The organism is Paracoccus sp. IB05, from assembly GCF_016405985.1.
In the GTDB taxonomy this organism is placed as follows: Bacteria; Pseudomonadota; Alphaproteobacteria; order Rhodobacterales; family Rhodobacteraceae; genus Pseudogemmobacter.
Window position 1 is genome coordinate 1 of sequence record NZ_JAEFCF010000039.1, and the last position, 48,842, is coordinate 48,842.

Sequence of the window (48,842 nt, forward strand, 5' to 3'; positions counted from 1 at the left end):
CCGGCGTGCCACATCTCTTCGGTGGCGAGGTCGAACTTCTGGCTGATCTCGAGGCTCGTCTCGAAAGGGCAGGGGTCTATTCGAAAAGCGCCATTGCCGAGACCCGGGGCGGTGCCTGGGCACTTGCCCGCCGTGGAGGGGGCGTGATCCCGGAATGCGGGTTGCTCTCTCGGCTCGGCCCGATGCCGGTGAGTGCGCTGCGGATTTACCCGGCATCTGTCGCAGTATGTCGGCGGCTTCGTCATCACCCAGGGAAGGTTGGACGAGCTCTGCCCGATCGAGAACGCCGCGATGGAGGATCGCACCGTCATCGAATGGGACAAGGACGATATCGACGCGCTTGGCCTCTTGAAGGTGGATATCCTCGCCCTTGGCATGCTGACCGCGATCCGTAAGGCATTCGGCCTGATCGACGATCACCGGCAGCAGTATCTGACGCTGGCGAACATCCCGCCCGAGGATGGTCGGGTCTACGACATGCTCTGCAAGGCAGATGCGATCGGTGTGTTCCAGGTCGAAAGCCGCGCGCAGCTGAATTTCCTGCCCCGGATGAAGCCCCGCAAATTCTACGACCTGGTCTGTGAGGTGGCTATCGTCCGGCCCGGGCCGATCCAGGGTGGCATGGTCCATCCATTCATCAATCGCCGGCAGGGCAGGGAGAAGGTCGAGGATCTCGGCCCCGCCATGACGGAGGTGCTGGGTCGCACCTATGGCGTGCCCCTCTTCCAGGAACAGGCGATGCAGATCGCGGTTGTAGCTGCAGGCTTCACGCCCTCCGAGGCTGACCGGCTGCGCCGATCACTCGCCACCTTCAAGCGCATGGGCACCATCGGCGGTTTCCAGGATCGCTTCGTCGGCGGTATGCTGGAGCGTGGCTATGATGCAGACTTCGCAGCGCGTTGCTTTGCTCAGATCGCGGGCTTTGGCTCCTATGGCTTCCCCGAAAGTCACGCGGCGAGTTTTGCCGGGCTGGTCTATGTTTCGGCCTGGCTGAAACGCCATCATCAGGCGATCTTCACCTGCGCGCTGCTGAATGCGCAACCGATGGGGTTCTACGCGCCCGCGCAACTGGTGCGCGATGCCCGCGATCACGGGGTCGAGGTGCGGCCAGTCTCGGTCAATGACTCGATCTGGGATTGTACGATCGAGCCCCGGGCTGATGGTTCGCACGCTCTGCGGCTTGGCTTCCGGCAAGTGAAGGGAATGCGCGAGGAGGATGCTGTCTGGATCAAGGCCGCACGCGGTAATGGCTACACGGATGTCGAGAGTGTATGGTGCCGCGCAGGGCTCAGGCCAGATGCTTTGGGCCGCCTTGCCGAAGCCGATGGCTTCGCAGGCCTCGGTCTCTCGCGGCGGGACGCGCTTTGGCAGGCCAAGTCATTGAAGGCGCCGAAGCCCTTGCCACTCTTCGGTATCGACGGGGAGGGCGAGCATGAGCCGTTGGTCGAGCTCCCCCGGATGACCCTAGGCCAGGAGGTCATCGAGGACTATCTGGCGCTGCGCTTGTCACTCCGTGCCCATCCGATGGAGATCCTGCGCCCGAACCTGCCAGAATGTCTGCCGGCGGAGCGCCTGGCAGCGTCAAACGGACGGGTGCTGCTGACCGGGCTGGTCATCACCCGGCAGCGCCCCGGCAGCGCCTCCGGCGTGGTCTTTCTCACGCTCGAAGACGAGACCGGCACCGCAAATGTGGTGGTCTGGAAGAGGGTCTATGAGGCGTTCCGCGCCGCCGTGGTCGCCGGGCGGCTTCTGCGGGTGAAGGGGCGGATCGAGCGCGACGGACAGGTCACCCATCTGATCGCGGAAGCTATCGAGGATCTGTCAGCGCGCCTCTCCACCATCGGGTATCAGCTGCGGATTGGGGCCGAGACCGAGAGGGCAGGGGAGACCGTCAGGCCGACCCGGGCAGCGGGCAGGGCGCGTAGTTTACTCCGGGCGGTTCAAAATGGCTGCAATTTCACGTGTGCCACTGACCTGCTCGATATTGAACGTTCCAGAGACGGAACCTCCGCCAATGAAATCAGCTGAAAAATTCCCGCTGAGCGCGAGACTGGTCCCGTCGTCCCTGACCGAGACACCAGTCATTTCAATCATGATATCGCGCGCCCTTTGTTCCTGACCGCGACCACCAGTCGCTGGTCGGAAACGCAGGCTTCTACCGCGATCCAGCAACGACAGGTCGTTCAGACCGAGCTGGAATTCCAACGCCACCTCGGCGGCCGGGCTTCGCGGGTCGGGGTTTTCGCTGGCGTCGATACTCACGAATATAGCGCCGGGGCCAAGCCCAGCGAGATCCGGTGCAATCCAGCTGGCGCTGTGGATCTCGCGGCCAGCCATACTCTCAAGAAAGGCTGCCGCGTCCGGGGTGGTGCCAACAGGGGCTTCCCGCGCGACAATGGTGCGGGAAAAGGTCACAAGGCCGAGGGCATCAGCATCATCAATGCTGATCTCGACGAAGCCGGTGATATGATCCCCCGGCATGCCCAGGCCCTCGGCTTGGGCAAATACAGGGGCGGTCGACGCGCCGAGAAACCCGGCGAACAGGATCGCGCGCAAAAGGCGGTGTTTGATCATTTACTGAGCCTCCATCATGACCCGGCGCTTCATGTTCAGACCGCCGCCCGCCCATTCCATCCCGCCGATCAGGGCGACGCTGTCGGGCGTCGTGTTCCAGACCATCAGCCGATAGGTAAAGGTCAACGGCACGCCGTCCGAAACTGTGTGTCCGCTGCCGATTAGGCGCGGCAAGCGGTTCACATCACAGCCAACAATCCCTGCCAGTTCATCTATGCTGACCTCGCCATCATCACCGCGCCAATCCGGCTCATCCGGGCCGACATAGCGGAAATTCACCGAAGGGCCGCCGCTTGCGTCCTGCAAGACCAGATCCTCGCCCATCAGCACGAAATTCACCGCATGGGATGAGTGATGCGAGGCACTTACGGATCGGACACCGTCGGTCAAGGTGCCGGGAAAGACCGAAAGCCGGTAATTTCCGACCAGATCCTCCAGCGGCGGCGAGGCGTCACATTCTGATGGGAACAGCTCGATTACATCGGCGCGCAGCGGTGCCCCAAACAGTGGCAGACCAATCAGAGCGGCAATCATCACGTGGCGCATCGTCAATCCTGCCCGCTCAAGGGCGTGTCGAAACTGCCGCTGATTTCATGGCAATCGTCAGGATCGGCCTCCTCGCCCGGCACATCGCTGCGGCAAAGCTGGCCGGTGAAGGTCGCACTGACATGCCCGGTTTCGCCATCAAAATAGAAACTGTCGAAGCGGAATGTCACATTGCTGCGGGTGTCGGGGCTCATTTCCCAGAGCGGCGGGGTGCTGCGGTTGGGATAATAGCTGACCGAGGAGCTTTGCCATATCACAGAGGCGGCGCCATCCTGCGGATGCTCGTCATAGTAGTGCGTCAGGTGTAGCGACCCGGCCTCGCGCCCGTCCACGATATGGGCGCCCGTGATCTGCAATACCCTGGCAGCGGGCAGACCCGGCGTGCCGCCGATGTCCCCGACCGTCGCCGTAGACATGGTTTTGCCGTCCCGCTCGGTGGCCATGGTATCGAAGCTCAGATCCTCGCCCTGAAAGCTGGCGCGGATCTCGCCGATGTGTTCGAAATCCTGCGCGAAGGCGGGGGCGGCGATCAGGGCCAGCAGGGCGGCGGGCAGAAATCTGTTCATGAAGGTCATCCGTTCAAGGGGCGGCCAGAAGGCCGTCAAAGGTCAGATTAATTTGGCGGAGGGCCGCCATATCGATGGTTCTGCCGTGATCGGTGGTCTGGCCCAATGGGCCAGAAAGGTTGCCGGACAAACAAACCATCCAGAACCGCCGCTTGAAGCATCAGCGTCAAGCAGCATAACCTGAAACCGATGAGCCCAAGCCACCCGCTACAGAACTAGGCCGCCTGTTCCAAATCATTCGATGACGGACAGAGTAGCTTAAATTCGGCAAGATCTTGTCCAAGAGATGGGGTGTAGCTCATCAACTCCGGATCCTGAGCGGTGTCACTCGCCACAATTTATCCGCAAGCTGGCATCCCCAATGATGCGCCAGCCAACTTCGTCGACAAGAGTGATGTGCGGTACTGATATGAACTCTCCTGAAGTCTCAACGGTGAACGGTTCTGACACATGCTGTCCCGCCTGCAATTGTCGATCCGAAGAGTCAAATGGTCCTTCTGATCCTATACTGATGGTCATTGAGTTTCCGGTGGAAGATAACTCAAAGTAGAAATTCTCACCGTCAGGTGCCGTCCCGGGGCCCATGATTTCGATATCCTCGAAGTTGTCCTCAAGAAAGATGCCACAAACGGTCGTCGTAAACTCATATGTACCGACGGGCGATTCAAGCACGCCTGTTTTACCGGGAGGTAAATCATCCAGTATCGGCGTTTCAGCAAAAACACTGCCAGCGACATGTAGCCCGATAAAGACAGTCAGAATTACAAGGCCAGGCGAAGGCGCGTTACGCATGTTTGGTTTGATGCCTCCAGTTGGCGCTTCTGTTCGCCGATTTCATGGATAGGACCAGCCATCATGTTCGACCCGGAAAATGCGTAAGGGCGCGTTCTGGCGCGTTGTGTCCGGACGGATATAGTAAACAACGCGTTGATTTCGGCCAAAGTTGGTGAAATCGACGTTGATGGTGATCATGCCGCGCAGCATGGGGGTGTCGGGATCAGGTGTCGGCTCTCCGATTGTGCCGTTGAAATCCTGCGCGCCGTAAATCGGATGTGCGCCGATCCGACCTGACGCAAACAGGGCCACGATATCGCTGGTAAAATAATGATTTGCCACGTCAGTGTCCAACACACTGGGCAGATTGCTGTTCTCGGACTGAAACTGACGTTCGTAGAGTTCACGCACCAGATCCACGGCCTGCGCGACCGGATCGAGCCCCGCTTGCGCGGTATAGGGTTCATGCTCGGGTTGCGGCGATGTTTCCGCAGCGGGTGCATATGTCTCGACTCCATCTGGGGTGATGAAGCGCTGCGCCACCCATCCGGCCTTGCTCATTGTCGCATCGCGCATCAGACACCAGCGCGCTGGCAAGGCTTCGATCTGGGCCTGGCTCATGCGGTGGTAATATTCTGCCGTGTAGAAAGGCACACAGGTCACCTGCTGCAATCCCCGCTCATTGTGACCAAAACTGTCGATCACCGGATAGCTCGTACCCGGCCCCATGCGGGCATTCAGGTGATCATTGGCCGAAACCCCGGTGACGCGCCAGGCGTCAGGGCCATGGCCGTCGATTTCAGCTACAGCAGTTACGGCTGTAAGTGTCAAAAGAACCGATGCGACGAAGACGGTTGAACGGGCCTCTGGGGTTGTCATGGCTGTACCTCGATGATTGATCGGCCAAGCACTTTTCTGTCAGTCAGGTCAAGAAAGCGCAGTTCATAGGTTCCGGGGCTGTCCGGCAGGGTCAGGTCAAGACTATTGCCTTCCACAGAACTCGTAGCGCTGATCCAGCTGAAGTCGGCCTGATCGGCGCGCGCCAGCGCCACGCGCTGATCGCGGCCGTCCTGGCTGGCGGTCCAGGTGACGGTGATTGTCTCGCCCGGTTTGGCGGTGGCGGGTGCCACAAGCCCCGCCCCATCGTCCAGCGCCGCATCTGCGGCCAGCACCTCAAACGGATGGCGCGCCATGACCCGGTTATCGATATCCAGGTGATAGCGGATTTCGTAAGCGCCCGGCTCTGTCGGCGCAGTCATCTTGACCTGCGTTGCGCTGTCGATCCGGCGATAATCGCCATATTCGCCCTCCGCAGTCCCGACCGGCACGATGGTGACATAGTCGCGCGGGTGGATCGCGCCGGTCCAGCTGATGGTCAAATCGCTGCTGGCCCGTAGACGATCCGGGCCGCTGACGGTGACGTTCCCCTCGACCACCTCGATCGGAGTGCGGGCCAGAACACGGCCAATCTGCTCCATCTGCAACCGAACCTCATAGAGGCCGGGCTCGGCGGGGGCGCGCAGACGACCCTCGGTCTGGCCTTCCATGCGGTTATAATCGGTATAGGCGCCGTCCTCGGCGCCCATCGGCACGATGGTGACATAATCGCGCGGATGCAGACCATCAGCCTCCCAGGTCACGGTGAAGGCCGATCCGACCGCAACCTGCGCGGGCGCGGAAACGCTCACCTCGACATCGACCACCTCGATCGAAGTGCGGGCCAGAACACGGCCAATCTGCTCCATCTGCAACCGAACCTCATAGAGGCCGGGCTCGGCGGGCGCGCGCAGACGACCCTCGGTCTGGCCTTCCATGCGGTCATAATCGGTATAGGCGCCATCCTCGGCGCCCATCGGCACGATGGTGACATAATCGCGCGGATGCAGACCATCAGCTTCCCAGGTCACGGTGAAGGCCGATCCGACCGCAACCTGCGCCGGGGCCGAAACAGTGACGGCGGCGTCAATCACCTCGACCGCGGTTGTCGCAAGCACCAACGAACCGCGCCCCTCGGTCTGAAGCCGCACCTCGTAAAGGCCCGGCTCGGCCGGGGCGCGCAGGCGGCCCTCGGACCGGCCTTCGAGGCGGTCGTAATTGGTATAGACGCCGGCCTCGGCGCCCGCAGGCACGATGGTGACATAGTCGCGCGGGTTCACATCGCCCTCGATGGTCCATGACACCGGGACAGCCGCGCCGACCACCACCTGCGCCGGGGCGCTCACGGTGACCGTGGGCAAGGGCGCCGCGGGCGTCTCGAACACCATGACATGGGTCAGGGCCTCACCCGCCGCCAGATCGAGATCCACGCTTTGCGCGCGTTCCAGAGCGGTATGATGGCCGGTGATGGTCCAGCCGCCGGGGCGAACCTCCATCACGCCGGGATTGCCGTCGAATTCAAAGCTGTCGCCGTCGCGGCTGAACTCCCAGGTGAATGGCGTGTCGATCAGCGGGCCGTCGGCGCTGTCCATCACCGCGCGCAGGGTCAGTTCGGCCAGCGCAGGTGCTGCGGGCGGGAACATCACATGCAGATTGCGCGGGCCTTCAGGGCCGAATGTGCCTTCGGTCTGGACCGGCTGGTCCCAGGCATGGGCGGTGACCGTCACCACATAATCACCAAAGGGCAGATCGAGCGTCAGCGGGTTGCCGGTGGCCTCGCTCACGAAGCTGAACTCATTGTCCGAGATCTGCCAAAACACCTCGCCCGCGACCAGCGGGGCGGAAGGCGGCTCATTCGGCCAGAAGAACACAGGCTCTGACCCCATCCGCTCGGGGCTTTGATGGGCGGTGAAGGTGAAGGGGCCAGCGGTCGGCGCGGCGACCTGTTCCAGCGCCGCAGTCAGCTCTGCGGCATTGTCGGCGGTGAGGAAGCGGCCGCCGGTCTCTTCGGCGATGCATTGCATTTGCATCAGCGCCTCGGCCTCGCCCTTGACGTCAAAGCCGATGACATGGGCGGTGAAATCAACGCCTGCTTCATTCAGCGCGCGGGCGGCGGCGCAGGGGTCGGGGTTGCAGGTCTCGATCCCGTCCGAGATCAGGATCACGGTCGCCGCCTGTTCGGTATGGCGCAGCGCCTGCGCGGCGGCGATCACGGCATCAGTCATCGGCGTCATGCCGCGCGGGTTCAGCCCGTCGACAATCCGGGCAATCTCCGCCCCGGTGCCGGGGGCGGGGTCTATCATCGTCTGGATGTCGGAACATTGCCCGCGCTCGCGGTGGCCATAGGTGACAAGGCCAAGGTTCAGATCCGCCGGGAAGGTGCCGACAAAATCGCGCACCACATCACGCGCGATGGTGATCTTGTTCACCCCGTCGATCTGCCCCCACATTGAGCCGGAGGCATCGAGGACGAGGATGGTGTTTGGGCGCTCTTGCGCCATCGCGGGCAGCGCCAACCCGAGGGCGAGCGTGGCGGCGGTCAGCCAGGATTTCATTGGGGGGCTCCTTTCGGTGCGCGGGCAAAACGGGTGCTGACACGCTCTTTCAATTTGCGGAAATGCGAGGAGATCTGTTCAAGCCGGGCATCCCATTCCGGGTCCGGGGTCTGCCCATCGGTGGCCTTGACCCAGACCTGCAACAGGCAGGCCACCGCAAAGGGCTCAAGGAAAGCGGCCTTCACGCTCCAGGCGAACAGCAGCGCAAAGACGAAACCGCCCGCAGACCAGGCGCCGGGCATGGCATAGACCAGAGCGGCTGCGGGCGCGAGCATGACTAGGAACACCACCGCCGCCAGCCCATAGGTGAACAGCGTCAGCCAGGCGGCGTTTTTCAGCATGACCTTCCAGTTCTGGCCATAAAGCACCAGCGCCTCACGCGCCGAACCCCAGGCATCGGTCGATCCGGTGCGGATCGCATGGGCGAGGATGATTTCATCCACAAAGCCGACCGCCACCCGCAAAAACGCCTGCACCACGCCCATCAACTGTTTGACATAGGGAATGGGCAGGATACCGAGGATCCCACGCACAATGCCGGTGACGGCGCGGATCACGCCCTTGACCAGTTGATCCAGCGCGAAAAGCAGCGAGGCCTGACCGAAACGCTCTTTCACGACTGTGGTGGCATGGGCGATCTGGCCGCGCCCTTCGGGCAGGGACTTACCGCCCATCAACTCGACCATGACGGCGATATGCCCGGCCTTGACGATATAAAGGATATATTCGCGCACCCAATACATCACCGCCCCGGTGATGCCGAAACCGATCATCCCGCCCCAGGCCATGCTCTGGGCGCGGAAATCATCGTCGCCAAAGGCACCGACGCCCCAGCCGATCCCGATCCCGGTGCCGGTTGCCAGCATATAGGCCAGCGTGATCCCGAAATAGACGCCGGCGCGCAGAGCCACAAAGGGCAGCGTGCGCATCATCAGGCCGATGGCCTGGCTGATACTGAAATCCCACATCCGGAAAATTGCTCCTACCCATTCGAATTGTGGCACCCTAACGGGCTTTCCGCGTCCCCGCCCCGTTCGTTCAGAGGGGGAAAAGTCGGAAAAGCTGTGGCAGTATGGACCTCAGGGGCTATTCTGCCCCGGTCTAATGGCAATTTTTCAGCGGAAACCCTCTTGTTCACCCATCGCATCATCGCCGCCACTCTGCTGATCCTGCCCTTTTCCGCCGCATCGCAGGCCCAAGACATCTACTATGAGCTTGATGGCGGGGTGGTTTCGGGCGAGCTCTATGCCGATGCGATCATGGAACTGCCGGTGCATGAGCTGTCCACCAGCACTGCTGTGACCGAAGGCATCCAGCATTTCGAGGGCCACCTGATGCGCGATGTGCTGGCCCTGTTGCGGCGGGAGGAGGGAGAGGTGGTCACCCTCGGCGCGCTGAATGGCTATGAGATCGACATCCCGATGCGGGATTTCCACCGCTTTGACGTCATCCTTGCCTGGCGCATGAACGGCCAGACCCTGCATCCGCGCGACAAGGGGCCATACTGGATCGTCTATCCACGCGACCAGCATCAGGAATTGCAGGATATCCGTTATGACATCCGCTGGATCTGGCAGTTGAACCGGATCGAGATCCGTTGACCAGGCGCCCGCGCCAACTGCTCGGGGTTGTCCTGCCGCTTTTGACAATCGCCGTCTTTGCGACGGTGCTGGCGTTTTCCTACCGGCAGCTTACGGTTGCGCAAAGCACGCTGCGGATCGAGATCACCCAGAATATGCTCTGGGTAATCTCCCGCGCCGAAGCCGCGCATCTGCGGTTGGCCGAGGCCACGGCCCATGCCGGCATGGGCGACAGGGCCGATCTGCACGAGAAGCTTGATATCTGGTTCAGCACGGCGCGGATCCTATTGGATGAGCCGCAGCGTTCGCGGATGCTGCATCTGGGGCTTGATGAAACACTGGTAGCGCTGGAGGACGCAGGACCACAGCTTGAGGCCGATATCGCCCAGCTGCTGCGGGGCGATGTTACGGCAAAAGATCGGCTGCAAGAGGTTCTCCAGCCACTGACGCGCCAGCTCGGGCGGGCGGCGAACCGGGCGATGGTGGCGGAATGGAACGATATCGGCGCCCAGTTGGACGAGACCGCCAGCCGGATGCGCCAGATCGGTTTCTCGCTCGGGGTGATTGCGCTGGCCGGCGCGGTGCTGATCCTGACGCTGGTGCTGACCGCCCGGTCCTCGAACCGCCGGGCCGCGCAATTGCAGGCCGAGCGGGCGTTTTCGCAACTGTTGGTCAGCGCCGGGGATCGCGGCGTGGTGGCTTTTGATGCGGCCGGGAAATGTTCCCTGTGGAATGAGGTGATGGAAAAGCTGCTCGGCATCCGCGCGGGTGATGCTCTTGCGCGGGTGCCGGACGAAATCAGCGGTCTTTTCGCCACCGAACATGTCGGGGCGCTGCTTTCCGACATCATGGGCGGGCGGGCGCGCGTGTCGCTGGATCAGCCGGTGTTCGGGCCGGATGGCGGCCCGCCCGCCTATGTCGACCTGATGGGCTTTCCGCTGCGGTCTGAGGATCAGGTGATCGGCGCGGTGCTGATCGCTTCCGATGTGACCGAACGCCACGATGCACAGCGTGAACTGGCCCGGCACCGCGACCATCTCGAGGCCGAGGTCACGCGCCGCACAGAAGAGCTGGACGCGGCCCTGACCCGCGAACGCGCCTCGCTTGAAATCTACCGCAACTTTGCAGCCATGGTCTCGCATCAGTTCCGCACGCCGCTGGCGGTGATCGATTCCGGTCTGCAACGCCTGATCCGGCGCGGCACCAGCGCCGATCCGGCTGAGATCAGCGAACGCGCCACCCGCGCCCGCGGTGCGGTGGCGCAACTGGTGCGGCTGGTGGAAAGTATCCTTGATGCCGCGCGCCTTGACGCGGGCCAGATGACCAACGATGCGCTCCAGCTCGATATTTCGGAGCTTGTGCAGGGCATTGTCGCACGTGAGGGCCAAAGCCTCTCTCCGGTCCAGATCGAAACCGGGGCCACGCCCGCCAATGTCACCGGAGATGCCACCCAGATCGAGCATATCCTGCTCAACCTTCTGACCAACGCCCGCAAGTATACCGGGGCGGGCCTGCCGATCCGCGTCACCATTCGCGCGCAGGACGGGCAAGTGCAGATCAAGGTCACAAACCGGGGCCGGATCGTCGCCAATGACCGGCCGCATGTCTTTGATCGCTACTATCGCGGCGGCGGGGTCGAGGGGATCGGCGGCATCGGCCTTGGCCTCTACATGGCGCGCAGCCTTGCGCGGATACAAGGCGGTGATCTGGCCTTGCTGGATCCGCCCGAGGATGAAGGCGCGGATGCGGTGGTCTTTGCGCTGACCCTGCCCGCAACCGACCCGGAAAGGAGCCACAATGCGAGGATCTGACGGTAAAGGGTTGATCCTTTGCATCGACGATGAGGTCGACCTGCTGCGTGATCTGGCCGAGGAACTGCGCGAGGCGGGCTATGGCGTGATCGAGGCCAGCACCGGGGCCGAGGCTCTGGATCAGCTCGAGCAGGTGCAGCCGGATCTGATCCTGTGCGATATCTCGATGCCGGGGATGGATGGCCATGAGTTGCTGCAAGCGGTGAAGGCTGCGGGCGGTAGCAATTCGGCGGCACCCTTTGTCTTCCTGACCGCGCTGGCGGAACGGGAACAGATCATCGAGGGCAAGCGCCTTGGTGCCGATGACTATCTGGTCAAACCGATCGACTATGACCTGATGCTGGCCACGGTCGAGACCCGCCTGCGCCAGATCCGCCTCTGGCCCAGGCAGACGGCGATCCCCCTGCCATGGGCTGCTTCGGACCGGCCCGAGGCGCTGGCGGTTCTTGATCTGCTGGCGGTCGGCGTCATCCTGACCGATGCCGCGCGCCGGGTCCATTTCGTGAATGCGGTGGCCAGAGGCATCCTGCAAGATACGGGCGCGCTCATCACCGAAGGGGCGCTCAGCGCCGCCGACGACAGCGAAAACCGCAAGCTCGGATCATGGCTGCAGCAGATCGCGCAGGAGGGGTCGGACAGCGGCGCCAGCCCGCTCGCCCTGCCCTGCCCGGACGGTGCGCGGAGCCTCTCTCTGCTCGGAGTACCGTTTCAGGCGAATGGACACGCGGCCCGGATCGCGATCTTTCTCGGCGACCGCCAGAAGCCGCCGCTGCCGCGCGCCGAGACGCTTTCCGCGCTCTATGGCCTGACCCCGACCGAGGCCCGGATTGCGCTGCTTCTCGCCAGTGGGGACAAACCGGCGGCCATTGCGACCGCCCTCGGCGTCTCTGCAACCACCGTCGCCTTCCATCTGCGCAACATATTCGAGAAGACGGGTGCAGACCGGCAGGCGACGCTGGTCGGTATCCTCTTCGCTTGCCCGGCGATATCGGAAGCGTCATCGCTTCCTGTTGCCGAGGTCAATCGAACAGACCGCTGCGGCACCGAGTGAACGTCCGGACGTTTGCTCAATGTTTTCCTGCTCCTTCAAGCAGTTTCAGAAAAGCCTGCCTCACAACTTGCGGTAGCGCAAAATATGCCTTTAGAAGTCGAGCCCGTTCGCCTCTGCGCTGTGTGGATTCCGAGTCTGACAGCGACGCACAATCATCTTTGGACGTAGGCGGATTCAAAAGTGCAGGAGCGTCCATATCAAATAGCATCGCAATCTTGGCTAGACGTCTGGCGGAAAGGCTGTTTCGTCCTGCCTCGTATTTTTGCAGCTGCTGATAGCTGATGCCGCTCCCGGCCGCGACCTCAGGGAGTGACAGGCGGCGGCTGGTTCGCAGTTCCTTCAGTCTACGACCGAGGCGTTTGTCAAAGTTGTCGAATTCGTCGCCCGACTCGGCCTATCCTATACCGAACAGAAGCGAATGCTGCGGTGCGCCCCCGCAAACCATCCTTGTCACCCTGGTGATCGGGGAGGAAAACCGAACCTGTCCGGTCCCTATGATGGGGTGGACGCTCCCTCCCTCCCGCATTTCTATGTCGGGATCGAGCAGCACCAACTAGAGGATGGACCCGGCATGCCCACAGTGTGTACCATAGGCCTTGATATCGCAAAGAACGTATTTCAACTTCACGGAGCTGATGCGGCAGGCGGGGTAGTTTTCCGCAAGCAGCTTCGTCGCAGTAAGGTTCTCGATTTCTTCTCAACATGCCCTCCCTGCCTGGTCGCCTTGGAAGCATGCGGCGGCGCCCACTATTGGGCGCGTGAAATTACCCGGTTCGGTCATGATGTGCGGTTGATCCCGCCGGCCTATGTCAAACCTTTCGTCAAACGGCAGAAGACTGATGCGGCCGACGCCGAGGCAATCTGCGAGGCCGTTCAGCGGCCGACCATGCGGTTTGTGGCCATCAAGAGCGAGGCAGCGCAGGCCAGCGGGGTGGTGTTTCGCGCCCGAGATCTCCTCGTCCGGCAGAGGATCCAGATTATCAACGCATTGCGCGGACATTTGAGCGAGTTTGGGATTGTAGCACCAGAGGGGCCAGCCTATTTGGGGCGGCTTATCGAACAACTGGTGGACCCTGAAAGCGCAGTCCCTGATGCGGCGCGCGCGGTGCTGGCGATCATGGTGGACACGCTGCGTCTGCTGGAAGAGAAGATCGCCCTTTTCGATAAGGAGATCGTTCGGCGTGCTCGGGAAGACGAAGAGGCCCGACGGCTGACGACCATTCCGGGGGTCGGGCCAATTACTGCGACTGCCTTGGTCGCCCTTGCCCCCGCCGTCTCGCAATTTCGCCGAGGGCGTGACTTCGCCGCCTGGCTGGGTTTGACACCCAAGGAGCATTCGAGTGGGGGTAAGCAGCGATTTGGCGCCACATCGAAGATGGGCGAGCGAACGTTGCGCCGGTTGCTCATTATGGGTGCCTCGGCAGTTGTACAGCACTTCGGTCGACGTAAGCCGCCGACCGGCAGTTGGCTGGCGCAGATGCTATCGCGGAAACCGCGAATGCTCGTGATCGTCGCGTTGGCCAACAAGATGGCGCGTATCGTCTGGGCGATGATGGCGACTGGCAGTAACTACAGAACTTCGGCGGGAGCGGCATAGCCGACAACCGCTTCGAAGACGCAAAGAAGGTCGACGGATAGTATGGCGAAATAGTCAGAGAGACGGGATCGGAAAGCCCGGTAAAGGTCGAGCGTCTCGAGCGCGCCCCTGTGTTTTGGCTCCGATCCGCGAATCCCATACGGGCCCGCGGTCTGTTCGACCGCATGAAGAGGCCGGACAGATGACTGCACCCAACGACTATGATCGCCGAATTACTCGAAGATTTTCCTTGCGTTCTAGGGAGCGTCCACAGATGACCTTTAGCACCGGAGCGCCTGGACATACGTCACAGGCTCCCCGACCGCATGGTCAAGGAATCGGCGCCGTTTCGGCCGACGTCAATACCGACGGGTTCAGGGGTTTCCACGCCCCAGGGACGACGCGTGGCGTCCCTGAAAGGAGTGTATCGGTTTCAGGGGGTTGGGAGCAAGATGGCGCGTTGGCCACTTAGACGGGGGGCCGGTCAGGCTCCTGTGCCTTTGGTGGCCGGGGCTTCTGGTGCATCAGCGCCGTCCGTCTCACGCAGCCTTCGACCTGCAAGATTCCAGTTGTGCCTGGGCTCATCCCAGTTTTGCGTCGAGGTAAGCTGTTGGTCCACGTAGTCGCGGAACTCTTGTTCACCGACCCGGAGCTGGAATGAGTAGAGCCGATTGACGATTTCGCGCATCAATTCGCCCATCTCGTCATCGCTGATCCTGGAGACCTCCGACCATGGGAACTCCCGGCCGTTGGCATCGGTCACGATCACATCGGAATAGTCCCCGGTATGGCTGACGACGCCGGGACCCGCATGCAGGGTTTCAAGACAGGTATTGCGAACACAGATCAGCGCCATGGCCTTGGACATGACAGAGGCAATCTTGCGCTCAAGGTCGGTGGGCATGGCTTCCTCCTCTCGCAATGCGAGCGAGGGCCTGTCGTGCCCCGCCCTGTTGATCAGATCGCGAAATCTTCCAGCGATTTTCCTGTGGCCAGAGCCTCGCCGATCCAGCCCGGTTTGCGTCCGCGCCCGGACCAGGTCAGGTCCGGGTTTTCGGGATGGCGATACTTCGCGACCGAAGGAGAGCGCTTCCGGGTTGTTGCGGCTTCCGCGAGATCCTCGAAAGAATAGCCGAGTTCACGGGCCAGCTCGTCCACCTTAGCGCGCGCCTCAGCCTTGCGACGATCCTCAAAGGAGGAGATGGCCTTGGCCACCGATTTTTCTAATTGCTTCAGTTCGCTCAGCGAAAATGCATCGAGGTTGATTTCGGTCATCAAAGTCCCCTTTGTTCTGCAACATTGATAGGGCAGGGCGCGGTGACAGGCAATTCCCCAATGGGGGACATGGCCAGACATGGCTGTGTGGTCTAATGCTGCCGCATGAGCAGAAGAAGAGAGCCCCGGCCATTCACGCGTACCATTGCGCGACGATCAGCATCTGGACTTCGCAGACCAGGGGGCAGGCGCCACTGGTCTTTCCAAAGTCTGGCCGTTGTTGGTTGCGTGTTGTTGTTTGGCTTTATGGCGGTGGAGCGCTTTCCCGAGCATCTCGGGGCGCTGCCGGAATTGACCGCCATTCGTGTGGTTGAAGGTCCGGTCAGCCATATTCGCGACGGCGATACGATTGAGGTGGCGGGCACGCCTGTCCGGTTAGGATCCCTTGACTGTGCCGAGCGCCGAACAGTGCGAGGCGATGCGGCTACCAGACGGATGCGGGAGCTGGTTGCCGGGCAGCCCCTCACCTGCGCCCTAAATGGTCGCACCAGCTATGATCGCAGCATCGGGCGCTGCACCTTGCCCGACGGTCGCGATCTTGCCGCACAGATGATCCGGGAAGGGGTGTGCGGCCGCTACTGGTGACGGCCGTCCTCTCACATTGAGAGTGAGAGCGCGGCTGGTTTTGCCCGTGACGGGGCAGGGCTGGAGGAGAGGCCTCCGGCGGCCCGTCGCGGAGTGACTGTCATGAACACTATGCAAATTCTGGAACCCGCGCGCCCGGCGCGCGGCGGCTACAAGGTGGATGTCAGCCGGGGAGAGCGCAACGGCCGGGTGTCGTCCGAATGGTTCAACCGGCCCGACGACGAGCGCTATCTTTCGCTCGATGACCTCTGGGCTTCGGTCAAGGCGCGCTCGGAGCGCAGCACCTCCCGCATCGTCGAGACGGCCAAGATCCAGGTTGAAGCCAGCCGCGACAATGCCGAACGGCTGCAACTGATCCTGCCGAAGGCCGATGCGCCGTTGGCGCCGACCCATTGGGCGTTTGGTCAACTTGCCAGCCTGGTCGGTGCGCCGGCCTCCTATCTGCGGCAGTTGCCCGCACCTCTGGCCGGGATCAACCTGCAGTATGGTCTCTCGGGCCATCGGGCCGAGCAGATCAAGACGTTCGAGACCGAAGACGGCAGGACGGAGCTACGCGCGGTGACCGGTCCGGATTATGGCCGGATCTATGACCATGAGCTGGTCCAGGCCGTGCAGCGCATCGCGGGCAATGGCACCGGTGATACCCGTTGGAAGGTGCCGGGCACGCTCGACTGGTCGACCGGGGTCTATAACCCAGATGTGGACATCACCCGCGACACGACCACGCTCTATGCCTCGGACCGCGATGTGTTCCTCTTCCTCGTGGACGATCACAATCCGATCGAGGCAGGCAAGCTGCCCGACGGCTCGCCGGATCTCTACTTCCGCGGTTTCTACTGCTGGAACTCGGAGGTCGGTGCCAAGACCCTTGGGATTGCGAGCTTCTACCTGCGCGCAGTCTGCCAGAACCGAAACATCTGGGGGCAGGAGGAATTCCAGGAGATCACCATCCGCCACTCGAAATACGCTGCCTCACGGTTTGCGCATGAGGCAGCCCCGGCGCTTACGCGCTTTGCCAATTCCTCGCCCTCGGGGTTCATCAACGGGATCAAGGCGGCCCGCCAGCAGATTGTGGCCCGGACGGATGAGGACCGGGAAACCTTCCTGCGCAAGCGCGGTTTCTCGAAGCTCGAGGCGGGCAAGATCATCGACAAGGTTCTGGTGGAGGAGGGCCACCCGGCAGAGAGCATCTTTGACTTTGTTCAGGGGATCACGCGCCTCGCGCGGGACAAGACCCAGCAGGACACCCGCCTCGAGCTGGAGGGCAAGGCCAAGAAGCTGTTGGAACGCGCGGGCTGAAGCGAGTCGCACCTTCACAGCGCGGATCATCGCGCGGTGACCCGGCTACAGGTCTTGGGTCGCCGCCTCCTTTTCCATTCTCGACCCAAGCGCCTGCAGCCCCATAGGCGCGGGCGGTGGGTTCCTCATTCCGCGAGACCCCAGATGCAGACCTTCGACGAAAAAGTGGATACCGCTGTTTACGCCGCCTTCATGGCTCTTGGCCTTTCGGTGGCCACGAATATGGAGCTGGCGATCCGGCTCAACGACTTCATCACCCAGGAATTCCAATTCGTCGTGTCAGATGATGACGACAACGGAGACGCAAGGCTTGCCGGCGGGCCCGGAGGCCGGGCCGATGACTGAGCAGGAGCAAACCGTCATCCTTGAAGCGCGCGAGATTCTTGCGCGCTATTTCAACCAGAACCCGATGCTGACCTCCTGGCAGGCTGTGCTGGACTACTGTGCCCTGGCCGTCCGCGGCGAGGTCGAATGCTTTCACGTACTCTACCTGGACCGGAAAAACCGGCTGATTTCCGATGTTAGGGTCTCGGTCGGCACGGTCGATCATGTGCCGGTCTATCCGCGTGAGGTTCTGAAGCGCGCCCTGCTGATGAACGCGTCGGCACTGATCCTGGTCCACAATCACCCCAGTGGTGATCCCGAGCCTTCGGACGCTGACCTGAAAATGACGAAGGAGATCCAGAAGGGCTGCAAAACGCTGGGTCTTACCCTGCATGACCACATCATCGTGGGTGCTGGCAGGGAAATCAGCCTGCGGGCACGGGGGGATATCTGAGCATGCCCCGTCGGGCTGTAAAAAGAAAGCCCCGGCGGTACGCTTGGCAAGGACCTGCCGGGGGAACAATATTGCTATCCCTCGCGGCAAGGCACTGGTCAAGGGAATGCCACCGCCGGGCGCTTCCACGCGCATATCTCGCACGAGCGGGGCCAATTCTGCCGCGGTTCGATGTTGCCGAGGCATCCCGCCGTTTCCTCATCCCTTCGGCCGAGTATGAACCCGGCCTGTTCGGGTTCGTCGTCGATCCCGCGCGGTATCAAGACCTGACCGACGGCGATGATTGACTGTCGGTACTGGCGATCTCGGCCGCGCGCGCCTGGTGCGCGGCCCGGAGGGAGAGGCGGGGTCGGGGTAAGGCGACGGGTCATGAGGTGGGAGAGAGGCTTCCGCTGCCTGTCGTGGAGACACCGTGATGTCCTATTCTGACTCAGCTGAAGGGTTTCGATCCGCCGGGCGGGTGCTGATCAACGAGGCCGTGGCTCACCTTCGACTGGCGCAGCGCCACCCTCTGACGGTCACCTGTACCGGCGAGGCGCGCTATCTCGATCCGGATCTCGATCAGTGGGCATTTGTGCGCAGCGTCTCCATCGGCACCTGTGACAGCCTGGCGGCAGGGATGTCGCTGGTGTCAACGCGCCTTGGAAGCGGCGACATCGCCTGTAGCGATGATCCGGCACTCCGCTTTACCCCGCAGCTGATCGCGGTGCTTGATCCCGATCAGGGGCTGGTGCTGGCTGGTGAGGTTGCAAATGGTGGCGTGACCTGGCTTCAACCCGTCGCAAGCAATGCTGAAGCGCGGGCGGTGGTCACGCTGGCCTGCCGCCAGCGAGCTGAAGCGCAGCATCTTGCTGATTTGGGTAAACATGCCGAAGCCCGTCGCTTTCGCAGGCAGGCGACCGCGACCGAAGGCCGCTTGGTCGATCCGTTCTGGCGCGCCGCTGCGCAACTGGCGCTCCTGCAGCGGAGGGCGGCGTGACGCCGGCGATCATATCGAGATCAAGGTCTATCGCTTCGATGAACTGTCGGGGGCCGCAAAAGACAATGCCCGGGCATGGTACCGTAAAGGCGCCTTTAATCACGACTGGTACGAGGCGATCTATGAGGATTTCCAGCGCATTGCAGAAATCCGCTGGGTTTGGCCAGGTAACCAGGTCACTAAAACGCATGTCCCTTGAAGCAACGCGGCTGCCGGGTTGCCCGGTCCGTCAGATCGCTTCGTTCACGGCAGCCAGGAACTGTTGCGTCCGCTCGAATTGCGGGCTGCCGAACAGCTCCGAAGGTGCGCCCTGTTCTTCGATATTGCCCTGATGGAAAAAGCAGATGCGGTCCGAGATGTCGCGGGCAAAGCCCATCTGATGAGTGACCATCAGCATGGTCAGGTTGTGCTTGCCGACCAGTTTGCGGATCACTTCCGTCACCTCGCCGGTCACCTCGGGGTCCAGCGCCGAGGTGACCTCGTCGAACAGCATCACCTTGGGCCGCATCGCCAGCGCGCGGGCGATGGCCACGCGCTGGCGATGCCCGCCCGACAGCCGCGCCGGGAACTCGTCGCGCTTGTCGATCATGCCGACCATCTCCAGCAATTCCTCGGCCCGGGCGATGGCCGCCGCTTTGGTCAGGCCAAGCACATGGATCGGCCCCTCGGCGCAGTTATCCAGCGCGCTCATATGCGGGAACAGGTTGAAATGCTGGAAGCACATGCCGATATTGGCCCGCTGCCGCTGCCGCTGCCGCTGCCGCTGCCGCTGCCGGTGCAGGTGCAGGTGCAGGTGATGGCGGTCGGCCGGCACCAACACGCCGTTCTTTTCCATATGGGTCAGCGGCTGGCCGTCGACATAGATGACGCCGGCGTCGATGGTCTCCAGCGTCATCAGCATCCGCAGCACGGTGGTCTTGCCTGACCCGGACGGGCCGATGATCGTCACCATCTCGCCTTCGGCGACATCGAGGCAGAGGTTGTCCAGCACCTTGAGGTCGCCATAGCTTTTTGAGATACCGCGAAAGCTGACCATCGGGCGGTCGTTGCCGGTCAGTTCCAGCGGAAATTCGGACAGATCGGTCATGGTGCACCTCCAAGTGTGCGGCGCAGCCGGGCATCCAGCACCCGCACCGCCTAGGCCAGCGGCAGCGAAATGCACAGGAAGATCACCCCGACCAGCGTGACAGGTTCGCCGCGCTGACCCGGGTCGCTGACCTGCTGAACGCGGACACTGACGCCGCCCCGATCTGGATTCCCGAGCGGTGCTGCCAGACCCGCCAGGCTGAGCTATCAGACGTTCTTCTCAGACGATTGCCCTGTCCGGGTGATATGCCGCCGCGGCTCCGCCAATTTACATTGCCCGCTGTGGGGTTGTCCTCATCTGTAAGATGAATTTCGACCCGCGGCCGCGCAAGGTGGACAGTTTCAACAGCGTCGAAAACGGTCGACACCGCAGGCGGGAACTCACATCATCCGGAACAGTTCAGTGATTGGGAAGCAGCCCATCTAATCGACCCTTCGCGCCGTGAACGGTGTAACTGTCCGGCACTGCATGTTCTGGAGTATGGCCTGCGCTGCCGCATCGGCGAGGCCTGACGAAATATCATACTCAAAGACACTCGAGCCGGTTACTTCGGTTGGGCTCACCAGGGCCAGCTGCCAGACGACGCTCGCCCCTGTCGTGTCGGCACCGTCCGAGAGTCGCTCATCCACGAGAACGCCGCGCCATGAATGGTCTCCTGTGGAAGTCCAGCTCACGTGGCCGACGGCCCCTGACATCAGCGTGCTGGGCGAAAACCATCCGCCCCAATTGATCTGGCGGGTCTCGCCGCTCATCTGACCCGGCACGGCCTGACCTGTCATTGCAAACAGGGGGCAGGCCGATGCGTCGGTAGCCCCTGTCGTTATGCGCCACATGCCGTCTTCGGGAATGAGCGGTGCCTCCAGCTGGATCGGACAGGAACCCGGCCCGCCAAAGGACGCATCGATCTGTGCAGGGGTTTGAGCCCGCCAACTATACTCATTCTCATACACGACAAGTGTCATGTCGCCCGCTCCCGGTGGATTGGGAGCGCCAAGGATGATTTCGACATCGGAAAGCGCCGTGCCTGGCACATGGCAGCTACAGCCTCCCTCCATGCACATGGCGATCTGGACCATCTGTGCCTGGGCCGCAGGGATGACGCCGAACGACAGGACCAGGCCGAAAGTGGCGGATGCGAGCTTGTTTCTCATGATTTCAGTCCTCCGACCGGTTGTTGAACAGCGCGCGCAGGACCACCTCCGGATCGCGCCCGCCGAGATCGACCGGGATGATGGCGCCCGGATCCGCGAAAGTCGCCGGAGCGGTGGTCGGCTGAGTAACTGATGCCTGATCACTTGCAGCTATGATGAACAGATCGGTGAATTCCGGGACAGCCATCACCTCGACCGGCAGGGGGCAGGCGGTCACCGGACCGGAATTGCCTACGCCCATGCGGCACTCTACCGGGCCAACGCTGACCACCAGTGCAGCGCATGGCGACATCAGCATCGGCGGGGTGAGCGCCTGACCGGCGTCGCTATAGGCGTCGATTTCCAGCACCACAGGGTCACCGGGATTGAGCGCCGGCGTGACGGGTTGCCCGTTTGCCGTGGCGCTGATCGGCGCGAACAGCGTGAAGGCTTCGCCCGACGGGTTCGCAAGTTCGGTGTTCAGGAAACAGCCAGTTCCGAATTGCTCGGCGGGCCGAATGGTTAAACGGATCGCACCGGTCGTCTCGGGGTATCGGGGCGCGGCCACGCCGTCCGCGCCTGACGCCGCGACCTGAAGCGAAGACGCAATTCCCTCAAACCCGATCTCCGCACCCATCCCCTGTCCATTGACCATGCAGAGCTGATTTGCGCCGACAGACCGGCAAGGGCCATTCGACTCCATCCATTGACGGGGGTTCAACTCCACGCTGATGACAGCGCCGAAATCTTCCGCAAAGAAGGTGGCAGTTGGCAGATCGGCGCGCGCCCCGCCAGCGGTTTCGTAGAAATACGGCTCGCTCATGGACCAGTTGTTGGGCAGGGTCAGGGAGATACCGGTTGCGGCATGATTTACCACGCAACCCGACGGATTGTCAGTGCAGTGAAAGGCCACCGGGTCCTCAACGGTGTCGGCAAATGCGGCGAGCGGAATCTCGAAATCGTTGCCGCCTGCCGGATCAATCGTAATAGTTCCTGCAAGCCGGATTCCAGCCGCCTCATTGATCCCCTCGACCTCGTAGGTGCCCCCCGGAGCCAGCCGGGTCGTGAAGGTTGGCAAAAGATCGTGGCTGGCAACGGCAACATCCATTTCCCGGATATCGGAGCGGATGGCCGACCACTGCACCCCGACATCACCGATCTCCAACGGCGTACGTAGGCGCACTGGTATGGTCTCGGACACAGTCGGATCGGGCGTTTCAGCGGATGTGGGCGAGCCGGTCATATCAACGAAATCGGCGGGTGCCGGACCATGCACGGCCGCGCGCATTTCGGCCAGCGAAGGGGGCTCATAGCCGCCAGGCCACATAACGACGCTCATGCCTTGCGCCCCTGAGGACAGGGTGCCCGCATAGCCGATGCCAAAAGGTGTGAGGTAGAGCGTCATGGGCTCCGGGATCGGCTCTCCCACCGTGAAAGTCATGCGCAACACCTCGCCTTCCAGCGTTGCGGATGTAAAGGTTCCTTCCCGTCCGGCCGCGTGTGGCCCGGCAAGACGTTCCCCGACCGTCCAGCTTCCGCCGATCGGACCGTTGGGTTGCGCCTGTTCAAGCGCGAGGGTCAGCAATTGGTCAGCCTCCGCCTGCACCTGATAGGGCGGCACACCGATAATCTGCCACGGTCCGTCAAGTGTCGCCGCCGATGCCTCATCCTCGGATGCGTCGACCGGGGGGATGACGAAATTGTTGTCCTGCCCGGGGTAGATTTCCACCTCGGCGCTGAACTCAACTTCGCCCGGTCCCGTGGTCGTGACGCGATAGCGGCCGGGCTCGAACGCGCCTTCGCCAACGACCATCTCCGAGATGGGCGCCCAGGCCTCCGGGTTCATGTCGGGATCGAGCGGAACCGCCGACCACCAGAGCGGGATCTGCGGGAAGGTGTCGGGGATACGGAACCTTGCCTCCACCATCGGCATGGCGTCCTGGCCCGGCGCGGCTTGCGTGGCCGCTGCGGCCTGCGCTGCGAGATCGGCTGTGGTGGTGAGTTCGGTGTCCTCGAACGGCACGCCGACACCAAACTCGCGGGAGAACAAGATTTCCTGCTGGTTGCCGGAGATGTAGCGAAGTTCGTAAATGCCGGGCTCTGCCGGTGCCCGCAGGCCCATGCTTTGGCTCTGCCGGTTGCTGTAGGGATAGCCCCAGCTCTCGAAATAGTCACTGGGTGCGGCACCAAGTTGCGCGATCACGATGCGCTCGCCCACCTGATTTGGGCCGCGCCAGGTGAAGTCGAACCGCGCTTCGGGCTCGACCGAACCGATGGCATCGAAGCCGTTGGAAGGGGGCACGACCTCGATGGGCTGGCGGGCGATCTCGGTGCCGGTTGCCGATGAAATCAGGACCAGTTCGTAAAATCCCGGCTCGGCCGGCGCGACGCGGGTGACGGGATTGTGAGGGGCGGACGAGCTGCCGCCGATGGTGCCGAAGCTGCCAGAGCCGGGCGCCCTGCTTTCGCCCGGGATGACGAAACCCATATAGTCGGTATAGCCCGCCTCGCCGGTCCAGCGGATCGTGTAGTTGAACCCCGCCTCGGCCTTGTCGCCGATGTCGAAGGCCGCCTCGGGCTCGGGAACCGGTGCCGGAGCGGGTTCGACGGCGGCGATCTGGTCAAGCGCATCGGCCAGTTCCTGCCCGGTCTGCGGGGTCAGCAGCAGCCCGCCGGTGGCATCGGCCACGCAGGCCATCGCCGCCGCCTCTTGCGAGGTCAGGCCAAAGCCGACGACATGCGCGCGGATGGCGATCCCTTCCTGCGCCAGTTGCGCGGCCAGCGCGCAGGGGTCGGCTTCGCAGGTTTCCAACCCGTCGGTGACAAGGATGATATCCGCGGATTCCGCCGTGGGCGGGATCATCGACGCGGCCAGCGAGAGGGAATCCGTGATCGGGGTCATTCCGCGCGGGTTCAGGCGGTTGAGTTGCGCCGAAAGTTCGGAAGGATCGCGAACGCCGACATCGGCAATCACCTGGATGTCAGAGCAGTCGCCGCGCCGGTTGTGGCCATAGGCGATGACGCCCAGCGGAACGCTGGTGTCGCGGCTGGCGAAGAAATCACCGATCACCTCGCGCGCGACCTCGACCTTGGTGACCCCGCCGTCAAGCTGCCCCCACATCGACCCCGAGGCGTCATAGATCAGGATCGAGGCGGTATCGGCCTGCTGCGCCGCTGCCGGAGGCGCGACCCCCGCCAGGGCGCTGATAGCAGCAATACAGCCGATGCGTGCCAGCCCGGTCAGCCGGCCATTTGTCCCCTTGTGGTGCGATGTCACGGTGTCGATCCTTCCTCAGGCAATTGTCCGGCAGGGCCGGCACCGGGCGCACCGCGCCCGCCAATGGCCTTGTCCTTGATCTTGTTGAATTGCTTTGAGACGCTCGACAGTTTCGCGTCCCATTCGGGGTTGGGCTGCTGTCCCTCGATGGTCCTGAAATAGACTTCCATCATGCAGGTGACGGCAAAGGGCTCGATCAGCGCCGCCTTGACCGCCCAGGCAAAGATCAGCGCGAAGACGAACCCGCCCGCCGACCATTGGCCGGGAATGAGCCAGACCAGAGCGGCGGCCGGGGCCAGCATCAACAGGAAGACCAGGAACGACAGCCCATAGACGATGATCGTCAGCCAGGCCGCGTTCCTGAGCATGGGCTGGTAGTTCTGCCCGTAGAGGACGAGTGCGCTGCGCGCCGACTGCCACGGATTGGTCGATCCGGTGCGAATGGCATAGGCGAGGATAACCTCGTCGATGAAGCCCACGGAAATGTTGAGAAAAGCGCGCAAGATCCCTGTCATCTGCCGCAAGCCGGGGATCGGCAGGAACGAGGCGATACCCTGGATGAGACCTGTCACCACGCGCAGCACGCCCTTGACCAGTTGGTCTATGGCAAAGAGCACACTGGCCTCACCAAAGCGTTGCCTGACCACGGCGGCCCCATGGGCCACCTGCGACTTGCCGGATGGCATGCCGCGCCCGTCAAGCAGCTCGACCAGCACTGCGATATGCCCGGCCTTGACGACATAGAGGACATACTCGCGCAGGATGTAGAGGACTCCGGCGGTCAGGCCGAAGCCGATTGCGCCGCCCCAGAAGATCGCCCCGGCCCGAAACCCCTCGTCACCGAGCGCGCCGATGCCCCAGCCGATCCCGGCACCCGTGCCGGTGACAATGACATAGGCCGCCGCCATGCCGAAATAGACGGCCATGCGCAGCGCGATGAAGGGCATGGTGCGGCCCATGAGGCCGAGAGAGCGGGAAACCGAAAAATCCCACATCACGTTTTAAACTGATCGTGGTGCGGGCATTCCTCGTTGAATGGCTTTGGCTCCATATCCGAACTCTCACCTGTAAATATGGTTCACCCTCATCAGCAGGAAAGGTGCGCTCAGGGTGCAGAGTAAGCGGGCGGGAATAGCTCGTCTTGGGGAGAGCGGATGTGAAACACGGGGTGAGCGGAACAGACTTTGGAAGCCTGTTCAGCGCAAACTTGCGAGCGCGCGCACGTCCTTCGGCGTCATACCATAGACGCGACGGAAGCGGGTGTTGAACCAGGACAGATCGCCGAACCCTGCACTCATGGCGATCCCGGCGATGCTGCTGCCCAGATTGCGCGGATCGCTCAGCAACCTATGGGCCAACGCCAGTCGCCGTGTGGCCACGAAATCCCCGAACGAGGTGCCTTCGGCTTCGAACAGGGAGCGCAGATAACGCGGGCTGATCCCGTGGCGGCGCGCCACCCCGTCCGCCGTCAATTCCGGCGAGGTCAATTGGCGCTCGACGTCCACCTTGATGGCCTTCAGCCTTGCGACCCGCACGCCGCGACCGGCAGCGACTTCCGCGGCCTCTCGCGTCGCACCAAGCGCCATCAATGCCAGATCCTGTACATGCGTTGCGCATTGCGCGGCCTCGACGGGCGCCAGCATCGCCAGTTCCTGATGCAGGCTGCGTGTATAGTTGAAAAACAGGCGCCATTGCGGCGTCAGCGGCGCAGTGCCGCGCAGCATAGCATTGAGTCCCAAGGTCGCGGTTGAGAGATGAACGCGCGGGACAGAAACATAAAACCCCTCGGTGGGTTCACCGTGAAACCGAAGGACGCCGGGAACCTCGCCCGGATCGGCATAGACGAGCCCCGAGCGCAGCTCGGTTCGTTCACCGCCCCGCTGTTCTATGGAACAGCTCCCCGCCAGCGGAATGTGGAACATCACATTGTCGTCGGTATCTGCGGCGTGGTTGGCGGTGCGAACTGCTGTCGAGGCGGAATGCCGTCCGTATCCGACAACCAGGTCTTGCATGACGCCGATGGACGTCTCTGATGTGAAGGACCGTGGATCGTCGGGGACAAAGTCGACTTTGGTGATAGCCGCGATGACGTTCTGAAACTCCTCCACACGCTGGGAAATCTCAAAGTCCTGCGAGCGCAGGGACAATATCGTCATGCGCCCTCCGAAACCGGCACGATGGCCCTGAATCCACTTCTCCTTCTAGGCCGTCATAGAGGCACATATAGACCTTCATGTCGAGCACGGCGTTCCCCGGCGATGAGATGGCGCCTTTGGGGCAGGGATAGGACCATCTGTCTTCCGACCAGATGATCAGCCTCGGCTCCATCAAGAAGACCGGGAGCGAGGACCCCTGAGAGATCGCCGCACCTTAGATGTGCAAGCCACGAGCGTGCGCATCGCTTCCGAGCTTTGGGTAAACGGCGAGAATGCACCCTCGGACCGGATTGTGGTTGACCGGGCGAAGATCGGCGCTGCCTTGTCAAAGCGCTTGATCGATGGTCGGGCGCTATCTGCACCTGAAGCTGGAAAGTCCGAGCTTCGCGCATCCGATCTACGCCAACCTCTTCGATGACAAGGATGGCGAGGGCTTGAGCTTGATCTGGTCGCGGTACAACCGCCGCTCGGGGAGTAGCCTTCCTATCCAGGGCCTCGGTCGACAGGCCTGGGCTATTGGCACTATGTGAAAAAACTAGCAGCGATACGGACAAAGCTGCCTTCCGTGATCAGCGTCCCCGTCCATTTTCCGCCTCCTCCCCGACGCTCTTTTGCGCGACCACGACTGTGCCACCGTTGAAATGAGCGGCAATGACATGACCCAGGGCAACGGCGGCTACGCAGAGAATAACCGACAAGGCAACGTTCAAAGATGCGCGGATCATGGCCCCACTGCGCATCAGTTCCAAGGTCTGCAAGCTAAACGATGAAAAAGTTGTATAGCCACCGCAGAGTCCGATCATCACGAACAGTCTCGTACTCTCCGGAACTGGATATCGTCCATGGGCCAGTGTTAGCGTTCCAAAAAGTCCGATGATGAACGAGCCCGAGACATTGATGAGGATCGTTCCCCACGGAAGGCCACGACTGATCGGTAGAGAGAGCAGTGTTTAACCGAGTTGATTTTCCGGAGATGCACCGTCTTGTCGGGTTCCTGACCTCTGAATGCTGCGCCGGTGTTGCGGTGCGCTCGTCGGAGGATGCGGCGTGAGATGCACGTGCTCTTTTTCTTGCTCTGAAACAACTGCAATTCCGGAGATTTGGTGATGACTGACACAACCTTCCCGACACCCGGCCTCCGGTCCACGCTGCGCCACCTATGGCAAGACCAGCGGGTTTGGCTCGCCTCGACGCTGATCCTTGCGGCGCTGGCGGTCTTCGACGCGTCCCAAGCCGCCGACAGCGCGCTCTTCGCGGGCACCGCGCTCCTGAACACGGCGCCGTTCCTGATCCTGTCGATCGCCATCGCTGCCTGGTCCAATGCGACTGGGGCTGACAACCTGATCGCCAAGGCCTTCACCGGCGCGCCGCTGCTGATGATCGGGCTGGGCGCGCTGGCGGGGGGCATCTCGCCCTTCTGCTCCTGCGGGGTGATCCCGCTGATCGCCGCACTTCTGGCGATGGGCGTGCCGCTCTCGGCGGTGATGGCCTTCTGGCTTGCCTCGCCGATCATGGACCCGTCGATGTTCGTGCTGACGGCGGGCGTGCTGGACCTCGAATTTGCGGTGGCCAAGACCCTCGCTGCCCTCGGGCTGGGCGTGTTCGGCGGCACGGTGGTGCACCTGATGATGAAGAGCGGCGCCTTTGCCGATCCGCTGCGCGATGGCATCGGCAACGGCGGCTGCGGCGGCGCGAAGATCCGCGCGCCGAAGCCAGTGGTCTGGCGGTTCTGGGCCGACCCTGACCGCCGGGCGAAGTTTGGCAAGACGGCGCTGACCACCACGCTGTTCCTCGCCAAGTGGCTGACGTTGGCCTTCATTCTCGAGAGCCTGATGCTGGCGTGGATCCCGGCAGAAACCGTAGCCGCCGTGCTCGGGGGCGAGGGCCTCATGCCCATTGTGATCGCAACGCTGGTGGGCGTGCCCGCCTATCTCAACGGCTACGCCGCGCTGCCGCTGGTCGGTGGGCTGATCGAGCAGGGCATGGCGCCGGGGGCAGGAATGGCCTTTCTCGTCGCGGGTGGCGTCACCTCGATCCCCGCGGCCATGTCGGTCTGGGCGCTGGCGCGACCACAGGTCTTTGCGGTCTATATCGGCCTGTCCCTGATTGGTGCTTTCGCATCGGGGCTGCTGTTCCAGCTCTGGACGCAGGTGGCATGAACACCAGCGGCGAGGCGCGTTGTCTCGCCGCTCCCTTCCAGATCGAAGCCCCATCATGATCCCAAGACTGTCTCCGGTGCGGCGAGGACTGATTGTCGCTGCCCTCGGCTCTTCCCTCACCGTCAGCTGGGCTTCGAGCTACTACATCCCCGCCGTTCTGGCTGTGCCCATGGCCGAAGACCTCGGCCTCTCGCCGGTCTGGGTGTTCGGTGCGTTTTCCATGGCGATGGTGGTTTCGGCTATGGTCGGGCCCTGGGCAGGAGCGCGCATCGACGGCTTTGGTGGGCGCGGTGTGCTGATGCTGTCGAACCTTGTCTTTGCGGCGGGTCTCGGGTTGCTCGCCGTGGCACCGTCGCCCCTCGTCCTTTTTGCGGGCTGGGCTGTCATCGGGCTGGGCATGGGGATCGGGCTTTACGAGGCGGGGTTTGCCACGCTGGCCGGGATCTACGGCAAGGACGCGCGCGGCCCGATCACCGGCATCACCCTGATCGCCGGGTTCGCGAGCACCGTGGGCTGGCCACTGTCGGGGCTGATGCTGGCGACCTGGGGCTGGCGCGAGGCCTGCATCGGCTGGGCCCTAATCCACCTGGCCGTGGCCTTGCCGCTGAACGCATGGCTGCCCAAGGGCACCAGGACGGTCACCGCAGAGGCGGCGCCCGTCGAAGAGGGGCCGCCGCCATCCCGAATTGCGCTCTGGCTGCTGGCCTTCGTCTTCGCCGCGACCTGGTTCAACTCGACCGCTATGGCCGCGCACCTGCCGGGGTTGCTTCAAGCCGCAGGGGCGAGCACGGCGGTCGCTATCGCGGCAGGCGCGCTGATTGGCCCGGCGCAGGTCGCGGCCCGGGTCCTGGAGTTCGGGCTGTTGCGCAGGGTGCATCCCCTGATTTCGACGCGGATTGCCGCGGCGGCGCATCCGGTTGCGGCGGTGGCGCTGGTGGGCTTTGGCGCGCCTGCGGCCTATGCCTTCACGCTCCTGCACGGGGCGGGGAACGGCATCCTGACCATTGCCAAGGGAACACTGCCGCTCGCTCTGTTTGGACCAGCGGGATACGGGCGTCGGATCGGCTGGCTCAACGCGCCCGCCCGCATCTTGCAGGCGGCCGCCCCGCTGATCTTTGGCGCTGCCCTGACAGCATGGGGCCTGCACGCCATCTGGTTGACTGCAGCAGTTGGTCTGCTGGCAACGATTGCGCTGCTCGTGCTCAGACGGACCTGAGCCGCCGGGCGGCCAGCCAACTGGCCAAAGCCATCAGGCCGGCCGTGGCGAGGCACGCCGTAAGCCCACCGAACTTGTAGCTGAGGCCCGAGAGCAGCGTGCCGATCAGCCGACCCGCCGCATTGGCCATGTAGTAGAACCCCACGTCCCGTGTGATCCTTTCTGCCGATCCGAAAGCCAGGATCAGGTAGGAATGAACCGAAGAGTTGATCGCGAAGACGAAGCCGAAAACCAAAAGTCCCCCTATGAGCGTCGCCGTCAGCCATTCCGCTGGGTCGCCGGCTACCCAGGTTGCTGCAGCAAGAGCAAACGGGATCGGGACGAGCAGCCCTGCCCAAAGGATCGCCTTTCGGGTGGTCTCGGCCTCGGGCTGACCCTTGCCACCCAAAAGTCGGGGGGCAAAGGCCTGCACTGCGCCGTAGGCGATGATCCAGAGCGCGAGGAAACTGCCGATAAGAAAGAATGCCTCTCGCCGGCCTTCGGGTGTGCCATCGGACAGGACCGCTTGGAAATAGACCGGGATGCCGACCACGAACCACACGTCGCGGGCGCCGAACAGGAACATACGTGCCAGCGAAAGCCGATTCACGCGCGGGTCCTTTGACCGCCAGCCACCCCAGGCCTCTTCGGATTTCATCCGCCCTGGCAGGCCTGCGGGCAGAAACAGCACTACGGCGATCAGGATCACCGCCAGCACGGCCGCCATGCCCCAGACCGCCGCCTGAAATCCCGCCAGCGCGAGCAGCGCCGCGCCGAGGAAGAAGCCCAGCCCCTTTACCGCGTTCTTCGACCCTGTAAGGAGCGCCACCCAGCGGAACAATCCGCCGTCCTCTTTGGGGGCTAGAAGCTTGACAGCGGATTTCGAGGACATCTTGGCAAGGTCCTTGGCCACGCCCGACACGCCCTGAACGGCCATCACGAAGGCGACCGATGCGGCGACACCCCATGTCGGATCAAGCTGTGCCAGCGCCACCAAAGCCCCGATCTGCAACGCGAGCCCGCCGTAAAGCGTGGCCGCCAAGCCAAAGCGCGCCGCCAGCCAGCCCGCAGCCAGGTTGGTGACGATGCCCGCGACTTCGTAGAGCAGGAACAGCCAGGCAAGCTGGATCGGCGTGAAGCCTAGGCTGTTGAAGTGCAAAAGCACCAGCATCCGCAGCGCGCCGTCCGACAGCATGAAGGCCCAGTAAGCCGCTGTCACGGCGGCATAGGCGCGGAGAGGATTCGGCGGCGGGGCGACGGGGCTTGCGGCGTCCGTCACAGCGAGCCTGCGACCATCCGCGCGATATCTGCAAGTCGGCAGGCATAGCCCCATTCATTGTCATACCAGGCGTAGATCTTCACTTGGGTGCCATTGATGACCATGGTGGACGGCCCATCGACGATGGAGGAGCGCGGATCGTTGGTGAAGTCGCAGGACACCAAAGGACGGGTTTCGAACCCAAGGATCCCCTTCAACGGCCCGTCAGCCGCGGCGGCGAACAGGGCATTTACCTCCTCGGCCGTGGTCGCCCGCTCCACCTCGAACACGCAATCCGTGAGGGACGCATTCAAGAGCGGGACGCGCACGGCATGGCCGTTCAGGCGGCCCTTGAGTTCGGGATAGATCAGCGTGATTGCCGTGGCGCTGCCCGTTGTCGTCGGGATGAGGTTCATCAGCGCCGACCGCGCGCGGCGCATGTCCTTGGCCGGACGATCCACGATGGTCTGGGTGTTGGTCACATCATGGATCGTGGTAATCGACCCGTGCCGGATCCCAAGACTTTCGTGGATAACCTTGACCACCGGTGCAAGGCAGTTCGTCGTGCAAGACGCGGCGGTCACAAGGGTCTGCGTGCCGTCATAAAGGCGATGGTTCACCCCATAGACGAGGTTCAGCGCGCCCCCATCCTTGACCGGGGCCGAAACGACCACCTTCTTCGCCCCTGCGGCGTAGTAGGGCGCCACCTTCGCGGCTGTCTTGAAGACGCCCGTGCAGTCGATCACCAGATCGACGCCCAGTTCCGCCAAGGGCAGCGCTTCGATGGTCTTTTCATGCGTCAGACGGATGGTCTGGCCGTTCAGGATCAGTGCGCCATCGCCTGCCGCGACCGGCGTGCGCCAGCGGCCATGGACGCTGTCGAATTCCATCAGCAGCGCATGCTGATCAGCATCGCCGACGGGATCGTTCAGGAGAACGATCTCGCCACCCGCGCCGGTATCGATCAAATCTCGCAGGACAAGCTTTCCGATCCGGCCGAGGCCGTTAAGAGCGATACGGGTCATGAAGATCAGGCCTTTGCGTGTGCGTCAGCGCCGATAGAGTCGACACGGGATTGGAGGGACATCCGGCTCAGCGACTCGAATGGCAGCTCGACGAAAGTCATGATCCGCCGGCGCAACGCCGCGTAGGTCTGGGCGAAAACCAGAGCCTTCTCTGCATCTGTTCCTGTTGCTTTCACCGGGTCGGGCAAACCCCAATGGCCAGTGATGGGCTGGCCGGGCCAGGGCGGGCATTCCTCGGCCGCTGCCGTGTCGCAGACGGTGAAGACGAAATCCATCACGATGCTGCCCGGCTGCTGGAACTCCGAAATATGCTTGGACCGCAGACCGGCGATGTCATGTCCGTTTCGCTTCAGGATTTCCAAAGCGAAGGGGTTCAATTCGCTGTTGGGCCGAGTGCCAGCAGAGAAAGCCTGAAACTTGCCCTTGCCCAGATCGCGCAGAAGCGCTTCAGCAAAGATCGAACGGGCAGAATTGCCCGAACAGATGAAAAGCACGTCGAAGTCGGTGTCGGGGATATTCGGGTCCATTTGGGTGGCGTCCTTTGGGGCGGAGAGCAAGGGGGCAAGGAGATCGGGCCGCGCACGGCCCACATCGAGGGCGAGGTAGCCGATCAATCCTTCCGTCGTGTCGAGATCGACAGCGTAGTAGAGCGACCGACCGGCCCGTGTGACCTGGACAAGACCCGACGCCGCAAAGTCAGCGAGGTGATGCGACAGCGTGTTCTGTTTCAGACCCAAAGCCTCGGCGATCTCGGTCGGCCGCACGCCTTGCGGCGCAAAGCGCATCAGCAAGCGGAAGACCGCCATCCGGCCGGGGTGGCCGAGCGTGGCGAAAGCGTGGATGGCGCGATTCTGTTCCATATTTCCCGATTAACGGAAATAAAAAACTGCGTCCAATGAAGGTTTCATGACATCAGACGCTCAGGCACCTGCGCTGATTGATCCAGATCACGGCAGTGATCGCCCGCCCATGCGCAGATGCGCATGAAGTGGAGCGCCGCCGATGATCCTAGCCGTTCTGTCTGCCCTTGCCGAACCGACCCGTCTTGAAGCCATGCGCTTGCTGGCGGATGGGTCGGAACACTGTGTCTGCGAGCTGATGCGAAAGCTGGGAGCCACCCAAAGCCGGATGTCGCGGCACATGCAGGTGCTGAAGCAGGCGGGGCTGGCGCTGGACCGTCGCGACGCGCAATGGGTGCGCTACCGGATCAGCCCGGAACTGTCGCCATCCCTCGCCCGTCTGGTCGAAGCTGCGCTCGAGCGGCCAATCATGGTCACGGAACGGGCAGCATGAGCGTGTTTGGCTGGCTGAACGACCAACTGCTGCGGATGACCTGGCTCAACGATCTGGTCGGCGCGGGCGTGGCGGCCGTCGGGCTGGACCCCGCCTCGCGCATTGGCGGGTCGGTGCAGTTCTTCGTCTATGACGTGATCAAGATCTTCATCCTGCTCTCGGTGCTGATCTTTGCGATCTCCTATGTGCAAAGCCATTTTCCGCCCGAACGCACGCGCGCCATGCTGGGCGGACGGTCCGGCCTTGGCGCCAATACGCTCGCGGCCCTTCTGGGCACGCTGACGCCCTTCTGTTCCTGTTCGTCAATCCCCTTGTTCATCGGCTTCACCGCCGCGGGCCTGCCTCTGGCAGTGACGTTCTCTTTCCTGATCTCCTCGCCGCTGGTGGATCTGGCCTCGGTCATCCTGCTGGCCTCGATCTTCAGCTGGCCCATCGCCCTCGCCTATGTGGCGGTCGGGCTGGTGGTAGCCATCGTGGGCGGGACGATCATCGGACGCTTGGGTATGGAGGGTCAGGTCGCGGATTTCGTCCGCACGGTCCCTGTCTCGGGCGAGGTGGCGACCATGACGCGGGGCGAGCGCTTGGCCTATGCGCGCGATCAGGTGATGGAGATTGTCCATCGGGTTTGGCCCTATGTGCTTGTCGGTGTGGGCATTGGTGCCGCGATCCACAACTGGGTGCTCGCAGACGTCATTTCGGCCATGCTCGGGCAAGACAAGTGGTGGTCGGTCCCCGTGGCGGTGCTGGTGGGCATCCCCATGTATGCCGATATCTTCGGCACCTTGCCGATCGCCGAGGCGCTGGTCGGCAAGGGCGTGGGTCTTGGCACGGTGCTGGCCTTCATGATGGCGGTGACGGCCCTGTCGTTGCCCTCGCTCATCATGCTCAAGCGGGTGGTGAAGATGCCGCTCCTCGTCACCTTCACCGGCGTCGTCACCCTTGGCATCCTGTCCATCGGGCTGATCTTCAACGCGATTTCCAACTGGTTCGTCTGAGAAAGGACCGCATCATGATCATCAAGATACTTGGCTCGGGCTGCAAGAAATGCGTCACCTTGGGCGAAAACGCCAAAGCCGCTGCGGCGGCTGCGGGCAAGCAGGCCGAGATCGTTAAGGTCACCGATTTCGCTGAAATCGCCGCCTATGGGGTGATGTCGACGCCGGGGCTGGTGGTGGACGAGAAGGTCGTCTCGACCGGCAAGGTGCTGACGGTGGAAGAAATCGGACGGCTCATTTGATGGAATATCGCGTCCACGCCCGCCGGATCGATGCGCATGGGAGCCTCGCCGTGGCCAAGGAGGCCGAAGTCACGCTCGACACCGATTTGGCGGGGCGGCGCGATGCGATGAACCCCGTGGAATTGCTGCTGGCGGCGCTGGCCGCTTGCATGCTGAAGGGTATCGAGCGGGTGACGCCGATGCTTAACTTCCAGATCAATGGCGCAGAGATTGCGCTGGAGGCGATCCGGCAGGACGCCCCGCCCAAGCTGACGCTGATCCGCTATGAGATTACAGTCGACAGTGCCGAGACGGACCAGCGGCTGGACCTTCTTCATCGCAACATCCTCAAATACGGCACGATCTCGAACACGCTGTCCGGCGCAGTGCCGATGGAAGGGACGCTGACCCGGAAGGTCTGACATCATGGCCCACGACCACACCCAAGATCATCGCCCGCCCACGGACCTTGGCCCCGCGTTCCGCTGGGCCGTAGGCCTGAACACGGGCTACGTGATCGTGGAAGGTGCAGCGGGCTGGATCACCGGATCGCTGGCCCTGCTGGCGGATGCCGCGCACAACCTGACCGACGTAGCCGGTCTGCTGATCGCCTGGGGGGCAGCGGTGCTGGCCAAGCGGGCGGTGACGGCACGGCATACCTGGGGTCTGGGGCGGGCCACGATCCTTGCCGCGCTGTTCAACGCCATCGCCATTCTGGTGGGTGTCGGTGCGGTGACGTGGGAGGCGGTGCAGCGGCTTTCTGACCCAGTCGCCGTGCCCGGCCTGACGGTGATGTTGGTCGCGCTGGTCGGGATCGGGGTGAACACGGGCTCTGCGCTCTTGTTCATGTCTTCACGCAAGGGCGATCTGAACGCGAAGGGCGCGTTCCTGCACATGGCGGCAGATGCAGCGGTTTCGGGCGCGGTTGTTCTGGCGGCGGTGGGAATCATGGTCACTGGCTGGGATTGGCTTGACCCCGCCGTGGCCATCGCGGTCAGCCTGCTGATCGCCGTTACCGCCGCCGGATTATTCCGCGAGGCGCCGCACCTGAGCCTTGATGGTGTGCCGTTCGAGATTGATCGTGCTGCCATTGCAGACTGGCTGGAGAGACAGGATGGCGTGCAGGGCCTGCACGACCTGCACATCTGGCCGCTGTCCACGATGCGCACCGCGCTGGCTGTGCATCTGGTCTGGCAGGGGGCCGACCCCGACGCCTTCATCGACCGGGTGACCGATGCCTTGGCCGAGGCGCATGGCATCGCCAATGTCACGCTGCAACTAGAGCGCCGCCCCTGCGACAGGGCGGCTTGATTCTGTCGCGGTCGAAGGGTTCACCCGCTTCATCAGGGCCTCAGCGAATTCCTAGCGGTCGAAATATCGGCTGGGCCTTTCTCACCGCAACATCTTGAAATACTGGACCATCTCGAACACCCTGTCATGAGCCGTGCCGCTGGAGGGAAGCCTGCGCCGCAAGGTGTGACAGGTTCATTTGGGGGCAGGCATGGTCGGATGGCCGCGGATTGTATTGGCTGGCGCGATCGTTGGCATTGTTGGCGGGCTGATCGGGCTTGGCGGGGCAGAGTTCCGTCTTCCGCTCTTGATCGGCATGTTCGGATTTGCAGCCCTTGATGCGGTGATCCTGAACAAGGCGACCAGTCTGATCGTGGTGGCCACAGCGCTGCCGTTCCGGGCGGGGACCGTGCCCCTTGATCAGGTGCTGGCCGAATGGCCGATCATCCTGAACCTACTGGCGGGAAGCCTTCTTGGCGCATGGATCGGCGCGGGGCTGGCCGTGCGGATGAAGTCCCGTACCCTTTATCGAGTACTGGCCGGGCTTCTGGTGCTGATCGCGGCAGTCCTGGCGCTCAGCCACAGCATGAGCCTTGCGCCCGCTGCCCTTATCACCGGACCTGCGCAGATCGTCGCGGGCCTTGTCGCAGGGTTCGGCATCGGCATCGTGGCTTCACTGATGGGCGTCGCGGGGGGTGAATTGCTGATCCCCACGCTGGTCCTTCTGTTCGGGATCGACCTGAAACTCGCAGGCAGCCTGTCGCTGGCGATCAGCCTGCCCACCATGCTGGTCGGGTTCGCCCGATACAGTCGCGACGACAGCTTCACGGTTCTAGCGCGCAATCAGGGCTTCGTGCTGTTCATGGCCTTGGGGTCAGTGATCGGCGTCGCTATCGGCGGCCAGCTTCTGGGGATCGTATCCGAGGTCGTGCTGCTGCCGGTGCTGGTCTCCATCCTGCTGGTATCCTCGGTCAAAGTATGGCGTCACGGCTGAGTCAGGTCGCGGCAGACAGATTCACACGCTTCATCAAGGCCTCGGCGGATTCCTTGCGTTCGGAATAGCGGTCCACAAGGTAGTCAGCCCGGTCGCGCGTCAGCAGGGTGAACTTCATCAGTTCCTCCATCACGTCCACGATCCGGTCATACAGGGACGACGGACGCATCCGCCCGTATTCGTCGAACTCCTGAAACGCCTTCGGGATCGAGGACTGGTTGGGGATCGTCAGCATCCGCATCCAGCGGCCAAGGACGCGCATCTGGTTCACCGCGTTGAAGCTCTGCGATCCGCCCGAGACTTGCATGATGGCCAGCGTCTTGCCCTGCGTCGGCCGCACCGCGCCGTCGGAGAGCGGGATCCAGTCGATCTGCGTCTTCATCAGCCCGGTCATGGCGCCGTGGCGCTCTGGCGACGACCAGACCATCCCCTCGCACCAGGATGCAAGATTGCGCAGCTCCCGCACCTTCGGGTGGGTCGCATCGACCCCGTCATCGACCAGCGGCAGGCCAGAGGGATTGAAGAAACGCACCTCGGCTCCAAGCCGGGTCAGGATCCTGGCCGCCTCCTCGGCTGCCAGCCTTGAAAAGCTGCGGGTGCGCAGCGAGCCGTATAAGATCAGGATCTTCGGAGGGTGGGCGGCGATTGGAGGAGATAAAAGCCGATTGCCGTCGATGCCGGGGAACAGTGCGTCGTCTATGTTGGGTGTATCGGTCATGAAGGAAACCTGTTGCGTGTGCGGTTAGCGAAGGCGACCAGCGTCAGCATCACCGGCACCTCGACCAGCACGCCCACGACCGTGGCGAGCGCGGCGCCCGAGTTCAGACCAAAGAGGCCGATGGCCACAGCCACCGCCAGTTCGAAGAAGTTCGACGTGCCGATCAGGGCGCAGGGGGCTGCCACCTTGTGGGGCAGCTTCCAAGCAAAGGCCCAGGCATAGCCGAGTGCGAAGATGCCATAGGACTGGATGATGATCGGCACGGCAATGAGCGCGATCAGCAGAGGCTGCGCGATGATCACTTGGCCCTGGAAGCCGAAGAGCAGCACAACGGTCAGCAAGAGGCCGAAGACCGAGGCGAGCTTGATCCGCGCCGTGAAGTCCGACACCGCCACTTCACCCCCGCGCGCCATCAAGGCTCGCCGTGTCAGTGCCCCGGCGATCAGCGGGATCACGATGTAGAGCACGACCGACAGGATCAGCGTCTCCCATGGCACCGAGATGTCGGTAACGCCCAACAAGAAGGCGACGATCGGCGCGAAGGCCACGACCATGATCAGGTCGTTCACGCTGACCTGCACCAGCGTGTAGTTCGGATCGCCCTTGGTCAGCTGCGACCAGACGAAGACCATCGCCGTGCAGGGCGCGGCACCCAGCAGGATAAGCCCCGCGATGTATTCCGGTGCCTTGGTCGGATCGATCAGCCCCGCGAACAGGTGGTTGAAGAACAGCACCGCCAGCGCGGCCATCGTAAAGGGCTTGATCAGCCAGTTGATGACCAGCGTGATGATGAGGCCCTTCGGTCGCCGCCCCACATCCTTCAGCGAACCGAAGTCGATGGCGATCATCATCGGATAGACCATTGCCCAGATCAGCACGGCCACGACCAAATTGACCGAGGCATATTCCAGCCCTGCGAGCGCAGTGAACAGGCCGGGCATAAGGTTGCCAAGCACAAGCCCCACAAGGATGCAAAGGGCGACCCAGAGGGTCAGCCAGCGTTCGAACAGGCTCATGCAGATTTCTTCTTTCCAGGAATGCAGCAGGCCCCTTCGGGCGGAGGGGTGAGACCCATGATCAAATCGGCGAGCGGTGCCAATGACGCCGGGTTCAGCGCATAGCAAATCCGGGGTCCGTCGATCTCGCCAGTGATCACGCCCGCGGACTTGAGGATACGGAGGTGTTCCGACACTGTTGACTGAGCAAGGCCGACTGCGCCCACGATATCGCCTCCGATGCAGCCTGGCGTGGCCTGAAGCAATCGTAGGATCCGGATCCGCGCCGGATGTGCGAGGGCCTTTGCCAAGGCGGCCGTCGTTGTCTCGTCCGTTGCCATCTGCGCGCTTTCCAAACTGCTAAGATTCCGTATATCGTCGATTTACGATTTCATCCGCCATTGGACAAGCAAGTTTGTGGCGCTTGAGATCGTAGGCGGCGCGCGGGAGACGCGCCCCGGGAGGAAAAGGATGAAAAGCAGGCGTCGCGCTTTGCTGATGGGGCTGGCGGCCGCGGCCGCGCCCTTCGTCGTGACTCGAGGCTGGGCCCAGGGCCCGGCACCCTTCAGATTTGCTCTGACGCCAGTCTTTCTCGACAACGACGCGGCAGTCATTTCTGCCCTTCGCGCTGCTTTGGCCGAAGGCATGGGCCAAGACATCGAGCTCGTCCAGAGACGGACGTATCAGGAGATCTCGGGCGCGCTTCTCGACGGCTCCGTGGATGCCGCCTGGACATGCGGCTATCCCTATCTTCAGCACAAGACCGAACTTTCGCTGCTCGGCGTACCCGTCTGGCGAGGGCAGCCGCTTTACCAGTCCTATCTCATCGTCGCCCAGGATGATCCCGCGACCGCGCTATCGGACCTGCGTGGCGGCGCTCACGCCTTTTCGGACCCCGACAGCAACTCCGGTTTCCTCGTCACTGCGTCTGACCTCGCGCGGGATGGCCAAACCCCGGACCAGTTCTTTTCACGCGTCATCTTCACCTATGGCCACCGCAACGTGGTCCGGTCGGTGGCAGGCGGCCTGACGCGATCAGGCAGCGTGGATGGTTACGTCTGGGAGGCACTCAGTTCCGCGGAACCGGATCTGACAGCACGGACAAAGGTCATTGTGCGCTCGGAGTGGTTGCCCGGAAACCTTCTTCTCCGCGATCATGCTCGCTGCGACCGTCCTCTTCTGGCTATGAAACTCAATGAGTCTGGAACCTAATCAATGGGTCCTAACCATAGGCCGCCGATCGCAGCGATAGTTCGCAGTGAACACGACAAGGAGACTTTTGGCGCAACGGTCGCGGACAGATCAGGAGAACCAGATGTGCAACACGAACAATCGAGCTCGCGGCGTTGATTTGGACCTTACCGCGAACACCATGCGGGCTCGTAGCATCCGATAGCCACGCATCGCTCATGTGGTTTTCCGCAGGCTTCAGAGCTCCATGCGAACTCTCTTTCCCCCCGAAAGGAAGGAAAATCTCGCCAGAATTCTGCAGGTGTTCGGGTCATCCCAACCTTCTGTATTCGGCCCGGCCCGCTTCGCAGCGGGCCGAGGGGTATCAGGCCCGCACGACCAGTACGGGGATTGCGGAACGGGTGACAACCTCGGTTGCCTGACTGCCAAGCAACATCCGCTTTAGCCCGCGCCGCCCGTGAGAGGCCATACAGATGAGATCGCAACCAAGTGCCTCGGCGCGCTCTAAGATAGCATCAGCAGGCGTGGCATCGGGCACATGCAGGGCCGTTACAGAAACGCCCGCATGTCTCGCACGCTCTGCGGCGGCCTCAAGGATCCGCTCGGCCGTTTCACGCTGCGCCTGATCATAGCCCTCAAGCACCGCCACCGGCGTGTATGACCCGGCCCCCATCGCCGCTGCTACAATCGGAAAGGGTGGCGTCACTGTCAGGATCGTTACCGCAGCGCCGATGCAGGATGCCAATGTAAGGCCATGCTCAAGGCCAAGGCCCGCGTTCTCAGAGCCATCGGTGGTGATAAGGATGTGCTTATACATGAGAAACCTCTTGAGGTTGGGAGGAGGGATGCGAGGGCGCTTTTCGCGCCGCACCGAGATCATTGCGGATCGGATCAGCAAGGAGCCGTAAGCCGTTTAGGACCACGAGAACGGTGCCCCCCTCATGACCGATGACGGCAAGCGGCAAGGGTAGGTCGAAGAAGAGCGCTGAGATCACCAAAAGCACCATCATCGCCAGAGCAAAGCCAAGGTTCTGCCGGATGATCCGGCGTGTGCGCAAAGCGAGCTTCCGCGCGGCGGCAAGGCGCGTCATGTCCTCGGACAGCAGGGCGACATCCGCGGCCTGCAGCGCCACCTCGCTGCCCGCGACCCCCATAGCGACGCCGACATCCGCCCGGGCAAGGGCTGCGGCATCGTTCACCCCGTCGCCGACGAAGGCCGTTCGGCCTTTTTCCGCAAGCGCGGCAACCAGCCTCACTTTGTCCTCAGGCAAGAGCTCGGCGTTGATTTCCGCATCTGAAAAGCCAAGCTCCCGCCCGATCCGCTCGGCGACCGGGCGGCGATCCCCGGTCATCAGGGCCAGATGCGCCACCCCCGCCGCACGCAGTTGCGAAAGCCCGGCGGCAGAGCTTGGCCGCGGGCGGTCTGCCACCGTAACACCACCGATCAGCTGCGCGCCGCGGCCGATCCAGGTGACGGTTTGGGCAGTGGCCTTCAGCCGCTGAGCCCCGGCGGTATCGGCACGTGCCCCCATCCGCTCCAGCATCCGCTGGTTTCCGGCCCAGATCGGCCCCTCTTCGTCGATCCCGGTGATGCCTTCACTCGGATGGGTCACCACATCCCGAATGGCGGCGGGGGCAAGCCCCTCGGCCTCTGCCCGGCGCCGGATCGCGGCGGCGATCGGATGCTCGGACTGCGCCTCCAAACCCGAGAGCAGCGCCAGCATGCGCCCCTCGGGGATCTCTGAGGTGAGGTCGGTGACCTCTGCAACTCCGGTGGTCAGGGTGCCGGTTTTGTCAAAGGAAAAGCTCTTCACTTCTGCCAAGGCTTCAAGCGCCGCGCCACCTTTGAACAACACGCCGCCCCGTGCCGCAGCCGCCAGCGCCGACAGCATGGCGGCGGGCACCGAGATCACCACGGCGCAAGGGCTTGCCGCCACCAACAGCACCGCAGCGCGGTAGAGGGCGTCGGAGGCGGAAGCCCCCATCCCCCAGAGAACAACAAACGCCAGCGTGGCCCCCAAAAGCACGGCCACGGTGTAGCGCTGCCCGAACCAGGCGCTGAAGGTCTCGGACGGCGCGCGGGCGGCTTGGGCCTCGGTCACCATGTCGATCATCCGCGCCACGGTGCTGCTTTCGACGGTGGCGCTTGCGCGCATGGTCAGCACGGAATTGAGGTTGACCGTCGCCTCGAAAAGCTTCGCGCCGGGCGCTTTCGAGACGGGCATCGACTCTCCGGTGATCGTCGCCTCGTCGACCGTGCCTTCGCCGGTGACAAGCACGCCATCCACGGGCACGCGCGAGCCCGGACGCAGGACAAGCAAATCCCCCTCGCGAAGCGCCACGACGGGGATTTCCTCTGTCGCGCCCGTGGCGCTCAGCCGCAGCGCAGTCTCGGGGCGCAGCGCCATCAGCGCCTCGATCGCGCGGCGGGCGCGGCCCATAGCGCGATGCTCCAGCGTGCCCGAAATGCTGAAGAGCGTGAGGAGAACCGCCCCCTCCAGCGGGGCGCCGACGGCAAGCGCGGCCAAAGCCGCGATGATCATCAACAGGTCGATGTCGAGCACGCGGTCCTTGAAAAGTGCACCAAGCGCGCGCAGCCCCGTCGGAAGCCCGGCCGCAAGATAGACAAGTGCAAGCCCTGCCGTGAGCCAGATCCCCGGCAGCACGAAGGTGCCGAAGAAGGCGGCCGCCATGCCGAAACTCGCCGCGAGCGTGAGGGGAAGCATGAGGCGTTCTTCAAGACTTACAGGGGCGGTGCTGGGCATAGGAAGCTTCCTGTGTTGACACGCATGCGGCGGGTTCGGCGCATGAGGAGCCGATAATTCATTCCGTCCAACGTCGGCTATGACCCAGATCAATTGCAATGATCTGGGTCACCCTACATTGTTACCGGAAGTTTAAGGAAGTCGATGGCCTCGTAAGCGTTTCAATCCATCGAGCGCGGATGAGCGGTGAAGCCTTGGCGCGGCCTGGAATCTACAGGGTCAGATCGACAGTATGAAATTGGAGCGGGACGGCCATGACCTATCAGTCAGCCCATGAAGAAGTACATTTCGTCAACCGCAGCGGTTGGTTGCGGGCCGCGGTGCTCGGCGCCAACGATGGGATCGTCTCGATCTCGGCGCTCATCGTGGGCGTGGCGGTCGCCAATCCTTCCGCAGAAGCGGTGTTCATCGCAGGCGCCGCGGGATTGGCCGCCGGGGCGATGTCCATGGCGGCGGGGGAATATGTCTCGGTCAGCTCACAATCGGATATTGAAGGTGCTGACATCGCCCGTGAGGCGCAGGCTCTGCGCGAGACACCCGCGGAGGAGGAGGCGGAACTGGCTTCTATCTGGGAGAGCCGAGGTCTCTCGCCCGCGACGGCAGCGCTTGTCGCGCGCGAGTTGACCGAAGCTGACGCGCTTGGGGCCCATGTGCGCGATGAACTCGGCCTCTCTGAGGTGCATAGCGCCAATCCCTTACAGGCTGCCTTTGCCTCTGGGCTCACGTTCACTTTGGCCGGGGCTGTGCCGATGGTTGCTGCGCTCGTCTCACCCGCAGAAACTGTCGCCGTCGTGGTTACTGTGACAACGCTGCTCGCGCTTGCCGTTCTCGGGGCTCTCGGGGCTTGGGCCGGCGGAGCCAAGTTGTTGCGACCAACACTGCGTGTGGTCTTCTGGGGCGGTGCCGCGATGGCAGTGACCGCCGCTATCGGGAAACTATTTGGGGTCGCGGTTTAGGCAGGCAGGGGGGCTATCCCCCCTTCTTGGGGATCGGGGGAAAGGTATTTTAGAGTTCAAAAGGGCCCGGTTTAACGGCTCTGGCATTGTCGAAGATTTGGTTGATGAAACTGCTGCCTCTCTATCAGCGGCGGAGGTTTGGGGGATCGCCAGCCTGCGCAAGCCCATAGCTGAGGCCCTTGCCAATCCGGTGCGCGAGGCCTGACCAATTGCGGGCCGATCTATTGTGAGGTTAGCAGCCAGCACTTTATCAAAGAGGTCCAGCCATATTGGAAACATCTCAGCGCGTATGTCTCCTGCCTCTTTGTGAACGAACATGGGGTTTCCATGAGGCTTTGGATTGGGTCAGTCTGTTGGCACGCCTGACCGAGGCCAAGACCCGGCTGGTAAACACGATTTCCGCACGGTCCGACGCCGAACTCTACGGCGGGCCCTGGTATGGGAAATGGACGAAGGGCCGGATGATCCAGTTCAATACGTCTTCTCCCTACGCCAATGCGCGAGTCCGGATTCGGAAGTGGCTCAAGGAGAAGGGCTGAGAGCGATACAGCTCTCTGCTACAAGGGGAAACCTGTCCATGCAGCAGAGGCGCCTGGTCTGCCTGTGGCCTCACGCCTTCAGCGCGTCTTTCACGGCCTTGGCAGGCGTAAAGGCCAGTTTCTTTGAGGCAGCAATGGTCACGGTTGCGCCGGTGGCCGGGTTGCGGCCTTCGCGTTCGGCGGTTTCCTTGACCTTGAACTTGCCAAAACCGGGGATCGAGGTTTCTTCGCCGGCAATGGCGGCGTCGGTCACGGCTTTGAAGACCGCCTCGACGGCAGATTTGGCCTGAGCCTTGGTCAGGCCATTCTCTTCCGCGACTTTGGCGGCGATATCGTTGATCGTGGTCATATGGGTCAGCTTTAGCGCAGGATCGTAATCTTGAATTTCACGCAGCGTGGACGTTCAAGCCGTTTCCTGCTTCTTTACTGCTGACGGGGCTTCGGCGTGCACTCCCGCAGACGGTGCGTATTCACGCATGCGGCCTATGGTCTGCTGGCATGCCTCATCTGAGGCTTGCAGCGAGGTGCTCGCCAGTTGCCGGAGTGCGCCGATAGCCGCCTCCTTCGGTATCGGCTTTCCTGCCCCGAGGGCGATTGTTCCGATCGGCTCGTTCGTCTGCATGAACATTTCCAACCAGGGGCCAACATAATCCGTGCCATTGCCGAGCGGTGAAGCCGCCGTTGGCTCCAGTTCATAGACCATCACGCATTCATCGCTCTTACCGTCTACGGTCGCCTGATAGCTGCCGAATGGGCGGCGCTCCAACATCCAGGACAGCGCGATCATCGGTGCGTTTTCCAGCGCCGCCGGGAGCTCTTCGGCTCTGTTGATCTGCTGCGGCAGCAGATCGGTGTCGAGGCTCCGCCATTGGCTGGTGGTCCCGGAGTAATATGCAAGCAGATAGCGCATTGTCAGCATGCCCATATGTTCTTGTTGTCGCTGGCATCTTTGCCCGACCAGGAAGTAGGGAGCGCGTCTTCTGCTCGCAAGGATCTGCGGTGGACCTTGGGCGGGATGCCGCCCAAGGGTATGTCGTCTTGCCTGCACGTACGGCATTAACGCCGTGACAGCAGCCTGCCGAGCCATCCGCTTTTGCCGGTGGCATTGCGCACCTTTGACCGGGGCGACCTGGCAAGAACTTCGCGCCCCGCATCGGTCAGTTGGTAACGCTTTGCGCTTATGACCCTGAAGAGCCCGCGATCCGTCAGGCGCTCGGCGATCTGCTCTGTCTCCGCGTTCTCCTCCGACCCGATCAGCGACAGGATTCCCTCAGGCTTACCCTCCGCGTCGCACAGGAGGTCGAGCCATGAAGATGGCAGGTCATCGTCGGACAACGCAGGGCTCCGGAGATGGAGACGCGTCGGGCGCCGGGTCGATTTGCATCGCAGGCATCCCTGTCCGACCTCAGCGGACGACCAGCACCGGGACCGGGCTGTGTGCCAGAACTTCGGCGGTCTGGCTGCCGAGCAACAGACGACCAAGGCCACGCCGGCCGTGCGAGGACATGCAGATCAGGCTGCAATCCCGCACTTTCGCCGTCTCGACAATCGCCTCGGCAGGTTGGGCATTGGGGATATGCAGAACCTCGGCGACTACACCGATCTTGTCCGCAGCTTCCTTCGCAGTTCTCAGGATGCCATCGGCCAGTTCCTTCTGGCTTTCCTCGAACCCGCCGCTGACCTCGATGGGCGCGACCCATGCCCCGCCCGCGGCCGCTGCATAGATCGGGAAGGCTTCCGTGACGGTGACGATGGTCACCTTCGCGCCGAGGGTCTTGGCCAGCGTCAAGCCGTGGTCGAGTCCCTTGGCGGCGGTTTCCGATCCATCGGTGGAAATCAGGATGTGATGATACATGATCATTCCTTTTTGGCTGGCAGGGAAGATCTGGCGCATGGCGGGATCGTGTTATTGTTGCACAGGCTTGCCCCCTGGCCAAGGAAATCCGTTCCAGATCAATGCCCGAGATGGGCTGGGCCTTTGGCCGTTCGACCGTTTCCTTGCCGCCGGTCAGGAGAGGGAGAGGGGGGAGGGGTTTTCCATGACGGGTTGGTAGCCGGAGAGAGGGTCTCCCCGGCGCCCGTCCTCGGAGTATCTGACATGGCCACTGCCGTTCAGAAGATCACCCTGTCGTCCTCGCGCGACATCCCCTTCAACAAGCTGGTGCTGAGCCAGTCCAACGTCCGGCGCGTCAAGGCCGGCGTTTCGGTCGATGAACTGGCCGAGTCCATCGCCCGTCGCGGACTGATCCAGTCGCTGCATGTCCGCCCGGTTCTGGGCGAGGATGGTACCGAGACCGGCATGTTCGAGGTGCCCGCCGGCGGTCGCCGCTTCCGGGCGCTGGAGGTGCTGGTGAAGCAGAAGCGCCTCGCCAAAACCGCCCCGGTCCCCTGCATCGTGTCCGACGCAACCGACGACGTGCTGATCGACGAGGTGTCGCTGGCCGAGAATATCGAGCGCGCACCGCTGCATCCGGTCGACCAGTTCCGCGCCTTCCAGGCCATGCGCGAGAAGGGCATGACCGAGGAGGCCATTGCGGCCGCCTTCTTCGTTGATGCCAAAGTGGTGAAACAGCGCTTGCGGCTGGTCTCGGTCGCGCCCGCGCTGCTCGAGATCTATGCCGAGGACGGCATGACGCTGGAGCAGCTGATGGCCTTCACCATCTCTTCGGACCATGAGCGCCAGGTTCAGGTCTGGGAGGCGGTGAAGGACAGCTGGTCGAAGGAACCCTACAACATCCGCCGCCTGCTGACCGAGACCACGGTGCGGGCCTCCGACAAGCGCGTCACCTTTGTCGGCATCGAGGCCTATGAGGCGGCGGGCGGGTATGTGCTGCGCGACCTCTTCCAGCAGGACGATGGCGGCTGGCTGCAGGATCCGGTGCTGCTCGACCGGCTGGTGAACGAGAAGCTGAAGGCCGAGGCCGAGACCATCGCCGCCGAGGGCTGGAAATGGATCGAGGTCGCGGTCAGCTTCCCCTACAGCCACGCCTATGGCATGCGGCAGTTGATCGGCACCACGGTCGATCTGACCGAGGATGAGCGCGCCACCCGCGAGGCGCTGCGAGACGAATACGACCGGCTCGAGGCAGAGTATGCGCAAGCGGAAGAATACCCCGATGAGGTCGATGCCCGGCTGGGCGAGATCGAGAGGCTCCTCGGCGCCTTCGAGATGCGGCCGATGATCTACGAACCTGCGCAGATGGCGCGGGCAGGGGTCTTTGTCAGCCTCGATGTCGACGGCACGCTGCTGATCGAGCGTGGTTATGTCCGGGCCGAGGATGAAGCACCGCTGGAACCTGAGCCCGAGATCGTCGATCCCGAGACCGGCGAGGTTCTGCAGCGCGCCGAGCATGAAACCTACCACAAGCGCGCGGTGTTCACCCTCGAGGGCGAGCCTGCCACCGCACCCGAGGAGGAGGAAGACGAGGGCGAGGCGATCAAGCCGCTGCCGGAACGGCTGGTGATCGAGCTGACGGCGCATCGGACCCTCGCGCTGCGCGATGCCGTGGCGAACAACCCGCGTATTGCGATGACCGCGCTGCTGCACCGGCTGGTGCTCGACTGCTTTGGCATCCGCAGTTCGGGCAATGCGCTGCAGGCCCGTATCAACGAAGTGCATCTGTCGGTGCAGGCTCCGGATCTTGGCGACTCGATCCCGGCGCAGGCCATCGACGAGCGGCATGCGGCATGGCGAGCGGATATCCCGCTCGATGACGGCGATGACCGGCTCTGGGACTGGCTGCACGCTCTCGACGAGGCCAGCCGACAGGCTCTGCTGGCACATTGCCTGAGCTTCGGGGTCAACGCGCTCTATGAGCGTCCGAACCCCTACAGCGGCAATGGCATCAGCCAGCATGGCCTGGATCGCCGCATGCAGGAGGCAGATCGTCTCGCGCGCGTGACCGGTCTCGATCTGGTTGAGACGGGCTGGAAGCCGACGGTCGCCAATTACTTCGGCCGCGTGACCAAGGCGCGCATCCTTGAGGCCGTGCGCGAAGGTGTGGGCGAGCAGGCGGTTGAACTGATCGGCCATCTGAAGAAGGGCGAGATGGCGACGGAAGCCGAACGGCTGCTGGCAGGCAGTGGCTGGCTGCCGGAGCCACTGCGACTGGACGCCCAGGATGCCGGCGCAGATGCGGCGGATGCCGGTGGCGCGGAAGCGGAAACTTTGCCCGATTTCCTCACGGACGACAGCGAGGACGATGAGCCTTTGGAAGACGAGGAGCAGGTGCCGACGCAAAGTATCGCTGCCGAATGACCTTCACGCGGGGCGGCTCCGGCCGCCCTTTACCCTCTCAGTCCAGCCTGCCCGGTCCTCGTGACCGGGCTTTTCTTTTGGAGCACGTCCCCATGTCGCATTCGATCGACATAGATGCGATCTTCATCGAAGATCGCTGTAACCCGCCCACAGAACGGTGCTTGCCCTGGCGCGAGACCAAGAGCGGTATTTCCGTCGTCGTAGAGCCGAAGCCCCACTGGGCGGACGACTTGCGGGTGTTCCGTCTCGATCGGCGGGAATACTGCTTCTATGCAGACTGGCTGGCCTCTGGTAGTCGCGCCCGATTTTATGGTCACATAGATCCCAGTGGCGCTGACCTGCTGTTGCAAGCCCGAACGATGCTTGCGCGCGAGATCGCCGAGGGGCTGTGGGATGAAGTGGCTTGAAATGGTCACCCCGGCCGTTCGACCGGCCGTTTTGGTTGGCGTTTTTCCCCAGGGTCGTCATGAGCGCACAGGGCTCAGTCTTTCCCTCTTTCCGGCCTCTTCGATCAT

51 protein-coding genes and 3 pseudogenes are annotated in these 48,842 nt (G+C 62.9%); 26 read left to right on the forward strand and 28 right to left on the reverse strand.

Annotated elements, in window-relative coordinates:
- Positions 1-201 precede the first annotated feature (201 nt).
- Positions 202-2,028 (forward strand): annotated as a pseudogene (locus tag JC607_RS20170) (OB-fold nucleic acid binding domain-containing protein); the annotation flags it as partial.
- On the opposite strand, the gene JC607_RS20175 reads toward JC607_RS20170, so the two are convergent.
- From JC607_RS20175 to JC607_RS20185, 3 genes are read right to left on the reverse strand one after another with little or no spacing between them, the layout of a single operon-like run.
- The gene (locus tag JC607_RS20175) at positions 1,927-2,574 is read right to left on the reverse strand and encodes a hypothetical protein (RefSeq protein WP_198838631.1); all 648 of its coding nucleotides are present in this window, start codon (positions 2,572-2,574) and stop codon (positions 1,927-1,929) included. The pseudogene JC607_RS20170 and the gene JC607_RS20175 overlap by 102 nt on opposite strands.
- Positions 2,575-3,120 carry a hypothetical protein gene (locus JC607_RS20180; protein WP_198838632.1) on the reverse strand — a complete coding sequence of 182 codons (546 nt, stop codon included), beginning with the start codon at positions 3,118-3,120 and terminating at the stop codon, positions 2,575-2,577.
- Between the two features lie 2 nt (positions 3,121-3,122).
- Positions 3,123-3,686 (reverse strand): hypothetical protein, encoded by a 564-nt coding sequence (locus tag JC607_RS20185; protein ID WP_198838633.1) that lies wholly within the window; start codon positions 3,684-3,686, stop codon positions 3,123-3,125.
- Between JC607_RS20185 and JC607_RS20190 the strand changes: the two genes are divergently transcribed.
- Positions 3,685-3,870: a hypothetical protein gene (locus JC607_RS20190; protein WP_198838634.1), complete on the forward strand. Its 186-nt coding sequence runs from the start codon at positions 3,685-3,687 to the stop codon at positions 3,868-3,870. The genes JC607_RS20185 and JC607_RS20190 overlap by 2 nt on opposite strands.
- Positions 3,871-4,010: 140 nt before the next feature.
- Here JC607_RS20190 and JC607_RS20195 read toward each other — a convergent pair whose 3' ends face one another.
- The 4 genes from JC607_RS20195 to JC607_RS20210 are packed head-to-tail and all read right to left on the reverse strand — an operon-like array spanning position 4,011 to position 8,859.
- Positions 4,011-4,478: a hypothetical protein gene (locus JC607_RS20195; protein ID WP_148292723.1), complete on the reverse strand. Its 468-nt coding sequence runs from the start codon at positions 4,476-4,478 to the stop codon at positions 4,011-4,013.
- Between the two features lie 42 nt (positions 4,479-4,520).
- A complete protein-coding gene (locus JC607_RS20200; RefSeq protein WP_020952708.1) occupies positions 4,521-5,339 on the reverse strand; it encodes a hypothetical protein in 819 nt (272 codons plus the stop codon).
- Positions 5,336-7,891, reverse strand: coding sequence for a VWA domain-containing protein (locus tag JC607_RS20205; protein WP_198838635.1), 2,556 nt, complete (start codon positions 7,889-7,891; stop codon positions 5,336-5,338). The genes JC607_RS20200 and JC607_RS20205 overlap by 4 nt, the downstream gene beginning before the upstream one ends.
- Positions 7,888-8,859, reverse strand: coding sequence for a hypothetical protein (locus tag JC607_RS20210; RefSeq protein ID WP_198838636.1), 972 nt, complete (start codon positions 8,857-8,859; stop codon positions 7,888-7,890). Before JC607_RS20210 ends, JC607_RS20205 begins: the two co-directional genes overlap by 4 nt.
- A gap of 162 nt (positions 8,860-9,021) precedes the next feature.
- Here JC607_RS20210 and JC607_RS20215 point away from each other — a divergent pair, with 162 nt between their 5' ends.
- Genes JC607_RS20215 through JC607_RS20225 form a run of 3 tightly spaced genes read left to right on the forward strand, consistent with a single transcriptional unit; the run spans position 9,022 to position 12,333 of the window.
- Entirely contained in the window at positions 9,022-9,492 is a 471-nt protein-coding gene (locus tag JC607_RS20215; RefSeq protein WP_198838637.1) for a molybdopterin-dependent oxidoreductase, read from the forward strand.
- Entirely contained in the window at positions 9,489-11,282 is a 1,794-nt protein-coding gene (locus tag JC607_RS20220; RefSeq protein ID WP_198838638.1) for an ATP-binding protein, read from the forward strand. Before JC607_RS20215 ends, JC607_RS20220 begins: the two co-directional genes overlap by 4 nt.
- Entirely contained in the window at positions 11,269-12,333 is a 1,065-nt protein-coding gene (locus JC607_RS20225; RefSeq protein WP_198838639.1) for a response regulator, read from the forward strand. Before JC607_RS20220 ends, JC607_RS20225 begins: the two co-directional genes overlap by 14 nt.
- Before the next feature lie 16 nt (positions 12,334-12,349).
- Here JC607_RS20225 and JC607_RS26180 read toward each other — a convergent pair.
- Positions 12,350-12,679 (reverse strand): annotated as a pseudogene (locus tag JC607_RS26180) (helix-turn-helix domain-containing protein); the annotation flags it as partial.
- Between the two features lie 225 nt (positions 12,680-12,904).
- On the opposite strand from JC607_RS26180, the gene JC607_RS20235 reads away from it, so the two are divergent.
- Complete coding sequence (locus JC607_RS20235; RefSeq protein ID WP_198838640.1) at positions 12,905-13,930, forward strand: IS110 family transposase; 1,026 nt, start codon at positions 12,905-12,907, stop codon at positions 13,928-13,930.
- Positions 13,931-14,393: 463 nt separating this feature from the next.
- On the opposite strand, the gene JC607_RS20240 is transcribed toward JC607_RS20235, so the two are convergent.
- Together JC607_RS20240 and JC607_RS20245 are read right to left on the reverse strand one after the other, a co-directional pair.
- Positions 14,394-14,813, reverse strand: coding sequence for a hypothetical protein (locus JC607_RS20240; protein WP_198838641.1), 420 nt, complete (start codon positions 14,811-14,813; stop codon positions 14,394-14,396).
- 53 nt (positions 14,814-14,866) lie between these two features.
- On the reverse strand, positions 14,867-15,184 hold the full coding sequence (locus tag JC607_RS20245; protein WP_198838642.1) for an H-NS family nucleoid-associated regulatory protein: 318 nt from the start codon (positions 15,182-15,184) through the stop codon (positions 14,867-14,869).
- Positions 15,185-15,412: 228 nt separating this feature from the next.
- On the opposite strand from JC607_RS20245, the gene JC607_RS20250 reads away from it, so the two are divergent.
- The 6 genes and pseudogenes from JC607_RS20250 to JC607_RS26185 all read left to right on the forward strand — a co-directional run.
- Positions 15,413-15,769, forward strand: coding sequence for a thermonuclease family protein (locus JC607_RS20250; RefSeq protein WP_198838643.1), 357 nt, complete (start codon positions 15,413-15,415; stop codon positions 15,767-15,769).
- A gap of 102 nt (positions 15,770-15,871) precedes the next feature.
- Complete coding sequence (locus tag JC607_RS20255) at positions 15,872-17,068, forward strand: DUF932 domain-containing protein (protein WP_198838644.1); 1,197 nt, start codon at positions 15,872-15,874, stop codon at positions 17,066-17,068.
- Positions 17,069-17,212: 144 nt separating this feature from the next.
- Positions 17,213-17,413 carry a hypothetical protein gene (locus JC607_RS20260; RefSeq protein ID WP_198838645.1) on the forward strand — a complete coding sequence of 67 codons (201 nt, stop codon included), beginning with the start codon at positions 17,213-17,215 and terminating at the stop codon, positions 17,411-17,413.
- Positions 17,406-17,846 (forward strand): RadC family protein, encoded by a 441-nt coding sequence (locus JC607_RS20265; RefSeq protein WP_198838646.1) that lies wholly within the window; start codon positions 17,406-17,408, stop codon positions 17,844-17,846. Before JC607_RS20260 ends, JC607_RS20265 begins: the two co-directional genes overlap by 8 nt.
- Positions 17,847-18,261: 415 nt before the next feature.
- The gene (locus JC607_RS20270; RefSeq protein WP_198838647.1) at positions 18,262-18,825 is read left to right on the forward strand and encodes a hypothetical protein; all 564 of its coding nucleotides are present in this window, start codon (positions 18,262-18,264) and stop codon (positions 18,823-18,825) included.
- A 13-nt stretch (positions 18,826-18,838) separates the two neighbouring features.
- Positions 18,839-18,976: pseudogene (locus tag JC607_RS26185) on the forward strand (antitoxin of toxin-antitoxin stability system); the annotation flags it as partial.
- 78 nt (positions 18,977-19,054) lie between these two features.
- Here JC607_RS26185 and ehuA read toward each other — a convergent pair.
- The 5 genes from ehuA to JC607_RS20295 all read right to left on the reverse strand — a co-directional run bounded on the left by ehuA (position 19,055) and on the right by JC607_RS20295 (position 26,475).
- A complete protein-coding gene (gene ehuA / locus JC607_RS20275; protein WP_304612930.1) occupies positions 19,055-19,912 on the reverse strand; it encodes an ectoine/hydroxyectoine ABC transporter ATP-binding protein EhuA in 858 nt (285 codons plus the stop codon).
- 422 nt (positions 19,913-20,334) lie between these two features.
- Positions 20,335-21,063 carry a hypothetical protein gene (locus tag JC607_RS20280; RefSeq protein WP_198838648.1) on the reverse strand — a complete coding sequence of 243 codons (729 nt, stop codon included), beginning with the start codon at positions 21,061-21,063 and terminating at the stop codon, positions 20,335-20,337.
- Positions 21,064-21,067: 4 nt separating this feature from the next.
- Positions 21,068-24,319 carry a hypothetical protein gene (locus tag JC607_RS20285; protein WP_198838649.1) on the reverse strand — a complete coding sequence of 1,084 codons (3,252 nt, stop codon included), beginning with the start codon at positions 24,317-24,319 and terminating at the stop codon, positions 21,068-21,070.
- Complete coding sequence (locus JC607_RS20290) at positions 24,316-25,314, reverse strand: hypothetical protein (RefSeq protein ID WP_233093049.1); 999 nt, start codon at positions 25,312-25,314, stop codon at positions 24,316-24,318. The genes JC607_RS20285 and JC607_RS20290 overlap by 4 nt, the downstream gene beginning before the upstream one ends.
- 201 nt (positions 25,315-25,515) lie before the next feature.
- Entirely contained in the window at positions 25,516-26,475 is a 960-nt protein-coding gene (locus tag JC607_RS20295; protein ID WP_198838651.1) for an AraC family transcriptional regulator, read from the reverse strand.
- 341 nt (positions 26,476-26,816) lie between these two features.
- Here JC607_RS20295 and JC607_RS25540 point away from each other — a divergent pair, with 341 nt between their 5' ends.
- Positions 26,817-27,005, forward strand: a complete 189-nt coding sequence (locus JC607_RS25540) for a DUF736 family protein (protein ID WP_233093046.1) — start codon at positions 26,817-26,819, stop codon at positions 27,003-27,005.
- 39 nt (positions 27,006-27,044) lie between these two features.
- Here the strand turns inward: JC607_RS25540 and crcB are convergent, their stop codons facing one another.
- On the reverse strand, positions 27,045-27,422 hold the full coding sequence (gene crcB, locus JC607_RS20305) for a fluoride efflux transporter CrcB (protein ID WP_198838669.1): 378 nt from the start codon (positions 27,420-27,422) through the stop codon (positions 27,045-27,047).
- A gap of 159 nt (positions 27,423-27,581) precedes the next feature.
- On the opposite strand from crcB, the gene JC607_RS20310 reads away from it, so the two are divergent.
- Positions 27,582-28,634, forward strand: coding sequence for a permease (locus JC607_RS20310; RefSeq protein ID WP_198838652.1), 1,053 nt, complete (start codon positions 27,582-27,584; stop codon positions 28,632-28,634).
- A gap of 55 nt (positions 28,635-28,689) precedes the next feature.
- Positions 28,690-29,850 carry an MFS transporter gene (locus tag JC607_RS20315; protein ID WP_198838653.1) on the forward strand — a complete coding sequence of 387 codons (1,161 nt, stop codon included), beginning with the start codon at positions 28,690-28,692 and terminating at the stop codon, positions 29,848-29,850.
- On the opposite strand, the gene arsJ is transcribed toward JC607_RS20315, so the two are convergent.
- Genes arsJ through JC607_RS20330 form a run of 3 tightly spaced genes read right to left on the reverse strand, consistent with a single transcriptional unit; the run spans position 29,837 to position 32,972 of the window.
- Complete coding sequence (arsJ, locus tag JC607_RS20320; protein ID WP_370584904.1) at positions 29,837-31,108, reverse strand: organoarsenical effux MFS transporter ArsJ; 1,272 nt, start codon at positions 31,106-31,108, stop codon at positions 29,837-29,839. The two genes, JC607_RS20315 and arsJ, sit on opposite strands and share 14 nt — an antisense overlap.
- Complete coding sequence (locus tag JC607_RS20325; protein ID WP_088234152.1) at positions 31,105-32,112, reverse strand: ArsJ-associated glyceraldehyde-3-phosphate dehydrogenase; 1,008 nt, start codon at positions 32,110-32,112, stop codon at positions 31,105-31,107. Before JC607_RS20325 ends, arsJ begins: the two co-directional genes overlap by 4 nt.
- 5 nt (positions 32,113-32,117) lie before the next feature.
- Complete coding sequence (locus JC607_RS20330) at positions 32,118-32,972, reverse strand: helix-turn-helix domain-containing protein (RefSeq protein WP_198838655.1); 855 nt, start codon at positions 32,970-32,972, stop codon at positions 32,118-32,120.
- A gap of 142 nt (positions 32,973-33,114) precedes the next feature.
- On the opposite strand from JC607_RS20330, the gene JC607_RS20335 reads away from it, so the two are divergent.
- The 6 genes from JC607_RS20335 to JC607_RS20360 all read left to right on the forward strand — a co-directional run bounded on the left by JC607_RS20335 (position 33,115) and on the right by JC607_RS20360 (position 36,905).
- Positions 33,115-33,405: a metalloregulator ArsR/SmtB family transcription factor gene (locus JC607_RS20335; RefSeq protein ID WP_198838656.1), complete on the forward strand. Its 291-nt coding sequence runs from the start codon at positions 33,115-33,117 to the stop codon at positions 33,403-33,405.
- Positions 33,402-34,400, forward strand: coding sequence for a permease (locus tag JC607_RS20340; RefSeq protein WP_198838657.1), 999 nt, complete (start codon positions 33,402-33,404; stop codon positions 34,398-34,400). Before JC607_RS20335 ends, JC607_RS20340 begins: the two co-directional genes overlap by 4 nt.
- Positions 34,401-34,414: 14 nt before the next feature.
- On the forward strand, positions 34,415-34,642 hold the full coding sequence (locus JC607_RS20345) for a thioredoxin family protein (protein ID WP_198838658.1): 228 nt from the start codon (positions 34,415-34,417) through the stop codon (positions 34,640-34,642).
- Positions 34,642-35,043, forward strand: a complete 402-nt coding sequence (locus JC607_RS20350) for an OsmC family protein (RefSeq protein ID WP_198838659.1) — start codon at positions 34,642-34,644, stop codon at positions 35,041-35,043. Before JC607_RS20345 ends, JC607_RS20350 begins: the two co-directional genes overlap by 1 nt.
- 4 nt (positions 35,044-35,047) lie before the next feature.
- On the forward strand, positions 35,048-35,932 hold the full coding sequence (locus JC607_RS20355) for a cation diffusion facilitator family transporter (protein WP_198838660.1): 885 nt from the start codon (positions 35,048-35,050) through the stop codon (positions 35,930-35,932).
- 190 nt (positions 35,933-36,122) lie between these two features.
- Positions 36,123-36,905, forward strand: coding sequence for a sulfite exporter TauE/SafE family protein (locus JC607_RS20360; protein ID WP_123130457.1), 783 nt, complete (start codon positions 36,123-36,125; stop codon positions 36,903-36,905).
- Position 36,906: 1 nt separating this feature from the next.
- Here JC607_RS20360 and arsH read toward each other — a convergent pair whose 3' ends face one another.
- The 3 genes from arsH to JC607_RS20375 are packed head-to-tail and all read right to left on the reverse strand — an operon-like array spanning position 36,907 to position 38,959.
- On the reverse strand, positions 36,907-37,623 hold the full coding sequence (arsH, locus tag JC607_RS20365; protein ID WP_123130458.1) for an arsenical resistance protein ArsH: 717 nt from the start codon (positions 37,621-37,623) through the stop codon (positions 36,907-36,909).
- Complete coding sequence (gene arsB, locus JC607_RS20370) at positions 37,620-38,639, reverse strand: ACR3 family arsenite efflux transporter (protein WP_198838661.1); 1,020 nt, start codon at positions 38,637-38,639, stop codon at positions 37,620-37,622. The genes arsH and arsB overlap by 4 nt, the downstream gene beginning before the upstream one ends.
- On the reverse strand, positions 38,636-38,959 hold the full coding sequence (locus JC607_RS20375) for a helix-turn-helix transcriptional regulator (protein WP_123130460.1): 324 nt from the start codon (positions 38,957-38,959) through the stop codon (positions 38,636-38,638). The genes arsB and JC607_RS20375 overlap by 4 nt, the downstream gene beginning before the upstream one ends.
- 130 nt (positions 38,960-39,089) lie before the next feature.
- On the opposite strand from JC607_RS20375, the gene JC607_RS20380 reads away from it, so the two are divergent.
- Entirely contained in the window at positions 39,090-39,830 is a 741-nt protein-coding gene (locus JC607_RS20380) for a PhnD/SsuA/transferrin family substrate-binding protein (protein WP_198838662.1), read from the forward strand.
- 343 nt (positions 39,831-40,173) lie between these two features.
- On the opposite strand, the gene JC607_RS20385 is transcribed toward JC607_RS20380, so the two are convergent.
- Together JC607_RS20385 and JC607_RS20390 are read right to left on the reverse strand one after the other, a co-directional pair.
- Positions 40,174-40,626, reverse strand: a complete 453-nt coding sequence (locus JC607_RS20385) for a universal stress protein (RefSeq protein WP_124965255.1) — start codon at positions 40,624-40,626, stop codon at positions 40,174-40,176.
- Positions 40,619-42,535, reverse strand: coding sequence for a heavy metal translocating P-type ATPase (locus JC607_RS20390; protein WP_233093047.1), 1,917 nt, complete (start codon positions 42,533-42,535; stop codon positions 40,619-40,621). Before JC607_RS20390 ends, JC607_RS20385 begins: the two co-directional genes overlap by 8 nt.
- A gap of 293 nt (positions 42,536-42,828) precedes the next feature.
- Between JC607_RS20390 and JC607_RS20395 the strand changes: the two genes are divergently transcribed.
- Entirely contained in the window at positions 42,829-43,530 is a 702-nt protein-coding gene (locus JC607_RS20395; RefSeq protein WP_020952702.1) for a VIT1/CCC1 transporter family protein, read from the forward strand.
- Positions 43,531-43,883: 353 nt separating this feature from the next.
- Positions 43,884-44,069, forward strand: coding sequence for a ClbS/DfsB family four-helix bundle protein (locus JC607_RS20400; RefSeq protein WP_276946787.1), 186 nt, complete (start codon positions 43,884-43,886; stop codon positions 44,067-44,069).
- 70 nt (positions 44,070-44,139) lie between these two features.
- Here JC607_RS20400 and JC607_RS20405 read toward each other — a convergent pair whose 3' ends face one another.
- From JC607_RS20405 to JC607_RS20420, 4 genes are all read right to left on the reverse strand, one after another.
- Positions 44,140-44,463, reverse strand: coding sequence for an HU family DNA-binding protein (locus JC607_RS20405; protein ID WP_255532616.1), 324 nt, complete (start codon positions 44,461-44,463; stop codon positions 44,140-44,142).
- A gap of 9 nt (positions 44,464-44,472) precedes the next feature.
- Entirely contained in the window at positions 44,473-44,979 is a 507-nt protein-coding gene (locus JC607_RS20410) for a hypothetical protein (RefSeq protein ID WP_198838664.1), read from the reverse strand.
- A 146-nt stretch (positions 44,980-45,125) separates the two neighbouring features.
- Positions 45,126-45,404, reverse strand: coding sequence for a hypothetical protein (locus tag JC607_RS20415; RefSeq protein ID WP_035715120.1), 279 nt, complete (start codon positions 45,402-45,404; stop codon positions 45,126-45,128).
- A 70-nt stretch (positions 45,405-45,474) separates the two neighbouring features.
- On the reverse strand, positions 45,475-45,963 hold the full coding sequence (locus JC607_RS20420; protein WP_233093048.1) for a universal stress protein: 489 nt from the start codon (positions 45,961-45,963) through the stop codon (positions 45,475-45,477).
- Positions 45,964-46,167: 204 nt separating this feature from the next.
- On the opposite strand from JC607_RS20420, the gene JC607_RS20425 reads away from it, so the two are divergent.
- Positions 46,168-48,327 carry a ParB/RepB/Spo0J family partition protein gene (locus JC607_RS20425; RefSeq protein ID WP_198838665.1) on the forward strand — a complete coding sequence of 720 codons (2,160 nt, stop codon included), beginning with the start codon at positions 46,168-46,170 and terminating at the stop codon, positions 48,325-48,327.
- 92 nt (positions 48,328-48,419) lie between these two features.
- On the forward strand, positions 48,420-48,734 hold the full coding sequence (locus JC607_RS20430) for a hypothetical protein (RefSeq protein WP_198838666.1): 315 nt from the start codon (positions 48,420-48,422) through the stop codon (positions 48,732-48,734).
- Positions 48,735-48,842: the final 108 nt, after the last annotated feature.

Bases quoted from the DNA above. Each gene is read 5' to 3' on its own strand.
- JC607_RS20175 (WP_198838631.1), bottom strand. From the start codon at position 2,574: ATGATCAAACACCGCCTTTTGCGCGCGATCCTGTTCGCCGGGTTTCTC.
- JC607_RS20180 (WP_198838632.1), bottom strand. From the start codon at position 3,120: ATGCGCCACGTGATGATTGCCGCTCTGATTGGTCTGCCACTGTTTGGG.
- JC607_RS20190 (WP_198838634.1), top strand. From the start codon at position 3,685: ATGAAGGTCATCCGTTCAAGGGGCGGCCAGAAGGCCGTCAAAGGTCAG.
- JC607_RS20185 (WP_198838633.1), bottom strand. From the start codon at position 3,686: ATGAACAGATTTCTGCCCGCCGCCCTGCTGGCCCTGATCGCCGCCCCC.
- JC607_RS20195 (WP_148292723.1), bottom strand. From the start codon at position 4,478: ATGCGTAACGCGCCTTCGCCTGGCCTTGTAATTCTGACTGTCTTTATC.
- JC607_RS20200 (WP_020952708.1), bottom strand. From the start codon at position 5,339: ATGACAACCCCAGAGGCCCGTTCAACCGTCTTCGTCGCATCGGTTCTT.
- JC607_RS20205 (WP_198838635.1), bottom strand. From the start codon at position 7,891: ATGAAATCCTGGCTGACCGCCGCCACGCTCGCCCTCGGGTTGGCGCTG.
- JC607_RS20210 (WP_198838636.1), bottom strand. From the start codon at position 8,859: ATGTGGGATTTCAGTATCAGCCAGGCCATCGGCCTGATGATGCGCACG.
- JC607_RS20225 (WP_198838639.1), top strand. From the start codon at position 11,269: ATGCGAGGATCTGACGGTAAAGGGTTGATCCTTTGCATCGACGATGAG.
- JC607_RS20235 (WP_198838640.1), top strand. From the start codon at position 12,905: ATGCCCACAGTGTGTACCATAGGCCTTGATATCGCAAAGAACGTATTT.
- JC607_RS20240 (WP_198838641.1), bottom strand. From the start codon at position 14,813: ATGCCCACCGACCTTGAGCGCAAGATTGCCTCTGTCATGTCCAAGGCC.
- JC607_RS20245 (WP_198838642.1), bottom strand. From the start codon at position 15,184: ATGACCGAAATCAACCTCGATGCATTTTCGCTGAGCGAACTGAAGCAA.
- JC607_RS20255 (WP_198838644.1), top strand. From the start codon at position 15,872: ATGAACACTATGCAAATTCTGGAACCCGCGCGCCCGGCGCGCGGCGGC.
- JC607_RS20260 (WP_198838645.1), top strand. From the start codon at position 17,213: ATGCAGACCTTCGACGAAAAAGTGGATACCGCTGTTTACGCCGCCTTC.
- JC607_RS20265 (WP_198838646.1), top strand. From the start codon at position 17,406: ATGACTGAGCAGGAGCAAACCGTCATCCTTGAAGCGCGCGAGATTCTT.
- JC607_RS20270 (WP_198838647.1), top strand. From the start codon at position 18,262: ATGTCCTATTCTGACTCAGCTGAAGGGTTTCGATCCGCCGGGCGGGTG.
- ehuA (WP_304612930.1), bottom strand. From the start codon at position 19,912: ATGACCGATCTGTCCGAATTTCCGCTGGAACTGACCGGCAACGACCGC.
- JC607_RS20280 (WP_198838648.1), bottom strand. From the start codon at position 21,063: ATGAGAAACAAGCTCGCATCCGCCACTTTCGGCCTGGTCCTGTCGTTC.
- JC607_RS20290 (WP_233093049.1), bottom strand. From the start codon at position 25,314: ATGTGGGATTTTTCGGTTTCCCGCTCTCTCGGCCTCATGGGCCGCACC.
- JC607_RS20295 (WP_198838651.1), bottom strand. From the start codon at position 26,475: ATGACGATATTGTCCCTGCGCTCGCAGGACTTTGAGATTTCCCAGCGT.
- JC607_RS25540 (WP_233093046.1), top strand. From the start codon at position 26,817: ATGGTCGGGCGCTATCTGCACCTGAAGCTGGAAAGTCCGAGCTTCGCG.
- JC607_RS20310 (WP_198838652.1), top strand. From the start codon at position 27,582: ATGACTGACACAACCTTCCCGACACCCGGCCTCCGGTCCACGCTGCGC.
- JC607_RS20315 (WP_198838653.1), top strand. From the start codon at position 28,690: ATGATCCCAAGACTGTCTCCGGTGCGGCGAGGACTGATTGTCGCTGCC.
- JC607_RS20325 (WP_088234152.1), bottom strand. From the start codon at position 32,112: ATGACCCGTATCGCTCTTAACGGCCTCGGCCGGATCGGAAAGCTTGTC.
- JC607_RS20330 (WP_198838655.1), bottom strand. From the start codon at position 32,972: ATGGAACAGAATCGCGCCATCCACGCTTTCGCCACGCTCGGCCACCCC.
- JC607_RS20335 (WP_198838656.1), top strand. From the start codon at position 33,115: ATGATCCTAGCCGTTCTGTCTGCCCTTGCCGAACCGACCCGTCTTGAA.
- JC607_RS20340 (WP_198838657.1), top strand. From the start codon at position 33,402: ATGAGCGTGTTTGGCTGGCTGAACGACCAACTGCTGCGGATGACCTGG.
- JC607_RS20345 (WP_198838658.1), top strand. From the start codon at position 34,415: ATGATCATCAAGATACTTGGCTCGGGCTGCAAGAAATGCGTCACCTTG.
- JC607_RS20350 (WP_198838659.1), top strand. From the start codon at position 34,642: ATGGAATATCGCGTCCACGCCCGCCGGATCGATGCGCATGGGAGCCTC.
- JC607_RS20355 (WP_198838660.1), top strand. From the start codon at position 35,048: ATGGCCCACGACCACACCCAAGATCATCGCCCGCCCACGGACCTTGGC.
- JC607_RS20360 (WP_123130457.1), top strand. From the start codon at position 36,123: ATGGTCGGATGGCCGCGGATTGTATTGGCTGGCGCGATCGTTGGCATT.
- arsH (WP_123130458.1), bottom strand. From the start codon at position 37,623: ATGACCGATACACCCAACATAGACGACGCACTGTTCCCCGGCATCGAC.
- arsB (WP_198838661.1), bottom strand. From the start codon at position 38,639: ATGAGCCTGTTCGAACGCTGGCTGACCCTCTGGGTCGCCCTTTGCATC.
- JC607_RS20375 (WP_123130460.1), bottom strand. From the start codon at position 38,959: ATGGCAACGGACGAGACAACGACGGCCGCCTTGGCAAAGGCCCTCGCA.
- JC607_RS20380 (WP_198838662.1), top strand. From the start codon at position 39,090: ATGAAAAGCAGGCGTCGCGCTTTGCTGATGGGGCTGGCGGCCGCGGCC.
- JC607_RS20385 (WP_124965255.1), bottom strand. From the start codon at position 40,626: ATGTATAAGCACATCCTTATCACCACCGATGGCTCTGAGAACGCGGGC.
- JC607_RS20390 (WP_233093047.1), bottom strand. From the start codon at position 42,535: ATGCTTCCCCTCACGCTCGCGGCGAGTTTCGGCATGGCGGCCGCCTTC.
- JC607_RS20395 (WP_020952702.1), top strand. From the start codon at position 42,829: ATGACCTATCAGTCAGCCCATGAAGAAGTACATTTCGTCAACCGCAGC.
- JC607_RS20410 (WP_198838664.1), bottom strand. From the start codon at position 44,979: ATGCGCTATCTGCTTGCATATTACTCCGGGACCACCAGCCAATGGCGG.
- JC607_RS20420 (WP_233093048.1), bottom strand. From the start codon at position 45,963: ATGCGCCAGATCTTCCCTGCCAGCCAAAAAGGAATGATCATGTATCAT.
- JC607_RS20425 (WP_198838665.1), top strand. From the start codon at position 46,168: ATGGCCACTGCCGTTCAGAAGATCACCCTGTCGTCCTCGCGCGACATC.
- JC607_RS20430 (WP_198838666.1), top strand. From the start codon at position 48,420: ATGTCGCATTCGATCGACATAGATGCGATCTTCATCGAAGATCGCTGT.